Consider the following 55,481-nt stretch of genomic DNA (forward strand, 5'->3'; position numbering starts at 1 on the left):
CCCGCGCAGCGGGGCCCGCCGCGCTGCGCGCGGCGCAGGGATCACGCTGCGCTTCGCTCTGCGTGACTGCCCCGCACTGCGCGCGGGGCAGGGTGCTCCGCACCCTGCGGCCCGGCCGTGCCGGGCTGGCCGGCCCCGCTTCGCAGGCCTCGGCCGCGGGCTCGCTCCGCTCCGCCCGCGTGCGTCAATTCCCTTGTGGGGCTTGGTTCTGGACTCGTGCACCACCCCCTCCGCTGCGCTCCGGGGATGGGGGGGCCGGCCGGCGGGGGCGATCTTGCTGCGGGAGGTGGTGGGGGCGTGCCGTCGACCGGCCTCCAATCACCGGGAGTGATGCACATGTACCGTTGGCAGATCCGGCGCACCCCCGTGCATCAAACTTACGGCCTGTGTAGGTTCTGGAACCAGCCCCCACCCCCGGGACAGGCGGTCAGAGCCGCGCCCGCCCCTCCGCACCGCACGGGGTGCGGCCGCGTACGGCCCTCTCCGGCTCCCTCCCGGGGCCCGGCTCACACAGGGGCTACAGGCACTCTGAGCAGCACTTACGCGCCCCCACAGCCCCGCCCTGGGCCACGTGCACCCCCACCCCCAACACCACCCCCGGGACACAGCCCCGCACCCCCACCACCCCGCACCACCTGACACACCATCAGCCACCCACGGCAAATATCACCACGTCGCCGATAGGTAACAAACTGGCCCGAGAAAATTGCAGAAAAGAAACCGAACACAGACACAAAACACCGCGCCTCCGAATTCAATCCAAAAAATACGGAGGCGCGACAGGGATCACTCAGGCGGCGTTTTCCAGTTGGGTAGTGAGTTCACTCGACTCGTCGCGAGGCCGAAGGGAATCTACGGCAACTCCTTCGATTTCTTCAATTTCGCTGATTATGTACATTTCCCCACCGAACGTATATCTGTCGCAGGCATCGGTCCAGATGTCGGGGTGCTTCAGACCGACTCGGGCTGCGGCCTCCAGCCAGTGCTGGAGACTGGTGACCTCTGCGTTGCAGGCGTGCAGGAAGGCCAGGGCCTGCTCGGGTGTGACCGGCAGTGCGCGGCCTTTGATGATGCGGCGGGCCGTAGTGCTCGGCAGTACGCCGATGCCAGCCGCCCTTTCCATCTCCCCGGGGGTCGGGCATCCGCCCCAGATGTGTTGGTCGCGCAGGGCCAGGGCGAAGTCGGGCTTCTTCACGATGAGCTCGGGGTCGGGCGCGGTGTGGACGTAGTACGGAGCGCGGGTGGCCCGGCGGGCGCAGAGCCACAGCTGTCTGGCGCGGGTCACGGCGCGGCCGAGCTCGCCGGTGAAGAACTCCTCCTTGGTGGCGGTCACCTCGACGAACGTCTCGACGGTCTCCCATGCCCCAACGATGGTCCCGGTGGCGGCGCGCTCGAACGTGGCCGCCGACGGCGTGCCGCCGGCGAGGTGGGCCATCTGCCGGTAGGTGTGCCCGTGGGCGTCCTTGCGGGCGCGCAGGAAGTCGGCGAGCTCCGCGCAGGCCGGGACAGTGCGGTCCACCGGCAGCTCGGGGCGGCCGGCCTTCGCGGCAGCCATGGTGGTCACCCGGCCGAGTTCCGGTAGGCGTCCTTGAAGCGGTCGATCCGCCCGCCGACGCGGCCACCGATGCGGCCAGCGGTCACGACCGCCGCCAACGCGCCGTCGCCAACGCTGATCGAGCTGCCCAGAAGGAAGATGACGTCCTTCACCGGCATGCCCATCTCGGCAAGCACGGCTGCGGTGACGACACACGCGATGAGAACGAGCGCGTGCGGCATACCGAACCGGGCGACGGGGAGGGGGTAGCGCTGCCGGACGGCTCCGGCTCGGGGACCGCCGGGAGTACAGCGGGGAAGGGCGTCACGCCCATGTCGATCACTTCCTCATTGCTAATTGAGCCGTCCGGCGATCGCGAGATCGCCGGACGATGCTGCTCAAACTGGGTCCGAACCCATCTCTTGCGCCGTACGGGAGTTGGCGCTCCTGGCGCGCGAAGTGGGCTTGCTGTCGTCCATGGTGTCAGCCGCGTAGACCACGTCCGGCCCCAGCGGGACCATTGATTCACCACCGCACCAAAGCATGATCCTGCAAATCTCGTGTCTCATCCCTGAGACACCGATGGCCCCACCAGATAGTTAGTGCCCGACATATTCGCTGGTCAGGGCGCTGCAACACGCTCTACCACACAGCATCCTCGTCTCCTGCATGCGGTCCCGGCCAACGCAGCTCAACGCCTAGTCAACGGCCTGCGTTGATTCACGGGCGTGCCCATCCTCGGCGGACAGCATCAACCCCACATCGGCACACTCAACTCCAGACCGAACTTGCTGTGAGGGGTTCGGCCGCCCTGATTGCTACTGGGTCCGACCTGCGCACCAGGGGAGAAGGAAACCGAGAGGGTGTTGGCGCACCCGCTCACGAAGCCGATGCACGCCACCGCGCACCCGAGGCCCGCCTCGCGAAGTGCCGGGGCCGCATCGGCTTCGCCATTCCACGCAAGGCGCACACGCGGGCCTCGCCACCGCCGTACGCGAGAGCGGGGTGGGGGACAGGCGCTGGCCTGATCCCCACCCCGCCGCGTAGACCGCGTCACGCAAGTCGACTTGCGTGGTTCCGGTCCCCGCCGCCAGCTACCGCCGGGCCTCCCCCGCGCCGCGTGCACATCCGCTGGGGCACCGAGCCCCAGGGACCCGGACGCCTCCCGGGCACCGAGCAGCAGCCGAACGGGAACCCGAAGCCGCCGACGCCCGCGGCCGGTACGGCACCGGACCGACCCGTGAACCGCACCTACACCCTGCTCACGACCAGGAGCAGCAGCGGCGGACCCGAGCGGATCGCCAGCCCGCTCCCCGCCGGCACCGCCGTCGTCCACCTGGTCAACGGCGAGACGACCCGCTTCATACTCACCGACACCTCGCTGTTCGACGGCTCCTACCTCGCCGAACCCATCCGCTGAACAGCCCCCGACAACAGCGCGCCCCGACCTTCTGCCCGGCCGCCCTGGGCCGGGCAGAAGGTCGGTCGGGCAGGCACGGTTACGGGCCCTGGGCGCGGCGGTGGCGCAGCTCCCGCAGGACCGCCAGGGCCGCTGCGCGGCGGGCCGGCTTGTTCGACCAGACCGCGGGCAGGACGACCCCGGCGAACAGCAGCACGACTCCCACCAGGGCGCACAGCGCCGCCACCGCCCCGCCGGTGCCCATGGTGTGCAGCGCGGCCGCCACCGTGCCGCCTGCGAGTGAACTCAGGTGTCGCACGTCGTGCCCCCTTGTCCGGTTCTCCGGCGCGCGGCTGCGCGCACCATCACAATGGGGGGCCTGCGGGTGCTGGCGGGAAGTGAAATCTGGAAGTTTTTGCAGCTCAGAGGGTTGCATGGGGTGGCAGCGCCGGGCTTGCACCCCCTGCCGGAGGGGACATGGGGGACATGACGGTCGGCAACGAGGACGGCTTACCGGCCGAGCAGAACGGCGGGACCGACGCGCCACGGGACGAGGAGGCCCTCCAGCGGTGGGTGGAGAGGTTCCGGTGGCTGCTGGAGCAGACCGGCCAGCCCGCCTACGTCTACGCCACCAACCACGACCTGTCCGAGACGCAGGTGTCCCGGTGGCGCAACGGCAAGACCATGCCGACCGAGTTCGCAGTCGACGACCTCCTCCGGTCGCTGCAGCCCGCCCTGTCCGAGCAGGTCGTCGAGCAGACGTGGGAGCTGTGGCGGGAGGCCGCGAAGACCGCCAGCCGCTACGAGTACGAGAAGTACATGCTGCGCCAGGAGCTCCGCCGCGCGCTCCAGCAGCTCAAGAACGTCGGCGCCTATGCCGAAACCCTCCGCGACCAGCACGACGCCGCCCAGGCCGACGTCGCACGCCTGCGCCGCCAGGTCGAGGAGCTCCAGCAGGCCGCAGGCCGCACCGCCGTCCTGTCCCAGCTCGAGCACGACCGCAAAGACCAGAGGATCACCGAGCTGGAAGCCGAACTCGGCCTCCTCAAAGCCCAGCTCCACGAAGCCGAGCAGGACCTGAAGACCACCGACCGCGAGATCGAAGCCGTCGACCGCACCGAGGCCCGCGCGGCCGACCACGCCGACGCCGTCCGCCGCCAGCTCCGCGCCCTGGAAGAAGCCACCGCCCGCCAACTCCCGCCCGGCCACGAAACCGCCGCCCCGGCCGACCCGGCCCCAGCACCCGCTCCCGACCCGGCCTCCGCAGACACCCCCGCCCCTTTCCCGGCCAACGGCCAGCGGCCGCCAGCCAGCCCGACACCCCCGCGCGCCACCGTCCGCCTCGCCCAGGAGCAGCCCGGCACCGGCACCTTCCCCTTCGGCCGGACCACCTACTGGTCGAAGACACAGCTCACCTTGTACGGCCTCGCGACGTGGCCCCCCGCCGGCGCCAGCGCCTACACCGTCGGCTGCGGGTTCGCACACCTGCAGATGGCCCATCACAACACCGTCTGGCAGCTGGGCGCCTACGCACTCATCGGGGCCCTCGCGCTGTTCGTCATCTGGATCGGATGGGTGCTCACCATCGACCTGCCCGTCTCCGTCCGCGAGGACGACAAATGGCTGCCGATAGCCGTGTGCGGCTGGGCCTTCATGGTCAGCCTCGCCCTAGGCATCTTCGAGCCCCACGTCATCGTGATCCTCGACGACCTGGGCGCCAAACTCCAGTCGCCCCTCAACCCCGACTGATCCCCTAGCGCCCGCTAGCAGGGGCCGCAAGCCCAACTTGCAGCCCCCACCAGACCGAACCCAGGCCGCCGGGGGACTGCGTACGCCTTCACCGACACATAATCCCGTACAAAAACACCGCGTCCCCGAACCCTGTGAACTGGGATCGGGGGCACGACAGGCGCGGGTCGCCGTCGCTCGCCGTCCCGTAACAGTGGGCGCTCGCGCTCAGGCTGAACGGCTACGGGGCCCGCCGACCGGTTGTCGGCGGGCCCCGTAGCCGTTCAGTCAGTCCTCGCACTCGCAGGAGCAGCCGCGGCCGGCGCATCGGCCGCAGTCCTGGCAGGTGTCGCAGGTCCGGCAGTGGTGGCAGGCGCGGAGGTCGGGCGGCCGGCAGGTGCAGTCCCGGGTGGGCTCCCACGGGTCGGGCGAGCCGAACAGGCCGAGCTGGCCGGGGACGGGAACCTCAGGGGTGCGGCGCGGGGCGCGCGGCCGGAGGCGGCGGACCATGGTCAGACCCTCCACAGCAGTACGGCCAGGGCGAGCAGGGCGGCGCCGGCCAGGACCAGGTGCACGGCCTGGCGCAGGCGGCGGAACTTGGCGACCGCGATGGAGGCGAGGACCTGGACCTCCGCGAGGTACTGCCCGTGCAGGACCGCGGCGTGCAGCTCGTCCGGACTCAAGGTCGGCCAGGTGGGCCAGCCCGCGCCCCCGAGGTGGGGCCGGACCGCGAGCAGGAGCAGGACGGTGGCGGCCAGGAACGCGGCCACCCCGGTGGCCGCGACGCCCATCGCGGTGGCCGGGATGCCGCCGCCGGAGCCGATGGCGACCAGGGCGGCACCGGTCAGACCCAGCAGAACACTGGCCTTGGTGTCGGCCCGCGCCAACTCGCCGCGCAGGGTGGCCAGCGCGCGGTCGACCGCGGGCCCGGCCGTCCGCAAGGGATCCGCGTCGGCGGCCGGGGCGGTGGTGAGCTTGCGTTCCTCCACGTCCAGGCGCCAGGCCTCCAGTACGCCCACTCACAGCCGCCGGATCAGCGAACTACAGCAACTATACATAGCTACCGTAGTAATTTTAGAGTGAGCCGAGTATCCGAAAGTGAGACCCAAGGGGGAACGATGAAGCTGACTGTCTTCCAGTTCGAGGGAACACCGGAGGAGCTGGACGGCTCGAGTGCGGTGCGTGAACTGATGGAACGCCATGGCCGTGCCCACCTCGCCGGCGCGGCCATGGCGGAGAGCGGCGAAGAGGTACCGGACCGTGTGCCGGGGGTGGCCGACGAGGGTCAGGCGATCCTGCGCGGCCTGCTGCGGCGTAGCCCGGCACCCGGGCTCTTCGTGCGCTTCATGGCGGAGACGACCACCTGGGAGAACGTCGTCGTTCACGGCATCAAGCGCAAGGGCGCCGAGGCCGGCGAACCGCTGGACTACGGCAGCTACCTCCGGCTGCGCAGGCAGGGCTCCCGGTTCGGCGGCTTCGCCTACGTCTATGCCCAGTACAGCTCGGTCAACCTGCGGCTCGACCTCGGAAAGGAAGCACTGCAGGAGCTCCGCACCCGCGCCGCTCGCATCCTGACCACCGGTCATCCCGCCTACCGTGTGAGTGTGGACCTCACCGACGACAAAGGTCTCGAGGACGCGCTGAAGCTGGCGAAGCTCGCCTACAACGCCACCTGACACTCTCCCGTCACTGCCGCCATGATCCGACGCGACTACGAGGACCCGCTTCTTGCCGTGAAGCTCCGCATCCGCCAGGCCGAAGCCGCCGAGGCCGTCGCGCACCCCGGGAACCGCGCGCAGGTCCATCCGCATGGCGGGCGGCGCAGCATACCTACGCCGCAGTGAGCGCTACGGCACGGGCGGGGCCGGTGACGATCTGCGTCAGCCCTGAAATACAGGCGAAGGCGTTCGCCGGGGCCAACAGGCAGCGATTTGCTCCTGTGAGCCTCACGGGCGTCGATGTGGCACCGAACGCCGGAGTACGGATCTCGCAGACCCGGCCACCGGATGAATTAATCCTGGCAAAGCCAGTGCCGCATTTCAAATCCGGTAGAAACGGGGAGAATAATGACCGGGATTCAACTCAAGAAACATCAGGTGAACCAGAAGGCGGCTTTCCGGAAGTGGGTCGGATTCCCCGCACGATCATCCGTGCCCGCTCGGGGAGAGCGGGGCACGATCGTGTCCGCGACCGGTTCCGGTAAAACGATCATGGCCGCTGCGAGTGCGCTGGAGTCCTTCCCCGAGGGGCGGATCCTGGTCACCGTCCCGACGCTGGACCTGCTGGTGCAGACCGCCCAGGCGTGGCGGGCGGTCGGCCACCGCTCCCCCATGGTCGCCGTCTGCTCCCTGGAGAACGACGAGGTGCTGAACGGGCTGGGTGTGCGCGCCACCACCAATCCGATCCAGCTCGCGCTGTGGGCCGGGTCGGGGCCGGTCGTGGTGTTCGCCACGTACGCCTCTCTCGTGGACCGCGAGGACCCCGAGGACATGACCGGCCGCCGGAAGGTGCGCGGGCCGCTGGAGGCCGCCCTGGCGGGCGGAGACCGCCTCTACGGCCAGCGCATGGACGGCTTCCACCTCGCCGTCGTGGACGAAGCCCACGGAACCGCCGGCGACCTGGGGCGCCCGTGGGCGGCGATCCACGACAACGCCCGCATCCCCGCCGACTTCCGCCTCTACCTCACCGCGACCCCCCGCCTCCTGGCCGCCCCCCGGCCGCAGAAGGGCAAGGACGGGAAAGACCTGGAGATCGCGTCGATGGCCGACGACCCCGACGGCACCTTCGGGGCCTGGCTCCCCGGGGCGGAGCTGGGGCTGTCGGAGGCGGTGGAGAGGGGGGTCCTGGCGGGGTTCGAGATCGACGTGCTGGAGATCGAGGACCCCGACTACTTCGTCGGCCTGTCCGACGAGGCCAGGCGCGGACGGCGCCTGGCGCTGCTCCAGGCCGCGCTGCTGGAACACGCCGCCCGCCTCAACCTGCGCACCGTGATGACGTTCCACCACCGGGTCGAGGAAGCCGCCGCGTTCGCCGACAAGCTCGGCGAGACCGCCGCGGATCTGTACACCGACCCGGTCACCGACCACGTCCTGGAGCAGGCAGACGAACGCCCTGTCTCCCCCCTCGGCGCAGAGCCCGACGAGGTGCAGACCGGCCGCCACGTTCCCCCGGACCGGGTCTGGTCCGCGTGGCTGTGCGGCGACCACACCGTCGCCGAACGCCGCGAGGTGCTGCGGCAGTTCGCGAACGGCATCGACGCCGCTGGCCGACGCGTCCACCGCGCGTTCCTCGCATCCGTTCGCGTGCTCGGTGAAGGCGTCGACATCGTGGGTACCCGGGGGGTGGAGGCGATCTGCTTCGCCGACACCCGCGGCTCCCAGGTCGAGATCGTCCAGAACATCGGCCGCGCCCTGCGCCCCAACCCCGACGGGACCACGAAGGTCGCCCGGATCATCGTGCCGGTCTTCCTCGAACCCGGCGAGGACCCCACCGACATGGTCGCCTCTGCCAGCTTCGCACCGCTCGTAGCGGTCCTCCAGGGCCTGCGCTCCCACGACGAGCGCCTCGTCGAGCAGCTCGCCTCCCGCGCCCTCACCCGGAGCCGGGAAGAGCGCAGAGTCCACGTGCAGCGCGACGAAGAAGTCCGGATCGTCGGGGCTGGCGGCGAGGGCGAGGACCGGGAGCAGGACGACACCGACGCTGCAGCCGAGTCAGCACTTCTGAACTTCGCCAGCCCCCGCGACGCCGCGACGATCGCGGCGTTCCTGCGCACCCGCGTCTACCGCCCGGACTCGCTGGTGTGGCTCGAGGGCTACCAGGCCCTGCTGCGGTGGCGGGCGGAGAACAAGATCACCGGCCTGCACGCCGTCCCGTACGACACCGAGACGGCGGTGGGCGTCACCAAGGACTTCCCGCTGGGACGATGGGCACACCAGCAGCGAAAAGCGCTGCGGGCCGGGGAACTGGAACCGCGCCGCAAGGAACTGCTCGACGCCCCCGAAGCCGGGATGGTCTGGGAACCCGGCCAGGAGGCATGGGAAAACAAGCTGTCCGCGCTGCGCTCGTACCGGCGCGCCACCGGCCACCTCGCGCCCCGGCAGGACGCGGTGTGGGGCGAGGGCGAGGCGATGGTGCCCATCGGGCAGCACATCGCCAACCTCCGCCGCAAGGGCGGCCTGGGTAAGGACCCGGAGCGGGCCGCCGTCCGCGCGGCGCAGCTCGCGGAGATCGACCCGGACTGGAACTGCCCCTGGCCGTTGGACTGGCAGCGCCACTACCGGGTCCTCGCCGACATCGTCGACGACGAAGGCGCCCTGCCCTACCTCGCACCCGGCGTCATCTGGGACGGCGACGACATCGGCACATGGCGCTGGCGGCAACAAGAACCCGGCACCTGGAAGCAGCTGTCCACCGAGCAGCAGAAACGGCTGACCACACTCGGCATGCAACCCCCTGCAGCCCCGTCCCCCGCCCCGGCAGCCAAAGGCGCGGCGAAGGGGACGCACAAGGCGGCGCAGGCTTTTCAGCGGGGCGTGACAGCTCTCGCGCAGTGGGTGGAGCGGGAAGGCACCGACCGGCCCGTACCCAGGACGCACACCGAGACGATCACCGTCGACGGCCAGGCGGAACCGGTAGTCATCCGGCTTGGCGTATGGGTCTCCAACACCAAAAGCCGCCGCGGCAAACTCACCGCCGACCAGCTCGCCGCCCTCGCCGCGCTGGGCATGGAGTGGGCCTGACGCCAGCAGTGGCGGGCGTTTATCCAGCCGGATACGCACGAAACCCCGGGCCGCCATGCCAGTGCTCGGGGTCTCGTGCTGTCCACAAGTTCAGGCCGTGAGCTTCTTGAATACCGTCTCGAAGCGGCCCAGGGTGACGTCGTCCACCTGCTCGAAGAAGGCGCTCTTGTCTTGGGTGAGCTGGTGTGCCGGTCCGACATGGTCGAAGTCCCGGGGCTTGTGCTGCTTCTCCCGGGCGATCCCGATGCGCTTGAGGATCGGGAGGGGCTTGTCGGGGGTGACCAGGTCTTCCTCATTGATAGTCACCTCGGTAGCCCTGTTGTAGAGCCAGAGGTAGTCCTTAGTGGAGAACAGGTCCTCGATGTCGGCCGTCTCCGGGAGCCCGTCGAGCTGGCCGATGACGGTGATGTGCGCGGCATCGACATTGGCCGCCTCAGCGGCGCTGAGAACCTTGGCGGTCACCTTGGTGGTCTCGGCCCCGTCGATGAGCGCTCGGACTGACAGTCGGCGCCCCATGACAGCGATGAAGGCCGGCATGTTGCCGATGCCACCGACTGGGATGATGGCCAGCCGGGGGTCAAGACCGGTGCGGCCCTGGCTGACCAGGAAGTCGGACATGCGCATGAGGAAGACGAAGTCGCTGCTGCCTTCCACGGCCAGCAGCGGGCCGACTCCGAGGAACAGGTGCTGCGCCACGGAGTACCCGAGCGCCGCCTCCACCGGCAGGATCGTCTTGGGGTCTGCGGACAGGCTGACCGAGGTAATGACCACACCCAGGTTCGGGTCTTCGCGGGTTGCCTGGTCGTGGATGGCGCGCATCGTCTCGTACCGCGTGGGGTCGATCATGTGCTGGGAGTGGGTGGTGTAGAGGACCTGCTGCTTGGGTCCGAGTTCCCCGTAGACGTACCGGAGGAAGTCGCCCTGAGCCTCACCGTGCAGGCTGGTGCCCGGTTCGTCGAGCAGGACGACGACGCGCTCATCGGTGTCGCGGTAGGCGCTGAATGCGGCAAGGAAGGAGAAGAACCACTGGAAGCCGGTAGAACGGGTGGAGAAGTTGGTCTCCACCCCGCCGTGCCGGTCGTCGCGCAGCTCGATCTTGAGCAGCCGATGGTGGGGCTGCGGCTGACCGTTGGTGACCGGGGGCATGGGAACCAGGTCGGTGTCGAAGACGACCGTGAGGTCCGGGTTCTGCTTCCAGTACTCGAAGACCTGAGCGCTCAGGTGCAGACTGGCGCCTTGGAGTTCGGCCTTGCGGCTGGCGTAGTCCTCATCCAGGAAATCGTCCGGCCCCTCACCAGCGAGGCGGAGCAGGGACATCATGGTCTCATCGCCGCGCTGCCACTGCCGGGCCTTCGCGCGCTCGGCAAGTGCGTGAAGGTCGCAGTCACCGGGGAGCATCTCGTAGGTGGAGAAGTAGAAGAACTTCGGGAGCAGCTCGATCAGTTGCTCGTGCTCCTCTCCCTCAAGGCCCCCTTCGACATACTGCTTGCGCCGGTCCAGCTCGGCCGGGACTCTCTCGATCGCCTTGACCCGGGCCGTCTTCTTACCGCCGCCCACTTCCCTGGCTCGGGCCCTCGCCGCAGCACTCACGGCCTCGATGGTCCTGAGGTCCCCGGCGATGGCCTTCTGGTCGTCCTCATCATCGACGCCGGCCTCCTCGAAAACGTCCGCCAGAGCGTCTTCAAGGGCGCAGCGCACCTCGGCTCGGAGACTGCCGTCGTAGAAACGCAACGCCTTGACGTACGCCTTCGCCGGCGGCCGTACGCCGACCAGATCCTCGATCGCATCGAAATCCGCGTCCTCCAGCTCGAAGACAGCCGTCACAGGGGCGACCGTGTCAAGATCCTTCGTGCGCCGGTCCCTGGCCAGGTTCCGCCGCGGATAGTCGGTGGTGACATGGAAGTCGTCCGCATTGTTGGCCGGGTTCAGCCGATGCAGAGCCTTGAGAACCGTCGTCTTTCCCGACTCGTTCTTCCCGATCAGGCACGTGACCTCGGGGTCGACCGCCATGGTCTGCTTGTTCGTGATGTTACGAAACGCCTCGATCCCCACTGACGTCACCAGCATGGCACTCCCCTCCAAGGGCCACGTTGCCCCTGTCTGATCCGCGCAGCATGGAGCCTGTGCACCGGTGCCGGACAGGCGCGACCGCGCGTTGTGGCTTAATCCGCCAGTATGAATCCCGCCACTGACAGCGGTGCCCCGATACGGTTCCCCCTCCGATCAGGGCGGCAATCTGCCGCTAGCGGGGCGGCAGAAGACTCAGACGTAAAGCGCCCACACGCCGGCCACCATCGTCAGGACGACGCCCACCCCGGTGAAGACCGCGGGCCAGCCCTCCCGGGTCAGTTCCTGCCGACGGGTCGGGCGTCCAGCGCCGTACGCAGGCGTCCCGCGATGGGCTGGTACCACTGGACGAAGTAGGGGTCCTTCACCTGGTCGGGCCCGGGCAGCTGCTTGTGCGGGTCAGGCCAGCGCCCGGCGAGCGACCAGCCCAGGGGGCGCAGCCCGGCACGGTCCATGTCCCGGTCGACACCCGCCAGATAGTCCGCGTCGACGGGCAGCTCCCGGCACGACTGCCAGATCACCCCGTCCAAGTCGATGGGGAGGTGCGGGAATCCGAAGAGGAAACCCAGACAGCGCTCGCGCAGAACCGCCGCGCTCTGCTCGGGGGTCAGCGGTACACCCTTCTCTCCACCCCCGGGGCCTGGCTGTGCGGTCCGGCAGTCGGTGTCGGGGAAGGTGTCGATCTCACCGATCACGACGTGTGCCGTCGCGTTCTCAAGGTCGGGGTAGGACCAGTGCCTCGGCACAAGGACGATCACGTCGTAGGTGTCGAGAGCGTCGGCCAATGCCGCCGTCAGGGGCCCGGCGGGCGGCACCGGCATCGATGGAGGGCGTGTGCGAACTGGCCGAACATCACTGCCCGGTGAGCGCCGCGGACCCCGCGCAGGGACGCCAGCAGCCCGAGCAGCAGGACCAGCGGCCGGCCCCAGCGCGCGAGCAGGAACAGCCCCATGACGGCAGGGGGCAGACCGGCGAGCACAGCGGTCAAGGCGGTCGCGGTCGGCGCACTGACCGGCATGGTGATCGGTTCCCTTCCCGGCGCCGCGGTGCGCGGCGCCGGGTGCCATCTCCTCACACCGCTGAAAGGCTTCCGGCTGGAACTTCGCGGGGCTGTAACGTGAGGCAGGTGACCCGCTCCGCGCCCTCCGGCGCCGATGCTGCGCTCATCGCCGCGCTCGCCGACCTCGGACTGGCCGTGTCCCAGGCGCAGTTGGAGCGGTGGCGGGCAGCGCACTATCTGCCGCCCCACCCCCGCGAGCACCTGGGGCGCGGCCGGGGCACCGTCTCGCATCTGCTGCCCCAGACCGTGGCCCGGGCCGCGTGGCTGGCCGCAGCCTCCCGCCAGGGCAGGGCGCTGCCGGTGGCGGGAGGCCTGGGCCTGCTGGGCAACCGACGGCTCCCCGGGCGGCATGGCCCGGCTGCGGACCGCGGTTGCGGACCAGCTCGACCGGTACGGGAAACGGCTTGCGGCAGGCAACGCCCGTGACGACGACAGCTGGCAGCGGCGCCACGACGCGGCCGAGGCCGCGGCGCGCCGCGTGCCGGACCTTGACCAGCACGCCCTGCTGCGGGCCGTCGCCACCACCGCCGCCCGAGACCCGGCCGCGGTCGCGCCCCTGCCGCGCGTCGAGCGCGGCCTCGCCCTCGTCCTGGGCCGGCTGCTCGCCGGCGGCGGTGAAGACGTCGGCGAGGACGAACTCCTGGACGCGCTGTGCCAGGTCTTCCCCGAGCAGGCCGAAGCACTGCGTACCGCAGCCGCAGCCCGGGACGCAGCCGGGCACGGCGGCACGTGGGAAGGCTTTGCCCTGGCCGGAGGCTGGCCCGCACTGCAGCACGCAGTAGAGGCCGCGCCCGACCATGCCCTGCGCCGCGCGGTGGAGCTGGTCACCGCCACATCCGCGGCCCTCGAACTGGTCCTCGTCCACCTAGGCCCCGCCGCCCAGGCCGGACTGCCCGCACCACCGACCGGACTCGATGTCGAAGCAGCCCCGGACGCCATGACCATCGCGCTGGCCGACCCCCTGTGGGACGAGTGGGGCCGCCACATGCCCCTTGACGGCGACAGCCCCGCCTGGCCGACCGTCGCCGCCTACCAGACCGCGCTCACTCTCCTCCTGCCCGGCCGAGCCGGCGCCCTCGCCGCCTGCCGGGAACGAACCGAGCAACTCATCCGCCACACCCAGGATCCCGTCCAGCCACACCCCTCCCCGACCGCCCGCCGTCCTGGGCATTTCCCCAGCAGCACCAGCGGCAGGAGCAGGTGAATCATGACCGAGCCTCCTCCCCCGGGTCGTATCCCCGGTGCCAGGACGCGGGAGCCGCACCTGGCACCCACCGGTCAGGCCGCCGGCCCCAGCGCCGCCCGAGCCCAACCGGCCCTCCGGCCTGCGGTGCTGCGCGTTGCCCCGGTGGCCGCGGAGACGACGTGGTCGTATCTGTCCCGGTTGGCTTGCCGCTACGGCATGGAACCCGCCGCACTGCTGCCCTGGTGGATTTGGACCGGGTCCCGCCCGCGTGACGAGGCCGGTCCCCGTGACGACGCCGAAGTAGTGCTGAGCCCGGCGGGCAGGCAGTTGCTCGCCCGGCTGGGCGGGGTCGGCGAGCACGATCTGGTCCGGGCCCTGCCCGCGTTCAACGACGAGCCGAGCTCAGACACGCCGGACCGGAGCGGCGAGACCGCCGGGTCCGGCAGACCGGCCGGCCGGTGGAAGGTCGCCTCGGCCGGCGAGCACGGGCCGGTGGCGTACGGGTGCGCGCTGTGCACCGCGGCCCGCACCGGCCGCGCCACCGTGGTGGTGCGGTACGTCGCGCCGTGGCAGCGGGTCTGTGCCCGCCACCATCGGTGGATGCTCACCGCCGGGGACGGCCACCGTCACCACCACCTGGACCTGCGCGCGGCCCCGGAGGTTGCCGCGGCGCAGCGGGCCTGGCCGAAGGTCGCCCAGGCCGCGGCTGCGGCCGGCACGGATCCGGGGCGGGTGTTCGCCATGGCCCATGCGGTGGTGTGTGCGTGGTGGGAGCAGGCCCTGGAGTGGGAACTGGAACGCATCTGGCCGGCCCGCCTGCATGCGGTCGCGGGCGGGGATGCCGGGCCGCGGTTTTGGTGGTGGCGGATCGTCGCCCGCGACGCGGTCGTCTTCCCCGAGACGGTGGCGCTCGCGCGCGTGCTGCTCGACCCCGGCATGCAGGAGCGGATCTGGAAGGACCACGGGGCGGGCGGGCTCGTGCGGCCGTTCCGGCCGGACGGGGAGTTCTTCCGCGAACTCGCCGTGCGGCTGGGGCGGCCGTGGCTGGCCGAGGTGGGCGGGGCCCCGCAGCGGGGGCTGGTGCTGGGCGGGCCGCTGCACGCCGGGCCGCTGCTGGACTGCATCGGCGCGTTCACCCGCGTACGCCGCGGGCAGCGAGATCCTCGCGGGTTCGGGCTGGACCCGTGGTGGCTGCGTGCCGACCACCGCCCCGCCTCGGCCAGGGTCCAGCTGCGCGCCCTGGCCGAGCAGACCGCGGCCGCCGCACGCGGGCACGGCAGCACTGGTGGTGCCGTGCCGGGTCCCGGCACCGCGCCCACCGTCCGCTCGCCTGTTCCGCGACCGGCACGGCCGCGCCGCCGCCGCGTACACCGCTGCGCCCACACCGCCGGGGTGAGTGCGGACGCGCCCGGCCGCCTCGGGGCGAGCGGTGTACGCCAGGGCAGGGGTCTGCACTGACACCGGCAGCCGGTCTGCGCCATCATCGGCAGTCCGGGCGTACCGGCGGTGTGCGCAGGAAGTTGGCCGAATTCGGCGGTCCGCGCGCACGGGCACGCTTGGCTGGAGTACATGATCGACACGCACCACCCGCCGGGGCCCGGCGGCCCCGCCTTACCCCCGCAGCCGTTGCCGTGGCCTCCGGCCGAAGCGGAGCGGGCGGCGGCCTCGGCGGAGGCGGTCTTCGCAGGCCCGGACGGGCAGCTGGTGCAGCGGCGTTGGGATCAGGCGGCCGGCGCGGTGCGGTGGGAGGACCAGCCAGCGGTGGCCCGGTTCCCGGTGGTGCCCGGGCGCAGCTGGGGTCCGGTGGTGGTGGTCGGCGACGACCGGCGGGCACGTGATGCACGGCTCGGTGGCGATGCGCACCCAGCTGATGGTCCTGGACCGCGACCCTGCGGTGGTGTGGCTTGCGGCGCGGCCGGTGCGGCTGGTGTGGCGCGACCCGGGCGACGGGCGGCCCAGGTCGTGAGTGCCGCAGGTATTCGCCCGCTGTAGCGATGGCACCGGTGTGCTGGCCGACTGCCCCGCCGCCGCGGATGCGGGCGGGATCCGGGCGCTGCGGGCCGCGCAGATCGTGGCCGCGGCGTGTACGGCGGTGGGCTGGGCCTACCGGCGCTTGGCCCCGCCCGGTGCGGTGGTGGCGGCGAACTTGCGGTGGCTGGCCGGCTACCGCCACCCCCGCAACGCCGGCACGCCCGGTCTGGCGGCCGCCGTGACCGCAGCGTTCGCCGAGCCCCGGCCGCTGGAGGAGGGCGCCGCTACGTGCGGCGACCCGATCGAGGTCCTGCCCGTCGTCTTCCACGCCCTGTGGGCCGGCCGGCTGGACGTGACGCTGGATCAGCCGCTGCACCACCGGTCCCTCGTCGGCCCGGGGAAACCGGCACAGTCCTCAGAACACGGCCGCGGCCAGGAGCGGGAGCGCAGCGGGCTGTGAGCAGCAGCAACGGCGGTGCGCGGCGGGTGGAGCCCGGTGCGCAGGTGGTCTTCGACGGCCGCACGTGGCAGGTGGGCGCTCTGGTGGGCGCCACGGTGCGGCTGATCGGCGAGGAGGGCACCACGGCCTCGGTGCTGGCCTCGGTGCTGCTGGCCGACCCGGGGTTCGAGGTGGTGGGGGTGCCGCTGGCCGGGGCGCCGCAGTGGGGGCTGTTCCAGACCGTTCCTCTCCCGGCGCAGGAGCGGGCTTTGGCCTGGCAGCGGCACATCCGCGAGGTCGAGACCGGGCTGCCCGGCGGCCCCGGCGAGGGTGGTGTGCCGCGCCCGGAGTACGACCCCGGGCGGTGGACGCTCGCCGAGCGCGAGCAGGCCAAGGCCGAGGAACTGGCCGGCATGGGCTGGGCCAGGGTCTCCCGGGCCACGGTGCAGAAGATGCGCCTGGACTACCGCAAGCGCGGGCTGTGGGGTGTGGTCGACAAACGCTCCATGCGCCAGACGGCGGGCCGGGGGCGCGGCGACGAGCGGGTGGCGGCCGCGGTGCTGGAGGCACTGCGCCGGCGGCGCGGCCGGGCCAAGACCAGCATCCGGCAGATCATCGAGCTGACCGAGCAGATCCTCAACGCCACCCACGGGCCGGGGCAGGTGAAACTGCCGGCCCACTCCTCGATGTACCGGCTGGTGAACGCCCTGGCCGATCCGCTGGAGCGGCCCGGCAGCCCGGCCCGGACCGCCACCGCGACACGCCGCGGGTCCGCGCCCGAGCCGGTACTGCGGCCTGGTGAGAGGGTCCAGATCGCCACCGCCGGCCTGGATGTGACGGCGGTGGGCGATGATGGGCGCGCGGTGGCGGTGGAGGTGACGATCGCGCTGGACCTGGCGACGCGCTCCCTCCTGGCCGCCGGCTTGTGCGCGCAGGGCGACGGGCCGGTGGATCCCGGCGTGCTGCTGGCGGAGATGGCGGTACCGCACCCGGTGCGCGCGACCTGGCCGACGGCGCTTCAGATGGGGCACGCCAGCGTGCCCTACGAACGGCTGCTGGCCTTGGACGCGCGGCTTGAGGCGGCCGCCGCACGGCCGGTCGTGGTGCCCGAGACCCTGGTCGTCGACGGCGCAGCCACAACCGGGTCCGGCGGTTTCCTGGCCGCGTGCCAGACTCTGGGCGTCAGCGTGCAGACAGCCCCGCCCCGCAGGGCCGGTGCCAAGGGCGCCGCCGAGCGCACCCTCGCCGCCCTGAACACGCTGTTCGCCCGGCACATCGCCGGCCGGCCCGGTGCCACCGATACCACCGGTACGGGCAGGCACGGCGGCGTCCATCAGGCGTTGTGGAGTGTGCCGCAGCTGCAGGACCTCCTCGACGAATGGATCACCGCCTGCTGGCAGAACCGCAGCCACGAGGACCTGCGCCACCCCGCGATCAGCGGCACGGCCCTGAGCCCGAACGAGATGTGGGGCGCGCTGGTGGCCTGGTGCGGATACGTGCCGGTCCCGCTGAGCGGCGCCGACTACCCGGAGCTGCTGCCGGTGCGGTGGCAGGCGGTCACCGAACGCGGTATCCGCATCGGCCACCGCACCTACGACCACCCGTGCCTGGACGCCCACCGCGGGCAGCCGTCGCCTGTCGCCTCCCGCGGCGGGAAATGGGAGGTCCACACCCACCCCCACGATCCGCGGCAGGTCTGGATCCGCCTGCCCGACGGGCGCCTGCACGAAGCGCCGTGGATCGACCGCGAGCACGTGCAGCGGCCGTTCGACGACGCGGTGCGGCGGCAGGCCGGGCAGGCCGTGGAGCAGCGGGCCGCCCGCGCACAGCGTCAGGCCGACTTCGCCGACGCCACCGGGCAGCTCCTTGCGCGCGCCCGGACCGGCCCCGCCGCCGGATCCGCGTCCGCGGATCCGGTGGAACAGCGGCCGGCGCGGCTGCGGCCGGGCACGCCCGCCGGCCGGACGGCACCGGCAACGACGAGGTCCGGGCAGAAGTCCGCTCACACGGCCGCCAGGCGGATACCGGCCGGCCGGCACCGGCGCAGTGGGCCGCCGACGACGACAGTCTCGACGCTCTCGACAGCGAGAACGGCGGGGGCGGTCAAGCGGGCGCGGGTCGGGGCGTGTTCGCGGTGTACGACGCTGGTGTGGAGGCCGAGCAGTGGTGAGCGGACACGCCTCTGCGGGCGGTGCCGCCACGGCCGCACCCGCGGACGCCACAGCGGCCGCCCCGGACGTCGGCGAGGTGCCCGCGCCGCGCCGGGGGTACCGGCCCCGGCGGGCGGAGCTGGGTGCCCGGGTGAGGTTCGAGGGCCGCATCTGGGAGGTTGTGGCCGTGGTGGGTGCCACGGTGCGGCTGGCCGGGCAGGACGGCGGTACTGCGTCGGTGCTGGCCTCCCACCTGTTCGCCGATCCCGCGTTCGAGTTCGTCGACGCCGCCGGGCCGGCCCCCGCGCCGAGGTGGGGGCTGTTCGAGAGCGCGCCTGCGCGGGAGAGGGAGCGGGCTCTGGCCTGGCAGCGGCACATCCGCGAGGTCGAGACCGGCCTGCCCGGCGGCCCCGGCAGCGGCGGCGTGCCCCGTCCCGAGTACCACCCCACCCGGCTGCTGGCGGACCGGGAGCAGGCCAAGGCCGACGAACTGGCCTCGCTGGGCTGGCCGCAGGCCAGTGCAGCCACCGTGCGGCGGATGCGGCGCCGCTACCGCGCACAAGGCCTGCGGGGCCTGGTCGACCAGCGCAGTAGGCGGCCGGCCAGCCGCACCGGACGCGCGGACGAGCGGGTGGTGACCGCCGTACTGGAAGCACTGCGGCGCCAGCGCGGCCGCTCGAAAGAGACCCTGACCGGGCTGCGGACCCTCACCGGGCAGATCCTTCACGACACACACGGCCCGGGCGCGGTCGCGCTGCCGCCGGCCTCGACGTTCAACCGGCTGGTCCACGCCCTGGCCGACCCGCTGGAACTGCCGGGCCGTCCCGCACGCACCGCCACCACCCCGCCCCGGCCGTTCACGACGACGGTGGCGCTGCGGCCGGGAGAGCTGGTCCAGGTCGACACCACCCGCCTGGACGTCATGGCCGTCGCCGCCGACGGCCGCCCGATGCGGCCCGAGCTGACCATCGCCGTCGACGTCGCGACCCGCTCGATCCTGGCCGCAGTGCTGTGCGAGGAAGGCACCAAAGCCGTCGACGCCGCTCTGCTGCTGGCCGAGATGGCCGTCCCCCACCCGCTGCGGCCCACCTGGCCGGCCGCTCTGTCCATGGCGCACGCCAACCTGCCCTACCAGCGGCTGCTCGCGCTGGACCGGCGCCTGGAGCACGCCGCGGCGCGCCCCGTCGTCGTTCCCGAGACGATCGTGGTGGACCGCGGCGCGGTGTTCATCTCCCATGCCTTCCTGGCCGCCTGCGAAACCCTGGGGGTCAGCGTGCAGCCCGCCCCGCCCCGCACCCCGACCGCCAAGGGCTCCGTCGAGCGGACGTTCGGCGCGATCAACACCCTGCTGCTGCAGCACATCTCCGGCTACACCGGGTCCAACCCCACCCGCCGCGGCCCCCTCGCGGACGCAGAAGCCTGCTTCACCCTGCCCCAGCTGCAGGACCTCCTCGACGAATGGATCACCGTGTGCTGGCAGAACCGCCGGCACGAAGCCCTGCGCCACCCCGTCCTGCCCAAGACCGCGCTCACCCCCAACGAGATGTGGGGCGCCCTGCTCGGCATCACCGGGTACGTGCCGCTGACCCTGACCCGCGCCGACTGGCTCGAACTGCTCCCGGTGCGGTGGAACGCCGCCACCGACCGCGGCATCCGCATCGACCACCGCACCTACGACCACCCCCGCCTGAACGCCCACCGCGGCCAGCCCTCCCCCACCGCCTCCCGCAGCGGGAAATGGGAGATCCACACCCACCCCCACGACCTGCGCCAGATCTGGATCCGCCTGCCCGACGGCCACCTCCACGAGATCCCGTGGATCCACCGCGAGCACGTCCACCGGCCCTTCAACGACCGCATCTGGCACCACATCCAGACCGCCGTCGGCCGACTCGCCCGCGACCGCCACGAGGCCGACCTCGCCGACGCCCTCGACCAACTCCTGCGCCAAGCCCGACCCGCCACCTCAGCAGTGCCCCCTCAGACACCCTCGCAGCGCCCGCCGGCGACGGATACCGCCGCCCCTGCGACCGGACCCGACACGGCCGGCGGCCAGGCAACGGCGCGGCAGGACGAGCAGGAGCCCGACGACAGCCTCGACACCCTGGAAGCCGCCGCAGCCACCCAGGCCGGTCACCGCGGCCAGGACAGCGAACCCCGCGACGGAGGCGCCCCGCACCGGGGCGCGTTCGCGCTCTACGACGCCGCCTCGGAGGCCGACCAATGGTAAACACCCCCAGCACCGGCACCCCCGAAGCCAACCTCGGCGACCCCGGGCTCACACCGGCTGCCATCGCCGCACGCCACCACATGTCGGTCCGGGCACTGCACCGGCTGTTCGGCAACGAAGGGGAGAGCGTCATGGCCAGGGTGCGACGACGGCGGCTGGAACGCTGCCGTGAAGCCCTCGCCGGCCCCGCCCTGCGGGGGCAGCCCATCGGTTTCCTCGCCGCGCGCTGGGGATTCGCAACGGCGGCGGACTTCAGCCGCCGGTTCAGGGAGGCGTACGGCGTGACGCCGCGGCAGTTCAGGAACGAGGCCGGAGCGGCGCAGCCCCGGCGCTGACAGCACATCTGCATGGCGCCGGCCGCCAACTCCATGAGCGCGCACAGCGCCACGATAGGGGCCCGAAGCCGAGGCGGCACCGGCGAGAGCCGGAACCACCGGGCCACAGCCCCGCGCCCTCGGCCCGACAGCGAAAGGGGACATCGTGCGATTCAGAACGCTCGTCACCACCCCGCTCATCGCTCTGCTGCTCGTACTGGGCACGGGGGTCGCGTCCGCGAACGCCGCCCCGGGTGCAGCAACGCCTCCCAAACCCCGCCGCCGGCGCCCGCCGGCGCCCACAGCGCGGCCGGCGCCGCAACGGAGTACGGCTGCGGCGGCGCCTTCTGGGTTGCCAAGCGGTACTCCTCACCCCGCGTGGAACTGCGGCTGTACTACGACTGGGACGCCGAGACGGTTTGCGGCGTGGTCGTGCACACATCTGGCTGGTACGGCACCTACTTCAACACCGGTGTACGCGTGACGAGCCCATGGGACAGCCAAGCCGACTGGGGCTACTTCGCCTACTACGCCGGACCCCGGACCGTACCGCTCGGCCACACCGAGTGCGTCAGCACGACCACGGTGGACGAGGCAGACGAGTGGTACGACTCCTTCTGCTGACCACCACCCCCTAGCTAGTGCGGCGGCGCTCACCGCAGATGACCGCCGCCTCCCCCACCGCAACCTGGCCCTCGGCATCCGGCACAACAGCCTCCGGCTCCCCCGGCTCCTGGCCCTCGCCGTCGACGCAGATCGGGCGGATGAACACCCGCCCCAGCCGCACCGCCGTCACTTCGCCCCCTCGAGGACTCCAGAGCCGGAATCTCCGGACGCGGATGGAGGCCCTGCCCGGACAGCGCCTCCATCCTCACCTCGCCCACCACCCGGACACCCCCGGCAGCGGCTCCCCACGTCCGGCCCTCCCCCGCCGGCACGGCTTTGTTCACGAGAACGAGCGGCAGGCACGGCACCAACCGCCGGTCGGCACGGCAGCGCAACGTCCTGCTGCATGCACCGTGCCTGGTTCGGGGATGCGTACCTGAGGGTGGCGGCGGAGGTACGGAGGACGTATGCGCAGACGGTGGGCGGGGGCGGGAGCAGCAGGCGCCGCGGTCGTGGCTGTGGCGTTGGGGCCGGTCACCGAGCGGGCCGGGGCGGTGCTGCCGCACTGGGCCGGCAGCTCCTGGGTGGTGTGGCCGGCGTTCGTGGCACTCGCTGCGCTGGCCGGGGTGCTGGGCGCCGCTCCCGCGCCGCGGCCCGAGCCGCACGCCGCCCCAGCGGGCGGGTGGCCGCCCGCCCTGATCTCGCTTCGCCCGCCGCATCTGGACGTGGGCCGGGTACGCGGCCGGGAGGGGGAACTCGTCCGCCTGGCGTCCCTGTTACGCCGCCCGGGCAGCCGGTTCGCGGTGCTGTCTGCTGCGGGCGGCACCGGCAAGACCACCGTCGCGGCCGCGCTCGCCGCGCAGGCCGCAGCTGACGGCTACGCGGTCTTCTGGATCCGCTGGCGCACCACCGAGACCCTCGCCGACCAGATGGTCCGCGCTGCGCTGGCCTGCGGCCTGCCGCACACCGCGCTCTCGGCCGCTCAAGCCGGCCACGACAGCCTTCCGGACACCGTGTGGCGCCAGTTCGCCGCCACCCGGCGCTGGCTGCTGGTGATCGACAACGCCGACGAGCCCGCCCTGATCGGCCCCGAGAGCGAACAGGTCGCGGACTACCGGGGCTGGATACGCCCCGACGGGCGCGGGCTGCTGCTGGTCACCAGCCGGGACGGCAGCACGGAGACCTGGGGGCCGGCCGCGGACATCATACGGCTGGCACCGCTGGACGACACCGCGGGCGGCCGGCTGCTGCGCGACGCAGCTCCCGGCGCAGGTAACGCCGCGGACGCGGAGGCACTCGCCGCACGCCTGGGCGGCCTCCCACTCGCACTGCGCGCCGCGGGCACAGGGCTTGCCGCACCGACGGCGCGGCTGCGCACCTTCCACGCCTACCGCGCGGCGCTGGAATCCGAACTGCCCGCTCTCCTGGGGGCGGAGGAGACCGCAGAAGGCGAACCGAACCCGGACGCGGCACGGCAGGTGCTGCGCCACACCTGGGAACTGTCACTCGACCACCTCGCACACGAAGGCCTGCCGCTCGCACGCCCCCTGCTGCGCGCCCTCGCACATTTCGCCGAAGCACCCGTCCCACTCGACCTGGTCACCCCTGAGCTACTGACCACCGCACTTCCCGCTCCCGCTCCCCCGGTCACCCTGCCCACCGTCGACCAGACACTCGCCGGCCTCGAACGCCACGGGCTGCTCGAACCGGCCCCGGGCACCGGACTGGACCCGTACGACGGCCCGGCCCCGGACAACAGCCCGCCGCCCGCCGTCGTCCTGCATCCTCTGATCAGGGAAGTGACGGCACTGGCCGCCGCGCGTACCGGCACCCCGCCCGGCACCGCGGGCTACCTCCGGGCGGTCGTCAGGGCGCTGACCGCCGCGGTCAGCCGCGCGAGCACCGCGGGAGCTCCCGGGTGGCCGACCGCCCGGCTGCTCGCCCCGCATCTCCCGCTGCTGCTCGGCGCGCCCGCCCCCGTCCCCCTCACCGAGGCCTGCGCCCTGATCGACCGACTCGCCGACGTCCTCGGCGACTCGGGCGACTACGCCCTCCAGCTCGACCTGCGCCGGACCGTACTCGCCCGCCGCCGCGACGCGCTCGGCGAAGACCACCCCGACACCCTCACCTCCCGAAACCACGAAGCGAACAGCCTCTACAGCCTGGGAAACCACGCTCGTGCCGCCGCCCTCCACGAGCAGACACTCGCCGACCGCACCCGCACCCTCGGAGCCGACCACCCCGACACGCTGATCAGCCGCAGCAACTTCGGCTTCCTCCTCCAGCACCTCGGCGAATTCGCCCGGGCAGCCGCCCTGCACCAGTCGGCACTCGCCGACCGCACCCGCGTCCTGGGACCCGAACATCCGCAAACCTTGACGAGCCGGTCGAATCTGGCCAGATCCATCGCGGGACTCGGCGACCACGCCACAGCCGCCGCACTTCACCGGCAACTGGCCGCCGACCGTGCCCGCGTGCTGGGCCCCGATCACCAGCGCACCCTGGACAGCCGCGCCGACATCGCCAAGGCCGTAGCCGCTTCCGGCGACGCGAGGACAGCACTCGGCCTGCACGAAGCCGTCCTCGCCGACCGTGCACGCGTCCTGGGCCCCAGGCACCCGGACACCCTCGCCAGCCGTGCCGCCGTCGCAGCCACCCTGCACGCCCTCGGTGACCACCAACGCGCCGCCGACCTGCACGAGCAGATCCTCACCGAGCGCGAACACGTCCTCGGACCGGATCACCCCGACACCCAGCTCACCCGGCAGGCACGAGACCGCTGCCGAACCGAGGCCGCGCGCCCCACACCCGGCTGACACACAGCCACTGCCACCAGCCCGCACACACGGACGCCGCGGGTTGCCAGCGTGCGGGTGCCGGCGTCTTCCAGAGTGAACGTCCATAGATCCGCCGCTGGCACGTCCCGCAGCGGGGGCGGGTCCCCCCGCGGTCCGCGCATGCCGGACAGACCACGCCCGAGCACGTTCTGGCCGCCGGCCCCGGCGCCGCCTGTCGTCGTCGCCGCCCGCCCGCGACTGCGGTCAGCCGAGTACGCCGACGAGGTGCAGCAGGAGCACGGCCACCACCGCGACGACGGCCGGGACGAGGAGCGTACGGGCGAGCCCGGCGGGCCGCCGGGCGCTGTCGGTTGCCGGGGGGCCTACGACGGGTCTGCCGTGCCGCCGCGGAGTCCTTTCAGGACGCCCAGTGCCGCCCGCACCGCCTTGGCCGTCGCGTAGAGCGCCAGGACCGCCGCCGCTCCCAGTACCAGGTCGGCCCAGTCCTGCGGGCCCGGCGGCGGGAACGGGCGTCGGGACGGCCGGGGCGGGGGTGCCGAGGGGGCGTGGGTGGGGGCCCCGAAGGGCCGCTTGGAGATTCCTTTCCGACACGTAAGGGCCCTTCCGCACGATCCTCAGGGCGTGTCCCGAGACCTGGGGATCGAGCGGCCCCCAGGGGCGTACCGGGAAGGTGTCCGAGTCCTCGGTGTAGAAGTCCCGCACGGCCGGGCCGCACAACTCGTGGACGCGGGTGAAGAGTTCCTCGGTGGCGTCGAACTCCGGCTCGGTCCGGCAGACCACCCCCTCGATCAAGGGGGCGCGCCGGTTCATGGCCTCGAAGCTGTCGTCGCCGCCGACGTCCTGCTTCGTCAGGTAGACGACACGGTAGAGCAGCCAGAGCCGGACGGACCCCTGGTCGCGGTACTCCCGCAGGTAGGCGTGCTCCTGCGACACCTCTCCCCCCGCGACGTCCCCGAGCAGGCTGTGCCGTCGGACGTCGGCCAGGAAGTCCGGGGCGACCACGATCGTGAAGCCGGTCCTGACCGCGCGGGTGATCACGAACGGCCATGCCCGGCGGCAGGAGGACGGGTCTGCGGACGGGTCGGCGGCGGTCACGAGGTCTCCCACAGCAGACGCGAGCCCGGGTGCGCGGCCTCGAACTCCGCGAGGGTCGCCTCGAACAGCCGGATCAGGCCGGTCATGGCCTCCCGCTCCGAGCGCGCCTGCGCCGCCTCCTGCCGCAGCGCGGCGAGGTCGTGCTCGACCCGCCGCCCGTACTGGCCGACCTGCCGCTCCACGAAGCCGACGAAGGCCTCCATGAAGGTCTCCTGCACCACGCGGACCACGGGGGACTTCACGGCCTTCGCCTTGATCAGGGAGTTGAGCGCGGGAAGCCGCTTTTGGACCGTCCTGATCCACTTGAGCTTATGGGCTTCCTGCTGGGCCCGGGTGGAGGTGCCGGCGGTCTGCTCCTCGGCCGCCAGTTCCTTGACCGCCCGGTCGAACAGGTCCACCAGGACGGCCATGAACGGGATCTCGACGTTCTGCGGCCTCGGGAACCGCCCCTTCTTCACCATGGTGAACCCGTCCGGGGCCAGATCGGCGAAGCCGGCTCCGACCGCGCTGACGGGAATCACCCGCAGCGCGCCCGAGACGGCGCTGCGCCGCATCCGGCTGTCGAAGACCTCCCTCACGTCGGGGTTCTCCAGCAGGGCATCCACCACCTCACGGACGGTGTGCCCGGCCGCCTCCAGGATGTCCCACTTGGTGATCACGAAGTGGACCACCGCGTCGGAGCCCTCCATGAGGTTGAAGATGTGGAATATCTCGCTGGTGAGCATGTCGTCCCCGCCGAGGAGCCTGATGACCTTGACCCCGTCCAGCAGGACGAGCAGGAAATCCGACTCCCTGGCCCGCTGGGACACCCTGGCTCCGAGATCGCTGTCTCCGACCTGCGCGGTGATGTGCTCCCCGCCGTAGTCGATGTACTTGATGCTGAACGGGCTGTGCAACCGGTTGTCGGACGTCCGGATCGAGCAGGTGAACTCGAATTCGTGCAGGTTGGACAGCATCGTGGGGTCCGGCCATTTGTCCGGTCCGGCGGTCTGGTTGTAGGCGATGTTGAGCGCCTTGCTCTCTTCCGCCGGCAGCTGCACGAAGAAGCCGACGTCGCTGCGCTGTATGCCCAGCCGGTGGAACAGGCTGGCGAGGTAGACGGTCTTGCCTGAGTTGTTGGGCCCGATGACGGTGACGGAAACGGGTTCCATACGCTGCCTCCTGCACGGTGGTTCCGCGGTGCGCGGGAGCCCCGCCAGGTGCGGCGGGCTCCCGGCCGCCTGCGTGCAGTACAGCCCGGCAGCACGCGGAGAACCCGGTCCTAGTGCGGGTTCGCCGGATCCTGAGGGCGGGAGTGCACTCGGATCCACACGTCCGACGCGAACCCTTTCGCCGGCTCCTCCACCCGTACGGGCCGGAAGTGCTCCCGTTCCAGGCCGGGGTAGGCGTGCGGGACGAGATCCCGGTAGAGCGTGTCGGACCAGGCGACGGCCAGGTCCGCGGACCGGCTGACGCACAGCGCCGTACGCAGCGGGGCGGAATCGAGCACGCGGAAGAGGTCCACCACCGCCGTGCCCAGGAAGCCGCTGTGCCCCTCACGGATGAGCCCCTGGTGCAGGCTCGCGCGCATCCGGGTCGGCAGGACGTCCGCCGGCCGGGTCGGGTCGCTGTTGCCCGCCTGGAGGGAGAGGACGAGTCCGCGCATCATCGCGACGATGGTGCCGGGTTCGTCGATCCCGGTGGGCAGCACCAGCAGGTAGCCGTCACCGGACGCCTGCTGCCCGCACCGGTGCCAGTCGATCCCGGAGGCCGTGCAGGCGCTGCGGACCGCCCGCCACAGATCGCGCTGGATACGGCCCATCTGCGTGTTGTGCCTGCTGCCGTAGCGCTCGACGTCGACTGCCAGGAGCAGCCGGCGCAGCCAGGGCTGGTCCTCCAGCCGCTGGTCCTCGGCCTGTTCCTCAGCCTGTCCGGGCGCCTCACGCCGTGCCGGGTCCCGGCCGTACGGCGGCGCGCCGGGTTCCTGCGGCGCGGTCGCGGGGGCGTCCGGCGCGTATGGCAGGCCGAGGTCCAGCCCGGTGGCCGGCCAGGCGTCGGCGATCGCAACGGTGAAGGGGACGCCGGCGCGGGTCCGGGCCTGCCTGCCGGTCGGGAGGCCCATGACCGTCCGCCGTACCGTGATCTGCGCGGAGATCCGCCCCGCGGCGCCGGTACGGTCCGCCGGCAGCCGCAGCACCGCCTGGACCCAGTGGCCGTCGGGGCGCAGCCCGCGGGGCGGCGGGTCGAAAACCCACCGCAGCCGGTTGCCGCCCCTCCCGCGCGCGGACACGCGGGTGCCGTCCCCGTGCACGGTGCCGGACGCCGGGGCCAGGGTCAGGGCCCGTGCCTCGGCGTCGTCGAAGACGAGGTCCAGCGACGCCTCGGCGTAGGAGCGCCCTGCGGTGAGCGGCGCCAGGTCGAACAGGAAGCACAGCACCAGGTCCACGACCCCCGGTACCGCCGCGGCGCCGGTCAGGCGGTAGGCCAGCGGGCGTACGAACGTCACGGTGGCTTCCCGCTCCTCGGCCCGGTGCTCATGCCCGAGCAGAGCGGACTCGGCGTAGAGCCCCGCGGTGGCGAGGACGTCGTCGAACAGGACGACGCCGCAGTCACCGGTGGCGTCGGTGGCGCCTGCTGTGCCGGCGTGTTGGGTGTCCTCGGGGCCGTGGTCGTCGGGGACGTCCGCGGGGGCCGGGTGGTCCGGGGGGAGGTCGGCGGTCATCAGTGCTTCCCCTCACGCTCGGGTGTGTTTCGGTTCAGGTGGGTCGGGGGCGGTGGCCGGGTGCGCCCGGGCGCCGGTGCCCGCCCGCCGGGGCGGCATGCCGGCACCGCGTGTTCCCAGTCCGAGCAGGGCGAACCAGGCCCACCGCTCCGGGGCGTCCGGGTACATCTCCGCGTACGCGGCCTGGGCCCGCCGCAGCGCCGCGGCGCGGTCGCCGCCCTCGTGCAGCCAGTGCTCGTGGAAGCGGTACACCAGGTCGAGGCTGTCCTCCTCCCCGACGGGTGCGAGGGCGAGCAGGACCGCGGTGGGCCCGCGCACGAGGAAGGACCTGCCCAGGCCGATCACGCCGTCGGCGGTGACCCTGCCGGCGCCGCCCTCGCAGGCCGACAGGATGACGAGGTCCGCCCCGAGCGACAGCTCCGGCAGGTCGCGGGCCCGCAGCAGCCCGCTGTGGCCGGGGGTACGGGCGAGCGCCGCGTACGAGTCCATCGGGCCGCGGGCCCGGCCGCCGTGGTCCGCGGGCGGCGCCGGCTCCTGGGCCTGCGGCTGCCCGTACGCCTTGGCGTGCGTGGCCAGGCAGAGCACCGTCGCCTGCGCGGCCTCCTCCGCGAGCCGGGACGCGGTCGCCTCCGTACCGCTGTACACGCGGCTGCGCCCTTCCCCGTACCACGTGGCGACCCGCGGGAACGCCGTCCGCGTCCAGGGCAGCGGCGGCAGCCCCGCCGGCATCGGCTCCGGATCGACGAAGGCGAGCAGCCGCGGTGCACCGGCCGGCGGGCGCCCCCGTGCGTCCTGGCGGTCCAGCAGTCCTTCCAGCAGCGAGATTCCCGGCAGCACGCAGAGCGCGTGCCGGTGTACGAGGGGCCGGCCCGACCGGTCGGGTAGTGCGGCGAAGGGGACGCGGGCGAGGATGCCGTGGGGGACGACGGTGACCGGGCGGTCCGGGTCGGCCGGCAGCAGCGCTCCCGCCCTGCCAGGGCCGCTGGGCCACAGGAGTGCGCCGAGCCACCGCAGGGCCTCCCGTACCCGGTCGGGCGAGGAGCCGCGCTCCGGCCGGCCCGACCGGCCCACCGTGTCCACTGCCCGCGCCAACGCCCGGGCGTCCAGCTGCTGCACGTGGGAGGTGAGTCCGCTGCCCGGCGTCCAGATCCACCGCACGAGCCGGTCCCCGGTGAGGAAGTACGCCACGACGGGGTGTCCGTGACGGGCCAGCAGCGCGTACAGCGCTGCGGCGTTGAGCGGCGGCGGGGAGCCGAAGGCCCAGTGCGCCGGAGTGCCGGGGCGCGGGTGCGCGGTGGCGTGCGGTGGCTCGGGACGGGTCCGGTCCGGGTCGGTACCCGTCGTTCGTACCGGCGGTGCCGCGCGGCCGAGGAGGTCGGCGAACGCCCTGGCCCGACCCGCCTCGGCTGCGAGCAGCGCGGCGACGGGCTCGCCGAGGTCGAGGAGCACGGTGACCAGTTGCCGGTGGAAGGGCTCCACGGACTCGACCTGCCCGACCCGTTCCTCGTCGGTGCCGAGCATGCTGCGCCAGTAGCCGAGGCGGTGGGCCTGGTCGAGCATGGCCAGCAGTGTTCCGGCCGCCGACTCCCCGGTGAGGGGGGAGGGTTCCGCGCCCGGCGGCCCGCCGCTCGCCAGCCGGCCCCGTAACCGGGCGGCGGCACCGAGCCGGCCGACGAGCGCCCGGTGGTCGTGCAGCGCGCAGTCGCACAGCGCCTGGTGGTCGAGAACGCGCAGCACGCTGATCTCCTCGCTGCGCCGCTGCTCGGACCACGTGGCGGCGGCTGCCGCTTCCTGGTGACGGCGCAGGGCTTGGCTCAGCAGGGGCCGGGCCTCGGCATAGCGCTGCTGGAGCGTCAGCCGCTCGGCCAGGGCGCGGAGTTCGACGCGGTCACGCTGAACGGCGGCGTCGGGCTCTGTCGGCGGTGTGGTGGCGCGCGTGAGGACCACCGGGCGCGGCCGGCCGTCGTACGGTGTGTCGCCCGAGGGCCCGTGCACCAGTCCGACGGCCAGGTCGAGCGGCTGGAACAGCCGGACGAAGCCCGCGTGTTCCGGTAGGGCCGCGCGGTCGGCTGCCTGAAGGTGCCGACCGTGCGGCCGGGGTCCGGCGCGGCCGTACGCGTCGTCGCTCCCGTTGCCGGCGCGGCGGAGGTCCACGCCGGGCAGCGGCCCGGACAGCGCCCTCCAGCGGTCCGCCAGTTCGCGCGACGGGGAGAGCGGCCGCCCGGCCGCGCCGGCCGGGGGGCACGCCTCGGCCTCCAGCCGGGCCCGGTAGGTCAGGGGCGCGCCGTTGAAGGGGTCGCGGCCGGCCAGTTCCAGGGTTCCGGTGAGGCGGTGCCCGCGCAGTGTGAATGCGGCGCGGGCGGCGCCGGCCCGCACCGGCAGGGTGAGCCCGGCGAGTAGCGGGAGGTCGGGCGCGGCGTTCCAGTCGGGCGCGCCGGTGTCCTCGTGCTCGGGGCCGTACCGCACGGTCAGCCGGTACTCCCCCGCACCGGTTCCGGGCCCGGCGCTCTCGACGGTGAACTCCGCGCTGTCGGTGCAGTGGGCCGCCCACCGTACGGCGCCCTCGCCGGCCGGGCCGGTGCTGTGAAGTTCCATGGCGGTGGCGGCTGCTGCCCGGCAGCCGCGGGGCCCGGGGCCGAAGGCGACCGCGAACGGCAGGCCGCGCGGCGGACCGGCCGGCCGGTCGAGCAGCAGGTGGCCGGCGAAGACGCGGCCCCAGGGCTCGGAGGCGGGGCCCGCTGCCCGGGCGGGTGCGTCGAGCGGCGGCACCGGCAGCATCGCGGTCCCCACCCGGACGATGGCGGGCCAGGTTCCGCCGTTGCCGGGGGAAAGGCACAGCGCCTCCAGCCGCGTACCGGCCGGGGACCGGACCAGCCAGCCGTCGAGCCACGAGTGGCGGCCGTCGCCCGCGGTGACCTCGACCGCGGGCGTGTCCCGGGTGCTGGCTCCCGCGCCGGCCCGGGCCCACGCCCCGGGCCAGCGCGCGCCTCCCCCGCCGCGGCCCCAGTGGGCCACCAGCCCGCCGTCAGCAGCCAGTTCGAGCCGCAGCGCCCGTAGGCGGCGCAGCGTCAGCCGACGCACCTCGCTCTGCCCGCTGGAGACCTCGGGTTCTCCGTGCTCGGGCCACCGCACGCACAGCGGCTCCACGTCGGCCGGGCCCGGGCCGGCGGCGAGCCGCCACGCAAGCGCCGTACGGGGCGCGGTCACCAGTCGTCGCCGTTCAGGGCGGCGAACCGCAGCAGTTCCGGCACCGACCGTATGGTGATCCGGCACCGCCCGTAGGAGAGGGCCTCGGCCATGGACAGGGCGTGCAGCGCATGGTGCACGCGGCGCTCGCGCGCGCCGATGAGCTCGGCCCACTCCGGTTGGGTGAGGCCCGGTCTGACCAGCAGCCCTTCGGGGACCCGGGTGCCGTACTGGGACCCGAGGTCCAGTACGGCACGGGCCAGCCGGGCGACGACCGGGCCCCGCAGGAGTTCGGTACGGCGCCGCACCGCGGTCCGGCTGCGGTGGGCCAGGCTACGGTTGACCGCCAGTTCGGCGCCGGGGTTCCCGGTGATCCAGCGCAGCCAGTCGTCCCGCGATATCCGCCGCGCGTACATCTGCTGTGCGGCGCTGACAGTCGCCGTCCTCGGGCCGCCGTCGAACGCGGCGACCTCTCCGACCACGTCACCGGCCGCCCGTACGTCCACCAGAACGCCGAGACCGGACGCGTCCACCGCCTTGACCTTCGCGAAGCCGTCGAGCAACAGGAGCACGAAGGAGTCCCTGGCCCCGGCCATGATCATGGTCTCGCCGCGCGTGTACACCCGCTCGGTCCCGAGCCGTTCCAGCACCTCCAGAGCGCTGCCCGCCGCGCCCGGCCCCAGCGTCCCCATCTCGGCCAGCAGCGTCCCCTCCGCCCACTGCCCGCCCCCGGCCCCCCGCCGGGTTCTCACGTCAGCGCGGCCCAGCACGCCAGCCCCTCCCCGAGCACCGATACCTTCGGCAATTCACTCAGAGCCGGTACTCGGCCCGCAACCCCGTGAAACGACATCCCGCGCAGCGGCCACCGCCCGGTGACCGCAGCCGCCGCTCCTGGCCCCGCGGGACACGTTCGGCCCGTCACACGAAGACGCCAGCGCGTTCTACGCCCCGGCCCGGGAACAGGCCGGGGCACCAGGACAGCCGACTGCCATGCGGGAGCCGTTGACACAGGCAGCAGCTACCCTGCCGCGCAGAGCCGAGGCAGACTCAGGAAAAGAAGCAGCAACGGCCGTCGAAGTTGGGGCACGCGCGGGCCTGAAACCTGGAAGCGTGTGCGCCTCGGCGGCCGACGTCCACCAAGGCGGCCCGGAAGCGAAATGCCGCCGCGCCTGCGAAACATGGCGATGCACCGGAAGCTGGACCTGGGGCTCCGCTGGAAGTCCGGCTCGTCTCCTGGTGGGACCACCACGTCGGGCTGTGGGTCTACGACGCCCAGGGCCGCCGCACCCACGACCTGGACATGCGGCTGCTGGACGACCCGTCGCGGCTGCTGCGCCGGTACTCCGTCGGCTGGTACTGCACGGGCCCGCAGATGGCGGAGTGTGACAGGGCGTGCCCGCGCGTCACCGTGGACCTCTTTCCGGAAGGCAGGGCCCGGCAGACGGGGCCGCGGGTTTCGCGGTTGGTTTCCCGGCAGGTTGCGTGGCCCGTTTCGTCGTCGGTCTCGCGGCAGGTTGTACCCGGCGCACCGGCAGCTCCGCGTTTGCCCGGGTCACCCGGCAAGTGCAACCGGCAGGGCCCTGTCGACACCTCCCTGGGGAGGGAGGAGGGCTGTTCCGCGTGTACTGCGGGGAAGGCCGGCCCGCCGCGCCCGGCCAGCAGCCCGCGGGGCACGCGCAGGGCGCCGACCCGGTACGGCTCCACGACGGTCATCTCGGGGTGGTACCCGTCGGTCACGCGCAGCCCGGGCCGGAAAAGCTCGCTGATCGGCCCGGGTTGCGCGGGGCGCGGCGGACGCCAGCAGGTGGCGGGGACGTCCTCGCCGACCACCTGCTGATCAGCCTCCCTACCTCCACGGCTTTGGCCTGGTGCACTGCCCGCTGCCGGATGGCCATGCCCGCATCCTCTGGGTCCTGCCGGTCACCACAGCCGAGATGGATACCGTCGCGAGCATGGCCACGAGTCCCTTGACCAGCTCTTCGACGAGCACGGGATCCTCCCGACCGAACCAAGGCGTCCATCCGTCGCCTGAACTTCGCGGGCACAGACCGGGCACAAGCGGCAGCCGGAGAGTCCTCCAGCGCCATCCGAAGTCATCGAGAAACGCTGTCCGCCTTCATGAACGAAGCCAACCGACGAAACTCGCTGACCTGCTACATCGATGACGTTGGCTGTTGGACTACCTGAGTCACCATTGCCGTTCCGCCAGTACTCGAGGTCATTGCAGGTGGCGAGAGTGCCGGGGTGATCGGGGCCCACAACCCGGGGTCGGTCCCCATGCAGGAGACAGCCGCCGGCGGCCCCGGCGGCCCCGGCGGCGAGACGGCGCCGCGCGCCCCGGCCGCGCCGGAAACGGGCACGGGGCGGCGGGTCCGGCCCTCATCGCCGGACAAGAAGGCACCACGCACCTCGCACGCGGATGACAGGAAAATGCCGCTGCCGACCACGCGAACGGCCCTGTCCGGCCGGGACATTGCCCACCGGGCCCCGCACCCCTACGCTCCGGTCTCCAGGCAATTCCCCACCGCCCCGCGTCCCTGGGCCGAGGCTCTCCCCATACGACGGCCTCCCGCCGCCGGGGCCGGCCGGGCGCCTACCCGACCGCGCAGAAAGGGATTTGGGCCATGCGCCTGCTCATCCAGCGTGCCGCCCGGGCGGCGGCCACCGGGACCGTGCTGCTCGCACTCGTCGGGCTCACGGCCGGCCCGGCCTCCGCGGCCGTCTCCGGCGTCGTGGTCAGCGGAGCCGCCGTGAACGGCGCCTTCTCTGCGTCCACGAGCAACGCAGTGCTCACCGACTCCGTCACGGGCGTCAAGATGCCCTGCTACTTCTCCACCAGCCCGGAATACACCGGCCAGACGCTCACCAATGGCACCTACACCTCCTCCCCACCGCTCCCCCGGGCGGCAACCATCACCTCGGCCTCGCTGATGTGCGCGTTCTCGTACACCTTCTCCGGCACCCCCCAAGCCCTCCCCTGGAGCCTCAACCTCACCGGACCGACCACCGCCGGAGGCTGGACCCCCGCCAGCGTCAGCGGATTCCGCGTCTCGCTGTCCGGGCTGCCCGCGCCGTGCAGCCTGACCCTCGCCGGAACGTCGGCCACCACGGGGGCCACCGTCGGCGGCTACTTCACCAACCCGGGTGGCCTGAAGCTGAACGGCAGCGGCGACCTGCACATCTGGAACACCAGCAACTGCGGCACCTGGTTCAGCTCGGGCGACGCAGCCGCCCTCACCGGAGACTTCACCGTCACCCCGAGCTCGCTGGCGTTCACCGCCTCCTGAGCAGCCCCCGCAGCCAGAACGGAGCCGCCCGGCGTGCCTGTCGTCGCGCCCGCGCCGTCCTGGCCCGGTGGCCGGGGCCCGCACCCCCGCGGGTGCGGGCCCCGGCCGTGGTGCGCGGATCAGCAGGGCGGTACCACCGCGGAGTTGGAGCCGGTGTAGACGAGCGCGTCGGGGATCCACTCGCCGGATGAGTTCACCGGGCCCTCGGTGAGCTTGTCCCAGAGGGTCTCGGTGCCGTAAGGGCCGGTAACGGCCTGGCCGACGCCGTAGCACGCGATCTCGACGTACTCGCCCACGCTCAGGTTGTCGCCGACGGAGGAGTAGCCGCCGCCCCGTCCGCTGCGCACCACGACGGGGCCGTTGCCGATGATGTGGCCGAGCGCCGAGGAGCAGTGCGGGACCACGGCGGAGTTGGAGCCGGTGTAGACGAGCGCGTCGGGGATGAAGGTGCCGTTGCGCCCGTAGGGGCCGACGCTGCTCACCATGTCCCAGATGTTGGAAGCCCCGTACGTGCCCGAGACGGTCTCGCCGGTCACGTAGCAGGTGATGTCGAACGCGAGGTCGAGGTACGCCGGAACCGTTTCGACAGTGCTGGACCGATAGGGCGCGAGCGCCTCCGGCACGTCGTAACCGGTCATGGTCGCGGTGGCGTCCGCGTGGGCGGCCGTCGCCCCCAGGACCCCCGTGCCGAGCGCGCCGGCGACCAACACGGCTGCGGTGCCGAGCGCGCGCAGCCCTCGGAGCCGCGGCCTGATGTGGGAACGGAGCATCATGATGAGTTCTCCTCCTTGGTGGGCGGGCCGGATGGCCCGGAGCGCCAGACTGCGGAACGCGGAGGTGTTGCGGCACGTGTTGCGCGTTGCGGCCTTGTTGCCGGAAGCGCTGGTCAAGACCTTCGCAGGTCAGGACAATGTCGCCATGTCAGAGGAAAACACCGGCAACACCGCACAGCGGATCGCGGCAGAACTCAAACGGGTACGGCAGGAAGCCGGGCTCAGCCAGGAGCAGATGGCCCAGCGGCTGGGCATCGTCTACGAGCCAGGCGGCCGGAAAGTGTCAACGGGCCGGGCCGCGGTGTCGGCCTGGGAACGCGGCCGGCGCAGACCCGCGCTCCACCACTTACAGGCGTACGTCGGAATGGGCGCCGACCCCGCGCTCCTCACCCTCGACCCGGAGCCAGGCCCCGCATCCGCGGATCCCGCAGAGCCTGCGGATGCCCTGGAGCCCGCGGATGCCCCGGCGGCCGAGGGCGCGGACGGGCCCACGGCCGACGCGCACGCCGGTCCGGCCCCGGCGCGGCGGCGCGGACGGCGCTGGTGGTGGACCGCCGTCCTGCCGGTGGCCGCCGCGGCGGGCCTGGGCGGCGCCTTGCTCGCCGGAGCCTTCCGCGGCGACCCGCCCCGGCCCGCGGTCACCTGGAGCGAGACGACGGGCACCCCCGCCCACACCTGGGCGAACGCCACACAGCTCACGGGCGCGGGCAAGCCGCTGGGGCCGCAGCAGTCGGTCCAGGTCTCCTGCCGGATCCGCGGCTACGTCGTCCCGGACGGCGATCCGTGGTGGTACCGCCTCGACTCCGCCCCCTGGAAGGGCCACTACTACGCCACGTCCGACGCCTTCTACAACAACGGTGCCACCAGCGGCCCGGTGGACACCGGCGTGGTCGTCGACGAGCAGGTTCCCCTCTGCTCCTGAGCGCCGGGCCCGGACCGGACCGCGTGCCGTGCCGTGCCGTGCCGTGCCGTGAGATGAGGCGGCGCGGCGGGCGCGCTGTCGCCGCCGGAGCCGCCGGCGTCGGGGCCGAGCAGGGCTTCGCCGAGCGCCAGGAGCAAGCCGCTCCTGGCGGTGGCGTGCTGTCCGTCCAGGTGGTACGTCCCGCCGGAGCGGCCCTCCGGCCCGTACGGGCCGACGCGGGTGAGGTCCAGCCACTCCGACCGGCCCTCGGCGACTGTGCCCACTGGTTGGGCCGCGGGGGAACGCCGTCGGACCACATCTCCCAGACCGCGCGGGCGGCCGGGGTAGGGCGGTCGTCACCGGGGTCGGTGACGGTGACGTCGATCAGGGCTCCGCCGAGGGCGGACGGGCGTGCCTCGACGGTGCCCAGGTCGAGGTGGGCCCGGTCATCGTCCGGCCGTTGCGGTCGGGGCGCCGGAGCGGTCCACAGGCTCGATCGAGAGCATTCCGTCCCCCAGCAGCCGCACCGGTTCGGCGCCGGCCGCCACGACATCGGCCGCCCGGTCCAGGCGACTGGCCGGAGTTCCAGCTCCAGCTGGGCCGGACGGACCAGAGCCGGTACGAGACGACCGCCTCGGCCGCCGAGGGCGATGTCGGCTTCCACGTGATGCCGCGCGTAGCTGCCGAACTGCCCCACCAGGTGGGGGTGGTGCCGTCCCGGGCGTTGTCGTGCCAGGACCGTGCGGAAGCCGGCCGGCTGCAGGGGACTGTGGACGGTGGTTCAGTCCGCGCCGCCTCGCCGGCCGCTCCCGGCGCGGCCTCGGCGTCCGGATCGCCGTGCTGCGGCAGCCGGTCCCGGTTCGTTCACACCACTTGCGCCCTCGGGAGTCTGTTGTTCGATTCTGCGGGAAGTCGGCCGGAATGATGACCGAAGCAGCGAAAGCAGCGGGGACCCGCCGTAGCGCCGAGCGGGTGGCGGACAGCAATGCCGTCGCGGCCGGGGCCCGCGCGGGTTTTGTGGCCCGTGGAGTGATCTACGTTCTGGTGGGCGTGCTGGCGGTCCGCATCGCGTTCGCGGACTCGGGCGGCCAGCAGGCGGACCGGGGAGGCGCGCTCGCGGAGATCGCGCACAAGCCGTTCGGCAATGTCCTGCTGTGGCTGCTCGGCATTGCCCTGATCGGTATGGCCGTGTGGCGGCTGTCGGAAGCCGCGTTCGGGCAGCCCGGGGAGGACGGCGACAAAGCCGGCAAGCGCGTGGTGGCCGGTGGCCGCTGCGTCTTCTACGGCTTCGTGTCGTACTCCGTCCTCGCCTACGCGCTGGGCGACAAGGGCAGCGGCAGCGGCTCGACCGACAAGCGGACCGACGACGTGACCGCCCGGGTGCTCGGGTGGCCCGGCGGTCAGTGGATCCTCGCGATCGCCGGTATCGGGGTGGCGTGCGCGGGCGGCTGGATCGCCGTGCGCGCCGTCATGCGCAAGTTCCACAAGCACCTGAAGATGGCGGAGATGTCGCGGAACGTCCGCCGGGCGGTGGACTTCGTCGGCGTGTTCGGCGGCACCGCACGCGGGGTGCTGTTCGGGACGGCGGGCGGGTTCGCGGTCGCGGCCGCGGTGCAGCACAAGCCGGGCAAGTCCAAGGGGATGGACGACACGTTGCGGTCCTTCGCCGGCTCGCCGGCCGGCCCGTGGCTGCTGGTCGTCATCGCCGTCGGGCTGGTCGCCTTCGGCGTTTTCTCCTGGGCCAACGCGCGCTGGCGCAAGGTCTGAGCCGCGGGTGGTCGCAGCCGTCCAACGCGAGCAACGGCGATGGGCTCCTCGGCTGCGGCCTGCTCCAGGGCGCCGGCCGCATCGCGTCGGCGCTCCGGGTCGGGCAGAGTGGTCGGCATGCAGATGTGGGAGCACAAGTTCGTGGTCTTCCAGGGAAGCCCGTTCATCGACGAGTCGTCCGAGCCGAAGGTCGACCAGATGCTTGAGCGCCACGGCAGGGAAGGCTGGCAACTGGTCGGCCACGCCCCGCACGAGGTCACCAAGGGCGGCACGGCCACCTTCGTCAAGAGCATGACGTTCACGTTCACACGGCCACGGTGAACTCCTGCCGCACAGACGGCGACCCGGGTCCTGAACACTGAGCCCCGTTCCGCCGGATCCGTGCCGCCCCCGCTGCCGCCGCCGGGGGGCCGCCGTCTAGGGTTCGGGCCATGACCTCGCAGAACTACCTTTCCGATCTGTTCTCGCTGGACGGACGCGTCGCCGTAGTGACCGGCGGCAGTTCCGGTATCGGCCGTGCCGTCGCCGGAGCCCTCGCGCGGGCGGGGGCCGGCGTCGTGGTCGTGGCACGCAGGGAGACGGAACTCGTCGCGACGGTCGGGGAACTGGCCGCCGACGGCTGCCGGGCCGCCTGGGTGAGTGGCGACCTGAGCACGCGCGACGGCACGCGCGCGGCGGCCGAGGAAGCGGCAGGAGCGTTCGGGGAGCCCGACATCCTCGTCAACTGCGCCGGGGTCAACCTGCGGCCCCCGATGGACGAGCTGGACGAGGAGGCCTGGGACACCACGATGGCGGTGAACCTCGAGGCGCCCTACCTGCTCGGACAGCGGTTCGGGCCCCGTATGGCCGAACGGGGCTTCGGGCGGATCATCCACATCAGCTCCCAGCAGGCGCACCGGGCGTTCGTCCAGAGCGGCGCCTACGGCGTCTCCAAAGGCGCCCTGGAGTCGCTGGCCCGTTCCCAGGCCGAGGCCTGGTCTCCGTACGGCGTCACCTGCAACACCCTCGTGCCGGGATTCGTCATGACACCGCTCAACGCACGGCTGTCGTCCGACCCCGCGAGAGTCGCGGCGCTCGCCGCTCGCACGATGGTCGGGCGCAACGGTCTGGCCGAGGACTTCGCGGGCGCGGCGGTGTTCCTGGCGAGCCGCGCCTCCGCGTACGTCACGGGACAGGCGATCTTCGTCGACGGCGGGTTCTCCGTCCACTGAACCGAGGACTCCGCCTGAACGATCATCTCCCGCCCGCCGCCCAGCCGCACGGCCAGGCCCGGGGCGTCAGGTCGTGGGGGTTCGGTGAGGGTCGGTCGTGGGGGGCTCGGGGCTGAACAAGGTGAGCGGGAGGCCCTCGACAGCGAGGGCGGTGAAGCCGTTCTCGGTGCCGGACGCGTGGCCTTCTGACCGGTCCCAGCAGACACCCTGACCCGCGGTGATCGGGATACGGGTGCCATCCGGTCCGGCGACCCAGCCGTCGCCGGACAGCACCAGAAACATCTGGGGCGAGGGAGCGGGGTGGACGCCGATGGTTCCGCCGGCGTCGACCTTCAGGTAGGTGAGGTGAACAGCTCCGTCACCCGCGGCGATGCGGGTGGCGACCGCACCGCTGCTCCCGTGGCGGGCGATGCGCCGTTCGTCGCGGTCGAACCGGAAGATCTCCAACACGTCTCCTAGGGGTGGGTGCGGGAGGAAGGGACTCCGGCGTATCGGGGATCGCGGTGGCGTGGCGGGAAGCCGGTGCAGGCCACCGGGGGCTACGCGGCCTCGACCTCCAGCGCCTCGCGCGCCAGGCGGATGAACGTGAGGTACGCGTCCCGGAACTCCCGGTAGGCGTCGTCGTAGGCGCTCCGCCGTTCGGGACCGTCGTCGTCACCTACGAGCGGGCCGAGCGTCCGCTGCACGCGGCGGGCCGCGTCCCGCACGCGGTCCGCCGCGTCGGACACGTTCGCCGGGCCGTCGAGCCGGACCTCGTGCATCGCCTGGTTCATGTCCCCGATCGCCGGGCCGATCCGTTCGCGCATCCGCGCCAGCAGCCGGTCCCTGCTTCCACGGTCGGACGCCGCGTCCACGTCGTCGATCTGCCACGTGATCACGTTGAAGGCGTGCACGCGGTCGAGCATCCCCCGGTACGCGGCCCGGCGGCGGTCGCGCTGCTCGCGCAGGGCCTCCGCCCGCGTGGTCGTCTCGACCTGGGCCCGAGCCGCGCGCAGGGTCGCCCGCGCCGTGACGGAGCTGGCCCCGAGCGCTGTCAACGCCGTGACGACGCCGATCCACAGTCCGCTGTCCGCCATGGCCGGGAAGTCTGCCAGGCGACAGCGCCCCCGAACAGAGCACCGCCGGGGAGGCGAGCACGGCGGGCGAGCCGGAGATCTCCCCGCCCGGAGACGAAGGTGCCGGGCAGAGCCGCTGACCGTCCGCCGGAGCCGGTACCATCGGCCGCGTTCGCGGTCGGGGCGCCTGGAGCCGGGACGCGGACAGCCGGGAACTGCGGGGGTTCCGGGGGGGATGCGGCTCTCGTCCACCTCGACGACGCACCCGCCTCTCCCCCGTGGCCCCGGCGAGAACAGCGCCCGCCCAGGCCACACACCGCTCACAGCCGCACCCCGGGGCGCGCCCCCGGCCCACCCCACCGCCGGCTACGGACACCCGATGGGCAGCCCCGCGGGGGCCTGGCGGACCTGCTCCTCTCCCTCCACGACACGGTATGGGTCGGTCTCAGCGCCGGGAGCATGGTCATGACCCCCCGCATCGGGGCGGACTTCGTCGAGTGGAAGCCCCCCACCGGCGGCGACGAAACCCTCGGCGTCGTCGGCTTCTCCCTCTTCCCGCACCTGGACCACCCGGCCCTGCCGGAGAACACCATGGCCGACGCCGAGCGCTGGGCCGCCGCCCTGCCGAACCCTGCCTATGCCATCGACGACGACACTGCCGTCAAAGTCACCGACGGCGCCGTCGAGATCGTCTCCGAGGGACACTGGCGGCTCTTCTGACCGACCGCCAGCGCCGACAGCAGCAGCCATCGGCGGTCGAAGGGAAAACAGTCACTCCGCCAGCAGGACGGTGACGGCCCGGCTGAAAATCCTGCGGGAAGCGGTGCGCGTCAGACCGTCGAAGACCCGTGGCAGACCGCGTACCGCCACGTCCTCGCGCCACCGCACATACGCGCCCGCGCCGTCGGGGCGCACCTCGATCTCCGCCCAGCCGAGGACGACACGGCCCGCCTTCTCCAGCCTGCACCGGCCGCCGCCGCCCCCCACCGGCGGCTCCCACACCGTCACCCGCATCGGATCGGTGAAGCCCACCGGACCGACACCGGTCCGGGCGACCACGACGGTTCCCACCCCCGACGGCGACCGGGTGGTGGCGGTGACGCGGGTCAGCGGCACACTCCCCGAATGCCGCTCCCAGGTGGTCAGCCGACGCCACGCCTCATCCGGCGGCAGCTCCGTACGGCATTCGACGACGAACAGGGACACACCCCGAACATACCCACCCGCCCCGAACCGTCACGGCAGGCGGGTCCGCAGGTCGCGGAAGAAGGCGGTGATGTCGTCGGCGAGCAGGGCGGGTTCCTCGTGGGCCGCGAAGTGGCCGCCGCGGGGCATGCGGGTGTAGCGGGTGAGGTGGTAGGTGCGCTCGGCCCAGCTCCGCGGCGGCTGCGCGATGTCCGCGGGGAACACCGCGAGGGCTGTGGGGACGTCCACCCGCCGCACCCGTTGGGTCAGGTGGTGCGCGTACTCGTAGTACGGGCGGAACGACGTGGAGACGGCGCCGGTGAACCAGTACAGGGACGCCTGGGTGAGGAGGAAGTCGTCGCTGAAGCGTGTGGACAGCTCGCCCCCGCAGTCGCTCCACGCCCGGTACTTCTCCAGGATCCAGGACAGCAGACCGGCGGGTGAGTCGGAGAGGGCCGGTGCGAGGGTGAGGGGACGGGTGCTCTGCTGGTGCTGGTAGCCGCCCTCCTCCGTCTGCCAGGCCGCGACCGAGGCCTGGTACGCCTCCTCCTCGGGAGTCAACGAGGCCGGGTCAGGGTCCGCCGGGGGCGCCGAGGCGAGCAGGTGGATGCCGACGAGCGCCTCGGGGTGGGCTTCGGCCAGCCGTGAGGTGATGCCGGCGCCGAGGTCCCCGCCGTGGGCGGCGTAGCGCCGGAAGCCGAGGTGATCGTGCATCAGCCGGTGCCAGAGGTCGTGGGTCTGCTCCGCACCGGTCAGCGTCGGCCGCTGCGGGGAGAACACGAAGCCCGGCAGCGACGGGACGATCACCGTGAAGGCGTCCCGGGCGTCGCCGCCGTGACGTGAGGGGCGGGCGAGACGCTCTGCGAGGGCCGTGAGCTCCAGGACGGTGCTGGGCCAGCCGTGGGTGAGAACGATCGGCAGGGCGTCCGGGCGCTCGGCGTCGTAACGGAGGTAGTGCACCGGTGTGCCGTCGATGTCGGCGAAACGCGAAGGCAGGGCGTTGACGGCGGCCTCGTGAGCACGCCATGCGTAACCCGTCGCCCAGTACGTCACCAGGCGGCGGAGTTCGGCGGCGTCGGTGCCCGCCTCCCACGGGCCGACCGGCCACGGTTGCGGCCACCGGGTGGCACGCAGCCGGGCACGCAGATCCTCCAGGTCGGCGTCGCCGACGTGGAGGAGGGGGGCTGCAGTGGGCACGGCGTGCCTGCCGGGACGGGCGTTCATGTGAGCGCCCCGCAGGCCGGTCCGAGCGCCTGTACGACAGCCGCCCGGACCTCCCCGTCCGGCTCCGACCCCGGCTCCGTCGACAGCAGCGCGTGCAGGATCATCCCCTCCAGCAGCGCGTCGAGGCGGGCGGCGGTCTCCGGTCCGGTGAAGCGGGCGAGGACCGCCCGGCTGTGCCCGGTCCACTCCTGGGTCAGCGCGCGCAGCGCGGGATCGCGCAACGCTGCCAGGTGCAGTTCGAAGCCGAGGACCGCGCTGCGGTGCCGGGACGGCCCGCCCAGGACCAGCCCCACCAGGATCTCGATGAGGTCCTCGCGCGACGCCACCTCGGCGAAGAGCGCCTCGTACTCGGCGGTCCGCTGCCCGACGTACCGGGCGAACGCCTGGGCGCACAGCTCCGCCAGGCCGGCGAAATGGTAGGTGACGGAACCCAGCGGCACGTCCGCGCGGACAGCGACCTTACGGTGCGTGATCCCGGCGACCCCGTCCTCGACCAGCACGTCCAGGGCTGCGTCGAGCACACGCTCCCTGCGCCCCGGATCGTGCCGACGCGTCCGCCGGCCCCCGCCGGTCACCGCCTCCCGGCCTTCCGTCGTCCCCCGGGTCCCGGGGCCGTCCTCTGCGCGCATAAGAACAAACGTACATTACGCGGGGCGGGAACGCGCAGGAGCGCCTCCCCGCCCCGGCCGCACACTGACCGCGACGGCCGCGCCGTCTCTCATGAAACGCGAGGATGCCCGCCGTCGCCTTCGACGACGGTACGGTGCTCGTCACCCTCCCCTGCCTCGTCCGTGATGGTCACGTCGACCGTGCCGTCACCGGTGGTGTCGAACTGGTACAGGTCGGCTTTCCCGTCGCCGGTGGTATCGGTCACCCACACATCTGGCTTTCCGTCACCGTTGGTGTCGGCGCTGAGGAGCAGGTGGTCTTCTTCTTGCGCGGTGGCTGTCTTTTCGCTCATGCACGCCGGTTTCCCGGCGCGATGGGCAGCAAACCCCGGCCGGGCGGCGGTCAGCCGATACCCGGTCGCCACAGCCCGCACGTCCGCTCCCACCCGGGTGCCGGGTGCCGGGTGCCGGCCTCGGCCGACGGCCGGTGGCTCCGCCGTGCCCGCGCCCGTATCCGTCCGCATCGAGGGGGTGGACGGCGGACACCACCGCGGGCACCTGGTCGACGCCGTCCGGGCGCCAGGCCACGCCGGTGAGCTGCCGCCCGGCTCCTGGCGCGGCTACTCGGTGTGCGTCGGATAGACCTTGACGTCGCTGTAGGAGCCCTTGATGTCGCCCGCGCCCGCGGGCCACTTCACGTTCACGTGGCTGGTCTGGTTCGGGGGCGTCACCTGGATCTCCGTCGGGTGCGAGAGGCTGTTGCCGCTGTTGTCGATCTCGTACGAGAGGTTGAAGACGGCGGTGTCGCCGGCCTTGAGGTCGGTGATACGCGGCTCGGCCTTGCCGCGGTCGATGGGATTCGTCGTGGTGTCCTCGTCCGTGATGCCGATGCCGGCGAAACCCGTCACCGAGCAGGCGGCGCTGCCCCGGTTGGTCATGGTGATGTCGATCGTGCCGGTGCTCGCGTCGGGGGAGACGTTCTCGGCCCTGATGGTCAGGTTGCGCGTCGCGCAGGAGGCGAGGTTCTGCCCGTCCTGGTCCGCGCCGTCGTCACCGGCGCCCACCTGGGCGTTGCCGGGGTGCGACGTCGCACTCGCGGTCCCCGGGTTTCCGTTGCCCGACGATCCGCCGTCCGAGGACGAGGCGCTCGTCGGGGATTGCGACGGCGCGGAGGAGGGCGAGGCGGACGGGCCCGCATTGCTGGAGGTGTCCTTCCCCGAGTCGTCACCGCCGCAGGCGGTGAGCGAGAACGCGACGGCAAGGCCGAGGACGGCGAAAGCGGGCGTGCGGGTACGGCTGTTCATGAGGCTCCCCCGAAACGTTACGCGTGCGGCGTGTGGTCAACACGCTCACTTCTGTGGTCGGGACCATTCCTATCGCGGGGTGCGTCACAGCCTGCTGTGCGGAAGGTCTGGATCTTGTCACGGCTCGGGGTCTGCCGCGTCGGTCACGGCTTGGACGCTTCGCTGCTCCGGGCGCGCAACGCGAAAGCCCCGCTCGGCCTCCCGGCCGGCGGGGCCCTCGTCGTGTCGGGCTACCGCTGCCGCCGGCTGGCCCGCCATCCGAAGGGCCCGGGGAGGTCGGCGCTGGTGGTGGTGCGTCCGGTGGAGCTGAAAGTGCGCTTGAACCAGCGCGGGCCGACCGTGAACGAGTGGGACTTCCTGCCGACGTTGAGACGTACTCCTGGCAGGATCTTCCACGACTTCCGGAACGTGAACGGCATCAGTCCTCCTCTGTGAGCGCGTAGTTGGCGTCTACCCGCTCGGCGGTCGGTGTTGCAGCTCGGCGGCTGCTTCGTTCACACGACGGGTGAGACGGCACGCCGAATCCGGCGTGACCTGCCCAATTCCGAGGCCGAGAGGCGCTGTCGCCGCCAGGGCCTCAGGTCCTCGCGCATCGCCGTGCGCACCCGCTCCCGCGGCCATGGCTCGACCTGCCGGCTGTCGTCAGGTCTTCCCCCTGGGAAGGCGCCGTGGGAAGTGGCTCGGGCGAACCGCCGCTCAGTTGGCGCCGGAGGCGGCGGTCGGGGGCGTCGCACGGCGAAGCGCTCCGGCGCGGGGCGGAAGGTGACCGCTGGGGGCCGACTTCCGCGACCGTGGTCCTGCCGGAGCCCGGCGGCTCGCAGCAGGGGGTCCGTACCCGGTGTCCCGAGAGCGTCAGCCCTTGCGGGGTACGCCGGGCTGCTGCGGCTCCGTGGTACAGCCGCCCTTGCGGCAATCGATGTTCGAACACGACATGGCCATCACTCCTCTCCCACCGGTCGGCGAACGCGCCGCAGCGAGAGTGCTCCCACGCTGCATTGACCGTCTTCCCCCTTTCAGCCACTCATTCCTCAGAACTTTCGCGGGAGTCACGGAGTTGGGGCCACCCGGTGCTCACAAGTGCGCCGTGACCGGCAGACGAAGGCATCGGACGGGCAGCGCCCCGTCGCTGACCGTGCTCGCGAGCCGCGCGCAGCGACCGCGCGGGTCCTCGGGTTCAGCCGCCGCCTCGCCAGCGTCAGTTCTGGCGGCATCCGCCGGGCCCGACGAACGCGTCCCGGCGTCGCCGTGGCCGGGTCACGAGGTCCGGATGTCGCCCGGACGTGTGGGGACGGCGTCGAGTGCGGCGAGTGTCGTCTCGTCGAGGGTGATCGCCCCTGCGTCAAGGTTCGCCCGCAGGTGGCCCGGGTCGGCGGTGCCGGGGATGAGGAGGGTGTTGGGGGTGTGGTGGAGCAGCCAGGCGAGGCCGATCTGCGCGGCGGAGACCCGAAGGTTCCGCGCCGCCGCGACGACGGCGGCCTGCTCGGTGACCTTCGGCAGACCGGCCGGGGCGCCGCCGAGCGGGAAGTACGGCACCCAGGCGACGCCCTGGGCGAGGCAGAACTGCGCCATGTCCTCGTCCTCGCGTGACACCAGGCTGTAGGCGTTCTGCACACAGGCGATCCCCGCCGGGAGGGCACGGCGCAGCGCGTCGAGGGAGACGCTGCTGAGGCCGATGGCACCGATCTTGCCCTCGGCGCGCAGCGCGGTCATCACGGCGAGCTGGTCGTCGAGGTCGACGAGCTGGTCGCCCTCGGCGCGCAGGCCGGGGCCGTGGTCGGCGCGGCGCAGGTTGACCAGGGGGATCCGGTCGAGCCCGAGGCTCTTGAGGTTGTCCTCGACGCCCGCCCGCAGTTGCTCGGGCCGCTGGGCCAGGCGCAGCGGGAGCGGCCCGTCGGGGGCGGGTTCGGCGCCGACCTTGCTGACGACGAGGACGTCGTCCTCGGGACGGAGCGCGGCCGCGATCACCTCGTTGACGAAGCCGCGGCCGTAGAAGTAGGCGGTGTCGATGTGATCGACGCCCAGGTCGACGGCCTGCCGCAGCAGGCAGACAGCGGCGTCGCGGTCCAGTCGCGGCAGTTGCATGGCGCCGTAGCCGACGCGGGAGACGGTGCGGCCCGCGAGCGCGCCGGGGCCGCCGGGGCGTGCCGCCGCGGGGTCGGTGAGCTGGTCGGAGGGGTCGGTCGACGCCATGGCGGTCTCACTCCCATGAGAGGATGGAGGCAAACGGAGAGACTCCGTTTGCGACCACCGTACATGAACCGGAGGGCCTCCGTTTTGGCTGCGTCCGACTCCCCCGCCGCCCCCGATCCCTCGGCGACCGCACCGGGACGCCCGGCCAGGGCCGACGCGCGGCGCAACCGTGAACGGCTGCTCGCCGTCGCCCGTGAAGCCTTCGCCGCGACCGGCGGCAAGGCCAGCCTCGACGGCATCGCCCGCGAGGCCGGCGTCGGGATCGGCACTCTCTACCGTCACTTCCCCACCCGCGAAGCGCTCGTAGAGGCCCTCTACTCCGCGGAACTCGACGCCGTCGTCACCAGTGCCCCGGCCCTGCTCGCGGAGCTGCCGCCCGAGGTGGCACTGCGCGCGTGGATGGACCGGTACGCGGCGTTCTTCGAGGTCAAGCGGGGCATCACCGACACCCTGCGGGCGGGGTGGGCCTCCGGTGCCATCGCGACACCGGCCACCCGGGAGCGGATCACCGCGGCGATCGCGGTGATCCTCGACGCCGGTGCGAGGGCCGGTTCCCTCCGGGCGGACGTGGAGGCGGAGGACGTCACGATGATGCTCCTCGGAGTGTTCATGTCGACGACCGCCGGCAACAGCCCCCATCTGACGGGACGCCTGCTGGACCTGGTGGCCGACGCGCTGCGGCCCGGGGCGGACGGGCCCGGCCCGCACTGACGCGGCGCGGGCGCCCCCACTGCCGAGGACACCGCTCGCGATCCGCCGCCACGCATGCGGCAAACGCCCCCCGGCCGGGTGGGACCGGACTGCGGGGCCCCGGTCAGCCGACCCCTTCGCTCGCGGTCCCGCCTTCCGTCAGAGCACTGATGCCGGGACGGAGGAGGGCCGCTATGCGGTCGGCGGAGGCGTCGCGGAGGGCGGGGAGGCCGAGGAGCTGGTGCCCGACGGTCACGCCGAGCAGGGCGGTGAGGGCCAGCGTGGCGCGCAGTTCGGCGTCCGGCGCGGGCGGCATCGAGGCGACGACCGCGTCGGCCTGCCGGGAGAGGCGGGCGCGGACCTGGTCGGCCGCGCCCGGGTCGGTGAGCATCGACCGCATCATCGCCAGTGTTGCCTCGGGCAGGGCGCCGAGTTTGGGGCCGAGCGTGGCCAGCAGCTGGTCGGCGAGCCCTTCCGGGCCCGTGGCCGCGGGCGGCGCGGGGTGGACCTGGACGGCCCGGGTGAACAGCTCGCGCTTCGAGCCGAAGTACTGCATGACCAGGGCGGGGTCCACACCGGCCGCCGCCGCGACGGCGCGGATGGTGGTGCGGTCGAACCCCTTCTCGGCGAACAGCTCGCGGGCCCCGGCGAGGATCCGCGCCTCGGTGGCGCGGCGGCGCTCGGCGCGGGACGGCTGGGCGGTGGGCACCGGCTCACTCTACCGTCCTTCGCTCCACAGGCGTTGACCGAAGGACCGGGTGCGGCCTACTCTCCGATGGGTCAACGACCGTTGAGCGAATGGAGTGACCCCGTGCCGCACACCGAGGCCCTTGCCACGCGCAGCCCGCACGACGTTCTCGACCGCTACTACCAGGCCATGCTGGACAAGTCGGCCGACGACCTCGCCGACCTCTACGCCGCCGACGCCGTGCACGAGTTCCCGTTCACCGCCCCCGGTTTCCCGCCGAGCTTCGAGGGGCGCGAGGCGGTGCGCGCCGGTTACCGGGCCGCTTGGGGCGCGAGTCCCGTACGGGTGGAGGAGATCCGCAGGGTCGCAGTCCACCGGACCGACGACCCGGAGGTGATCGTCGCCGAGCAGGTCGTCATGGGCACGGTTCCGGACACGGGCGCCGCCTTCGGCGTTCCCGGGCTGCTGGTGCTCCGGGTGCGCGGCGGCTGCATCAGCCACGTCCGGGACTACATGGACACGTCGGGACTCCGCTCCGCCACGGCGTGAGACGCGAACCGGGCCGGGCCCCGGGCCGCCGACCGGCACCTTCCGGTGGCCGACGGACGCCCCTGCGAGCAGACTACGGGCCACGGGCGCAAGCGTGTGCGGGAGGAAGCGTGGGTGACGCGTACGAGGAGCCCGCCGGGCGCGCCCCGACCGGGCCGGGCGCCGGGCCGCCGACCGGCCGTGGACCGACGGCACCCCGGCGGCGCCCGACCCGTGCCGAACTGGAGGCCGCCCGCACCAGGGAACTCCCCGACCTGATCACGGACGGGCTGCGGCTGCTGCTGTGCGGCATCAACCCGGGCCTGGGATCGGCCGCCGCCGGACATCACTTCGCCAACCCCGGAAACCGCCTGTGGCCCGCGCTCTTCCGGGCCGGGCTCACTCCGCGGCTGCTCTCCGGCGAGGAGGAACGCGAACTGCTCCCGCTGGGCATCGGCATCACCAGCCTGGTCCGCCGCCCCACGGCCCGCGCCGGTGAGCTCTCCCGCGGCGAACTGCGCGACGGCAGCCACGACTTGCGCGCACGCGTACGGCACCTGCGTCCGGCCTGGCTGGCGATGCTCGGGATCAGCACCTACCGGACCGCGTTCGAAGCCCCCGACGCCGTGATCGGCCCGCAGGAGATCACGATCGGCAGTACGCGGGTATGGGTGCTCCCCAACCCCAGCGGACTCAACGCCCACTACCCGCCGGCCGCGCTGGCCCGCGAGTTCGGCAGGCTCCGCGAAGCCATGGGGCTGCCGCCGCCCGCCGGGGACGCGGCACCACGGTGACCGGGCCGCCGCCTCCGCACCCGGGGCAGCGGCGCCGACGTGACTCCGGTGCGGTGGCGGCGGGCGGGCCCCGGTGAGGCAGGCTCCCTCGCGGGGTACCCGACAGGCACGACACCCGACGGATGAGGGAGATCATGAACCATTCCCCGGACAGCGACCGGAACGGAAGCCCCGCCGGACCGGCGGACGCGGCACCGCGGACGGCACCCGATCCGGGTCACGACCCGCGGGCGGCCACCGGCGAGGGCATCGGCGACGACCCGGCCCGCGAGACCGCCCCGGCCGGTACCGACCCCACCGGCGGTCCGGGCACCGCACCGGCTTCCGAGGACGGCCTCGGCCGCCGGACCGCCGGGCGCGAGCCCGAGGACACGGTCGTGGGCGGCCCCGACCGGCACAACGCGACCGAGACCGACCCCTCCGCCGAGGCCACACCCGCCGGCGGCGGGGACACCGACCGCCCCGCGGACGCCCCTGCCTCTCCGATCGCACCGCCGCCCGACTCCTGAGCAGCCCCGGGCGGGCGCGGGACGTCCCCCGTCTCGGCGTCGGCGGCCCGCGCCTCCTGGCGGGGCAGGCCGCCGACCCCGCACGGACCACCGGAGGCAGTCCGAAGGCGTCGTAGCGGGGCGGCTCCGACGGCGCCTCGCGCGGCTAGAACTCCAGCTCGATGTAGTCGATGTCCGTGAACTCCACCTCCAGGTCGCGGGCGCGGCGGCCGCGGTCCTTGAAGTAGATCTCCTGGAGGCCCTCGGCGGCGATGCGCTGAAGCTGCTGCTCGGTCGCGCCGGCGGACTGCGCGTCGAGCAGGCGGGCGGCGTAGGCAGGGGGCAGGTGCTGGGTGATCCGGCGCATACGGGAGTCGTCGGTGGAACCGGGGGCGGCCGTGAAGCCGAAACGGGCGCGGGTCTCGATCACGATGCCCGTCGCCGTGGCGGCCTGCGTTCTTGCCCGCTGCCGTACGCGCGGCTGCCAGTCCTTGCGGACCTCCCGCTCCAGACGGGCCGCCAGCTCGGGGCGGGGGCGGCGCAACGTGCCCTTGAGGTAGCGCTCCACCGTGCGCTGCGAGACACCGAGGCGGGCCGCGACCGCCCGGGTGGAGCCCTTCTGCGACCTGACCAGGAAGCGCATCCGGGCCTGTGCGGTCTTCGGGATCGGGCGGGTCGCGGTGGCCTCGGCGGCGCGCTCCAGGCCGTCCTGCAGTTTGCCCACGGTCAGTCTCCTTGCCGCAGGGTCCGGCCCGCGGCCGCGACCAGGTCGTCGGTGGCGGTGATGGCCCGCTCCCGCAGGGCGGCGAGGGTGCCGAGGTCGGCGGCGTCGCGCATGGCGAAGGCGGCCTGGGCCGCGGCGCGGGCGGACGGGGCGAGATCGGGCTCCAGCACCGACACCGCGACCAGCGGGGCGGTCACGGCCGAGCGGGTGGCATGGCTGTCGGTGCGGGCCGTGTCGTAGTCGGTGGCGGGGGCGCCGGTCAGGCGCAGGTGCTCGCGGCGCCACATCGCCCGGCGGTGGTCGCCTATCGCCGCCACCAGCGCGCCGAGCGCCGCCCGCAGATCGGCCGAGCGCCGCTCGGCGCGGTCGTCGCGCCGGGCGGCACGGGAATGGCGCGACTGCAGCAGCGAGGTCAGCAGGCCGCCGAGCAGCGTGCCCGCCACTGCGACGATGGTGTCCCCCAACGGACCTACTCCCCTTCGTCCACGGCGTCGTCGCCCTTGATGTGGCGGGCCGGGTTGTGGTCCTGCTCCATCAGGCCGACGGCCCAGTACAGCTCGCGGGTCCCCTCGTGCTTGACCATCCCCGGGGAGACACCGAGCCGGAAGGTGCCCGGCGCGGCCTTGCCCGCCGCGTCGTACGGAAGGACGTCCAGCGGCGAGGGACCCGCCGAGGGATAGACCGCGCAGTCCGACAGCAGCGCGACCGGCATCAGGGCCTCGTCGCCGAAGCGGACCGTCCACACCCCGGCGTCCTGGGCCGGGGGCAGGACGCCGCCGGTCGCGGCCGCGGTCTTCAGCAGTTTGCGGTGCATGTTGACCCGGGCCGCGGAGATGACCGCGGCGCGGATGTCGGGGCGCCACGTCGGGCGCTCCAGCGCGGGCCACCGCTCTCCCGGCCGGTACGAGGCGCCCTGCGGCCGCTCGCGCAGCTTGCCGATGCCGCCCTTGACCGTCGACTTGATCGCGGAGAGCACCGCCGCGATGCCGGGGTCGGAGGCCTTGTGGTGCTCCATCGCGGTGAGGAAGTCGGCCGGGGACAGACCGGCGGTGACGCCGAGGTCGGCCATCGTCTGCTTGTAGGCGTCCGCGAGGTGCTTGTACCAGGGGTCCAGGTAGGGGCCGCTCTCGGGCCGTACGTACGCCTCGGCCGGGCGGAGCTGCACCGGCAGCCGGTACGCCTCGATCAGCTCGGCCGCGTAGGCGACGGTCGGGGTGGCGTACCACGCGGGCCCTGTGGGGCGTTCGCCGTGCGGTGTGAAGGGCGACGGCAGCCGGGGGTCGAGGCCGATACCGGACAGGTCCACCAGCCAGCAGCCGGGCACGGTCTTGTCGAACCGCGGGCCGCGCACGTGCTCGGGGGCCCCCAGACCCACGACCAGCCGGTTCGCGGCCGCGAGGAACGCGGTGTTCACGTCGATCCCCACCGCGAACGGGCGCGCGCACTCGGCGTCGGTGAGCAGCTGCGGATCGCGGATCCAGTCGAACGCCTCCTCGTCGAGGACCTGTTCCGGCGTGCGCTGGTGGCCGCGCGGGAAGAGCCCGTGCACGACGGGGTGCTCGTCCGGGGCCTCCGGCGGGGCCGGGTCCACCGGTGTGGTCAGTGACCCCGGCACAGGCCCGGACACCCAGGTGCCCGACGCCTCGTCACGTACCGCGCGGGTCGGCGGCCGCAGCGCCGTCATCAGTTCCAGGCCCGCGACGGCCGTACTGCCGCGCGGGGTGAGCACCCGGGCCGCGTACGCCGACAGGACGCGGGCAAGGTCCGGGGCTGGCAGCCGGTCCGCGTCACCCCAGGCACGGGAGTCCAGCGCGCCCCAGGGCAGCACCGCCAGTTGCACGCACTGCCGCCGGTCGCCCTGCGCCGGGCGGTAGACGCGCGCCCACGGCCCGAACCCGCGCTTCGTCAGCTGCCACTTCGCCTTCGTGATCTGCTTGACCACCGGGTGGCCCTCCGGCAGCCGCAGGGACCGCCGGTCCTCCAGCTCCAGCGGCAGGCCCAGCCGCCGCGCCGCCCCGGCCGTCAGCGCGACCAGCGGGTCGGAGTCCTTGCCCGAGCGGTGCAGCCGGGCCGCCCCGAGCCCCGCCTCGGCAAGGGTCCACTCCACCAGTTCCGGCACCGTGTCCGCCGGGCAGTCCAGCACCAGGCCGCCCGTGCAGTACAGGGAGCCGTCGCCGTCCAGTACGCCGAGCGGGCCGTGCGCGAACCGCGGATCCACCGCGGGCGCGTCGGGCGCAGGGGTCGGGGCCCGTCGCACGCCTGGGCGGCGCGCGGCCGCGGCCGGGCCGGGGGACGGCTCCGGCACCACCGGCGACGGCCCTTCAGGAGCCACCGGAGCCGGAGGCGCCACCGCAGCCGCAGGAGCCGCCGAGGGCGGCAGCTCCGGGGCGGGGAAGCGCGCGGCGAGGCCCTCCAGCAGGCGTGCGTAGGCCGCGCGCTGCGGGGCCCGCGGCTCGGTCCTCCCGCCCTCCCAGTTCCCCACGGCCTCACGGCGCGTGCCGAGCGCGGTGGCGACCTGGGTCTGGCTCAGCCCGGCGGCCTCCCGCAGCCGCCTGCGCTCCGCGGGCGGTGGCAGGTCGTCGGACGGGACCTGTTCCAGCAGCGCGTCGACGGCGCTGAACAGCTCGTTCCCGGTGGACACAGCGCTCACCTCCGCGCGCCACCCTATCGCGGATCGCACACCGGATCGCCTATTGATCGCACATCAGGTGCGCGGCGGGGCGCAGCTCCGCACGGCGGCCCGGGGCGACGGCCGCCGTGCGAGATCCCAATGGCGGTGTCCGCAGGCCGGGTACCGGCGGGGCGGCTACGTTGAGGGTCATGACCGCCTGGTTCCCCCTGTCCGCGGTGCCCCGCCTCGCGGGGGCCGTCGTCGTCGGAGCCCTGGTCGGGGTCGTCATCGGGGCGGCGGTGGACGGGGCGCTGGGCGCTCTGGGCGGGATCGCGGCGATGGAGACGGCCTTCGTGCTGTCGGGGTGGATCGAGCTGTGGCCGATGGACGCGGACACCACCCGGCGCTACGCCCGGCGGGAGGACTTCCGGCCGTTGACGGAGGAGCTGGTCGTCGTCGCGGCCGCCCTGTGCGGGCTCGCCGGGATCGCGGTGCTGCTGATCGGGCCGTCCGACACCGCCCATGCCGCCACCACGCTCATCGGCGTGCTCATGGCGTGGGCGGCGCTGCACCTGATGTACGCCACGCGCTACGCGTACCTCTACTGGACGACGCAGGCGCGGGGGATCGACTTCAACTCCGACCAGCCGGCCGCGTACCGGGACTTCTTCTACTTCAGCTACAACCTGGGGATGACCTACCAGGTGTCCGACACCGACGTGTCCAGTTCGGTCATCCGCGCGACGACGCTGCGGCACTGCCTGCTGTCGTACGTCTTCGGGACGGGCATCCTCGCCACCGCCATCAACCTCGTCGCCGGGATCGTCACCCGCTGACGTCCTGCGGCTGCGCGGCGAGGGGCACCACGGCCTCGGCGGTGTGGACGAGGAAGGTGAGGGTCTGGCGGAAGTACAGCTCGATCTCGTGGGCGTCGTGGCCCGCGTAGCCGATCGCGAGGTCCTCGCCCAGGCGCAGTTCGAAGTCGCCGCCGCGGGTGGAGAGCAGGAAGCCGCCGTCGATCGCGGGCGCCCACACGGGCGGTTCGTCCAGCAGGCGGCCGAGGTGCTCGACGAGGGGGAAGCCGTGGTCGGAGGTCTCGCTCACCGCGGTGTAGGGCACGGCGCCCAGGACCAGAGCGTAGGGGCCCTCGACTCCGGCCAGGCGCAGCGTCGTCAGGGCCTGGCTCACGGCGTCGGGGTAGTCGCGCGGGTCGGCCGGGAGGGTGACGGCGGGGTGGGAGGTGCCGCGGCGCAGTCCCTCGATGCCCGCAGCGGCGTATCCGCCGAAGACCGCGCCGTCCTCGGCCAGGGCCATGGCGCGTGCGGCGTCCTTGACCGGCTGCCAGTCGGAGTCCTGGGCGCCGCGCGTGACGTCGTCGACCGCGTCGCGGGTGACGGTGAAGGGGACGCGCAGCTCGACGAGGGGCTGGGCCTGGCGCAGCCGTGCCCCGACGCCCCGGGCGGGGGCGTCGACGGCGGTGAGGTGGCCGGTGCCGACGGCGGACAGGGCTGGGCCGTCGGGTCCGGTCACGTCCACGACGCGGCGGCCGCCGAGGTTGCGGCGGAAGGTGCGGCCCGCCTCCTCCTCGATCTGCGACCACGCGGCGGGTGTGACCGGGGCGAGTTCGCGGTGCAGGTTGGTCGTGCCGGCGGACGAGGTCATGTGATCACACTCCTTTGAGGCTCCCGATGCCCAGGGAGTTCCCGGCCGCGGGGGCCGTTGCGGGAGGGGGCGGCGGGTCGTCGAGGAAGTCCTCGGTCGGCACGTGGAAGAGGGTGCCGGTGACCGCCCGGGAGAAGTCGAGGATGCGGTCGTGGAGGTCGCGGGCGCCGGATGGGTCGCCGAGGAACATGTTGCGCAGCATGTGCTCGGTGACGTCGGGGGTGCGCGCGTAGCCGATGAAGTAGGTGCCGAACTCGCCGTCTCCGACGCGGCCGAAGGGCATGTTGTCCCGCACGATCTTCTGCTCGGTGCCGTCCGCGCCGGTGACCGTGTTGCGGGCGACGTGGGAGTCGGGCGGTTTGACGTCGTCGGGCAGTTCGACGTTGTCCAGCTTGGTACGGCCGATGACGCGCTCCTGCTCCTCGGTGGGCAGGGCGCTCCAGGCGGGCAGGTCGTGCAGGTACTTCTGCACGATCACGTAGCTGCCGCCCGCGAAGTCCGGGTCCTCGTCGCCGACGTACACCGAGTCGGCCGCGAGGCCGCCCTCCGGATTCTCCGTCCCGTCGACGAAGCCGAGCAGGTCGCGCT

The 55,481-nt window shown here is 73.0% G+C and carries 54 protein-coding genes (1 of these 54 running past the window's edge); 24 read left to right on the forward strand and 30 right to left on the reverse strand.

Annotated features, from left to right (window positions below; genetic code table 11):
• Nucleotides 1-790: 790 nt before the first annotated feature.
• Nucleotides 791-1,564, reverse strand: a complete 774-nt coding sequence (locus ACH4PY_RS35385; protein WP_398192606.1) for a hypothetical protein — start codon at nucleotides 1,562-1,564, stop codon at nucleotides 791-793.
• A complete protein-coding gene (locus ACH4PY_RS35390) occupies nucleotides 1,561-1,776 on the reverse strand; it encodes a hypothetical protein (RefSeq protein WP_398192608.1) in 216 nt (71 codons plus the stop codon). The genes ACH4PY_RS35385 and ACH4PY_RS35390 overlap by 4 nt, the downstream gene beginning before the upstream one ends.
• Nucleotides 1,777-2,774: 998 nt before the next feature.
• Here ACH4PY_RS35390 and ACH4PY_RS35395 point away from each other — a divergent pair.
• Nucleotides 2,775-2,954, forward strand: coding sequence for a hypothetical protein (locus ACH4PY_RS35395; protein WP_398192610.1), 180 nt, complete (start codon nucleotides 2,775-2,777; stop codon nucleotides 2,952-2,954).
• A 79-nt stretch (nucleotides 2,955-3,033) separates the two neighbouring features.
• Here ACH4PY_RS35395 and ACH4PY_RS35400 read toward each other — a convergent pair whose 3' ends face one another.
• The gene (locus ACH4PY_RS35400) at nucleotides 3,034-3,252 is read right to left on the reverse strand and encodes a hypothetical protein (RefSeq protein WP_398192612.1); all 219 of its coding nucleotides are present in this window, start codon (nucleotides 3,250-3,252) and stop codon (nucleotides 3,034-3,036) included.
• Between the two features lie 158 nt (nucleotides 3,253-3,410).
• Here ACH4PY_RS35400 and ACH4PY_RS35405 point away from each other — a divergent pair, with 158 nt between their 5' ends.
• Nucleotides 3,411-4,682 carry a hypothetical protein gene (locus ACH4PY_RS35405; protein WP_398192614.1) on the forward strand — a complete coding sequence of 424 codons (1,272 nt, stop codon included), beginning with the start codon at nucleotides 3,411-3,413 and terminating at the stop codon, nucleotides 4,680-4,682.
• Nucleotides 4,683-4,949: 267 nt separating this feature from the next.
• Here ACH4PY_RS35405 and ACH4PY_RS35410 read toward each other — a convergent pair whose 3' ends face one another.
• Complete coding sequence (locus tag ACH4PY_RS35410) at nucleotides 4,950-5,171, reverse strand: hypothetical protein (RefSeq protein WP_398192615.1); 222 nt, start codon at nucleotides 5,169-5,171, stop codon at nucleotides 4,950-4,952.
• Nucleotides 5,172-5,173: 2 nt separating this feature from the next.
• A complete protein-coding gene (locus ACH4PY_RS35415) occupies nucleotides 5,174-5,680 on the reverse strand; it encodes a Pycsar system effector family protein (protein ID WP_398192617.1) in 507 nt (168 codons plus the stop codon).
• 99 nt (nucleotides 5,681-5,779) lie between these two features.
• On the opposite strand from ACH4PY_RS35415, the gene ACH4PY_RS35420 reads away from it, so the two are divergent.
• The 3 genes from ACH4PY_RS35420 to ACH4PY_RS35430 all read left to right on the forward strand — a co-directional run bounded on the left by ACH4PY_RS35420 (nucleotide 5,780) and on the right by ACH4PY_RS35430 (nucleotide 9,400).
• Complete coding sequence (locus ACH4PY_RS35420; RefSeq protein WP_398192619.1) at nucleotides 5,780-6,337, forward strand: hypothetical protein; 558 nt, start codon at nucleotides 5,780-5,782, stop codon at nucleotides 6,335-6,337.
• Nucleotides 6,338-6,358: 21 nt separating this feature from the next.
• Entirely contained in the window at nucleotides 6,359-6,505 is a 147-nt protein-coding gene (locus ACH4PY_RS35425; RefSeq protein WP_398192621.1) for a hypothetical protein, read from the forward strand.
• A 222-nt stretch (nucleotides 6,506-6,727) separates the two neighbouring features.
• Entirely contained in the window at nucleotides 6,728-9,400 is a 2,673-nt protein-coding gene (locus ACH4PY_RS35430; protein ID WP_398192623.1) for a Helicase associated domain protein, read from the forward strand.
• A 90-nt stretch (nucleotides 9,401-9,490) separates the two neighbouring features.
• Here the strand turns inward: ACH4PY_RS35430 and ACH4PY_RS35435 are convergent, their stop codons facing one another.
• The 3 genes from ACH4PY_RS35435 to ACH4PY_RS35445 form a co-directional block, all read right to left on the reverse strand.
• Nucleotides 9,491-11,467 carry an AAA family ATPase gene (locus ACH4PY_RS35435; RefSeq protein ID WP_398192625.1) on the reverse strand — a complete coding sequence of 659 codons (1,977 nt, stop codon included), beginning with the start codon at nucleotides 11,465-11,467 and terminating at the stop codon, nucleotides 9,491-9,493.
• Nucleotides 11,468-11,745: 278 nt separating this feature from the next.
• Complete coding sequence (locus ACH4PY_RS35440) at nucleotides 11,746-12,288, reverse strand: hypothetical protein (RefSeq protein WP_398192627.1); 543 nt, start codon at nucleotides 12,286-12,288, stop codon at nucleotides 11,746-11,748.
• Complete coding sequence (locus ACH4PY_RS35445; protein WP_398192629.1) at nucleotides 12,261-12,485, reverse strand: hypothetical protein; 225 nt, start codon at nucleotides 12,483-12,485, stop codon at nucleotides 12,261-12,263. Before ACH4PY_RS35445 ends, ACH4PY_RS35440 begins: the two co-directional genes overlap by 28 nt.
• Nucleotides 12,486-12,876: 391 nt before the next feature.
• On the opposite strand from ACH4PY_RS35445, the gene ACH4PY_RS35450 reads away from it, so the two are divergent.
• The 3 genes from ACH4PY_RS35450 to ACH4PY_RS35460 all read left to right on the forward strand — a co-directional run bounded on the left by ACH4PY_RS35450 (nucleotide 12,877) and on the right by ACH4PY_RS35460 (nucleotide 16,144).
• Entirely contained in the window at nucleotides 12,877-13,731 is an 855-nt protein-coding gene (locus ACH4PY_RS35450; RefSeq protein ID WP_398192630.1) for a hypothetical protein, read from the forward strand.
• Between the two features lie 198 nt (nucleotides 13,732-13,929).
• Nucleotides 13,930-15,171, forward strand: coding sequence for a DNA-binding protein (locus ACH4PY_RS35455; RefSeq protein WP_398192631.1), 1,242 nt, complete (start codon nucleotides 13,930-13,932; stop codon nucleotides 15,169-15,171).
• 508 nt (nucleotides 15,172-15,679) lie between these two features.
• A complete protein-coding gene (locus ACH4PY_RS35460; protein WP_398192632.1) occupies nucleotides 15,680-16,144 on the forward strand; it encodes a TnsA-like heteromeric transposase endonuclease subunit in 465 nt (154 codons plus the stop codon).
• Between the two features lie 442 nt (nucleotides 16,145-16,586).
• On the opposite strand, the gene ACH4PY_RS35465 is transcribed toward ACH4PY_RS35460, so the two are convergent.
• A complete protein-coding gene (locus tag ACH4PY_RS35465) occupies nucleotides 16,587-16,943 on the reverse strand; it encodes a hypothetical protein (RefSeq protein ID WP_398192633.1) in 357 nt (118 codons plus the stop codon).
• A 1,427-nt stretch (nucleotides 16,944-18,370) separates the two neighbouring features.
• Here ACH4PY_RS35465 and ACH4PY_RS35470 point away from each other — a divergent pair.
• The 4 genes from ACH4PY_RS35470 (at nucleotide 18,371) to ACH4PY_RS35485 (ending at nucleotide 24,239) form a co-directional block, all read left to right on the forward strand.
• On the forward strand, nucleotides 18,371-20,503 hold the full coding sequence (locus ACH4PY_RS35470) for a transposase (protein WP_398192680.1): 2,133 nt from the start codon (nucleotides 18,371-18,373) through the stop codon (nucleotides 20,501-20,503).
• Entirely contained in the window at nucleotides 20,497-20,838 is a 342-nt protein-coding gene (locus ACH4PY_RS35475; protein WP_398192634.1) for a helix-turn-helix domain-containing protein, read from the forward strand. The genes ACH4PY_RS35470 and ACH4PY_RS35475 overlap by 7 nt, the downstream gene beginning before the upstream one ends.
• Nucleotides 20,839-21,195: 357 nt before the next feature.
• Complete coding sequence (locus ACH4PY_RS35480; protein WP_398192635.1) at nucleotides 21,196-21,441, forward strand: hypothetical protein; 246 nt, start codon at nucleotides 21,196-21,198, stop codon at nucleotides 21,439-21,441.
• Between the two features lie 449 nt (nucleotides 21,442-21,890).
• Complete coding sequence (locus ACH4PY_RS35485) at nucleotides 21,891-24,239, forward strand: tetratricopeptide repeat protein (protein WP_398192636.1); 2,349 nt, start codon at nucleotides 21,891-21,893, stop codon at nucleotides 24,237-24,239.
• A gap of 225 nt (nucleotides 24,240-24,464) precedes the next feature.
• Here ACH4PY_RS35485 and ACH4PY_RS35490 read toward each other — a convergent pair whose 3' ends face one another.
• The 5 genes from ACH4PY_RS35490 to ACH4PY_RS35510 all read right to left on the reverse strand — a co-directional run bounded on the left by ACH4PY_RS35490 (nucleotide 24,465) and on the right by ACH4PY_RS35510 (nucleotide 31,955).
• Complete coding sequence (locus tag ACH4PY_RS35490) at nucleotides 24,465-25,316, reverse strand: hypothetical protein (RefSeq protein WP_398192637.1); 852 nt, start codon at nucleotides 25,314-25,316, stop codon at nucleotides 24,465-24,467.
• A complete protein-coding gene (locus tag ACH4PY_RS35495) occupies nucleotides 25,313-26,467 on the reverse strand; it encodes a hypothetical protein (RefSeq protein WP_398192638.1) in 1,155 nt (384 codons plus the stop codon). Before ACH4PY_RS35495 ends, ACH4PY_RS35490 begins: the two co-directional genes overlap by 4 nt.
• Nucleotides 26,468-26,577: 110 nt before the next feature.
• On the reverse strand, nucleotides 26,578-28,017 hold the full coding sequence (locus tag ACH4PY_RS35500; protein ID WP_398192639.1) for a hypothetical protein: 1,440 nt from the start codon (nucleotides 28,015-28,017) through the stop codon (nucleotides 26,578-26,580).
• A 12-nt stretch (nucleotides 28,018-28,029) separates the two neighbouring features.
• Nucleotides 28,030-31,224: a CHAT domain-containing protein gene (locus ACH4PY_RS35505; RefSeq protein ID WP_398192640.1), complete on the reverse strand. Its 3,195-nt coding sequence runs from the start codon at nucleotides 31,222-31,224 to the stop codon at nucleotides 28,030-28,032.
• On the reverse strand, nucleotides 31,221-31,955 hold the full coding sequence (locus ACH4PY_RS35510; protein WP_398192641.1) for a Crp/Fnr family transcriptional regulator: 735 nt from the start codon (nucleotides 31,953-31,955) through the stop codon (nucleotides 31,221-31,223). Before ACH4PY_RS35510 ends, ACH4PY_RS35505 begins: the two co-directional genes overlap by 4 nt.
• 1,872 nt (nucleotides 31,956-33,827) lie before the next feature.
• Here ACH4PY_RS35510 and ACH4PY_RS35515 point away from each other — a divergent pair.
• Nucleotides 33,828-34,490 carry a hypothetical protein gene (locus tag ACH4PY_RS35515; protein WP_398192642.1) on the forward strand — a complete coding sequence of 221 codons (663 nt, stop codon included), beginning with the start codon at nucleotides 33,828-33,830 and terminating at the stop codon, nucleotides 34,488-34,490.
• Between the two features lie 119 nt (nucleotides 34,491-34,609).
• Here the strand turns inward: ACH4PY_RS35515 and ACH4PY_RS35520 are convergent, their stop codons facing one another.
• Nucleotides 34,610-35,263 (reverse strand): hypothetical protein, encoded by a 654-nt coding sequence (locus ACH4PY_RS35520; RefSeq protein ID WP_398192643.1) that lies wholly within the window; start codon nucleotides 35,261-35,263, stop codon nucleotides 34,610-34,612.
• Between the two features lie 145 nt (nucleotides 35,264-35,408).
• Here ACH4PY_RS35520 and ACH4PY_RS35525 point away from each other — a divergent pair, with 145 nt between their 5' ends.
• From ACH4PY_RS35525 to ACH4PY_RS35540, 4 genes are all read left to right on the forward strand, one after another.
• On the forward strand, nucleotides 35,409-36,185 hold the full coding sequence (locus ACH4PY_RS35525) for a multiprotein-bridging factor 1 family protein (protein WP_398192644.1): 777 nt from the start codon (nucleotides 35,409-35,411) through the stop codon (nucleotides 36,183-36,185).
• Between the two features lie 903 nt (nucleotides 36,186-37,088).
• Complete coding sequence (locus ACH4PY_RS35530; RefSeq protein ID WP_398192681.1) at nucleotides 37,089-37,931, forward strand: DUF1206 domain-containing protein; 843 nt, start codon at nucleotides 37,089-37,091, stop codon at nucleotides 37,929-37,931.
• Nucleotides 37,932-38,048: 117 nt separating this feature from the next.
• On the forward strand, nucleotides 38,049-38,252 hold the full coding sequence (locus ACH4PY_RS35535) for a DUF4177 domain-containing protein (RefSeq protein WP_398192645.1): 204 nt from the start codon (nucleotides 38,049-38,051) through the stop codon (nucleotides 38,250-38,252).
• A 110-nt stretch (nucleotides 38,253-38,362) separates the two neighbouring features.
• On the forward strand, nucleotides 38,363-39,142 hold the full coding sequence (locus ACH4PY_RS35540; RefSeq protein WP_398192646.1) for an SDR family NAD(P)-dependent oxidoreductase: 780 nt from the start codon (nucleotides 38,363-38,365) through the stop codon (nucleotides 39,140-39,142).
• A 66-nt stretch (nucleotides 39,143-39,208) separates the two neighbouring features.
• Here the strand turns inward: ACH4PY_RS35540 and ACH4PY_RS35545 are convergent, their stop codons facing one another.
• Together ACH4PY_RS35545 and ACH4PY_RS35550 are read right to left on the reverse strand one after the other, a co-directional pair.
• Nucleotides 39,209-39,589: a hypothetical protein gene (locus tag ACH4PY_RS35545; RefSeq protein ID WP_398192647.1), complete on the reverse strand. Its 381-nt coding sequence runs from the start codon at nucleotides 39,587-39,589 to the stop codon at nucleotides 39,209-39,211.
• Nucleotides 39,590-39,681: 92 nt separating this feature from the next.
• Nucleotides 39,682-40,218, reverse strand: coding sequence for a hypothetical protein (locus tag ACH4PY_RS35550; protein WP_398192648.1), 537 nt, complete (start codon nucleotides 40,216-40,218; stop codon nucleotides 39,682-39,684).
• 99 nt (nucleotides 40,219-40,317) lie between these two features.
• On the opposite strand from ACH4PY_RS35550, the gene ACH4PY_RS35555 reads away from it, so the two are divergent.
• The gene (locus ACH4PY_RS35555) at nucleotides 40,318-40,917 is read left to right on the forward strand and encodes a Type 1 glutamine amidotransferase-like domain-containing protein (RefSeq protein ID WP_398192649.1); all 600 of its coding nucleotides are present in this window, start codon (nucleotides 40,318-40,320) and stop codon (nucleotides 40,915-40,917) included.
• Nucleotides 40,918-40,968: 51 nt separating this feature from the next.
• Here the strand turns inward: ACH4PY_RS35555 and ACH4PY_RS35560 are convergent, their stop codons facing one another.
• From ACH4PY_RS35560 to ACH4PY_RS35575, 4 genes are all read right to left on the reverse strand, one after another.
• Nucleotides 40,969-41,403: an SRPBCC family protein gene (locus ACH4PY_RS35560; RefSeq protein ID WP_398192650.1), complete on the reverse strand. Its 435-nt coding sequence runs from the start codon at nucleotides 41,401-41,403 to the stop codon at nucleotides 40,969-40,971.
• A 30-nt stretch (nucleotides 41,404-41,433) separates the two neighbouring features.
• Complete coding sequence (locus tag ACH4PY_RS35565) at nucleotides 41,434-42,579, reverse strand: epoxide hydrolase family protein (protein WP_398192651.1); 1,146 nt, start codon at nucleotides 42,577-42,579, stop codon at nucleotides 41,434-41,436.
• A gap of 23 nt (nucleotides 42,580-42,602) precedes the next feature.
• Nucleotides 42,603-43,127, reverse strand: a complete 525-nt coding sequence (locus ACH4PY_RS35570; RefSeq protein WP_398192652.1) for a TetR/AcrR family transcriptional regulator — start codon at nucleotides 43,125-43,127, stop codon at nucleotides 42,603-42,605.
• Between the two features lie 197 nt (nucleotides 43,128-43,324).
• Nucleotides 43,325-43,567: a hypothetical protein gene (locus ACH4PY_RS35575; RefSeq protein ID WP_398192653.1), complete on the reverse strand. Its 243-nt coding sequence runs from the start codon at nucleotides 43,565-43,567 to the stop codon at nucleotides 43,325-43,327.
• 145 nt (nucleotides 43,568-43,712) lie between these two features.
• Here ACH4PY_RS35575 and ACH4PY_RS35580 point away from each other — a divergent pair, with 145 nt between their 5' ends.
• Nucleotides 43,713-43,856, forward strand: a complete 144-nt coding sequence (locus ACH4PY_RS35580; RefSeq protein WP_398192654.1) for a hypothetical protein — start codon at nucleotides 43,713-43,715, stop codon at nucleotides 43,854-43,856.
• Here ACH4PY_RS35580 and ACH4PY_RS35585 read toward each other — a convergent pair.
• From ACH4PY_RS35585 to ACH4PY_RS35595, 3 genes are all read right to left on the reverse strand, one after another.
• Nucleotides 43,835-44,518 carry a DUF4232 domain-containing protein gene (locus tag ACH4PY_RS35585; protein ID WP_398192655.1) on the reverse strand — a complete coding sequence of 228 codons (684 nt, stop codon included), beginning with the start codon at nucleotides 44,516-44,518 and terminating at the stop codon, nucleotides 43,835-43,837. The two genes, ACH4PY_RS35580 and ACH4PY_RS35585, sit on opposite strands and share 22 nt — an antisense overlap.
• Before the next feature lie 230 nt (nucleotides 44,519-44,748).
• Complete coding sequence (locus ACH4PY_RS35590; RefSeq protein ID WP_398192656.1) at nucleotides 44,749-44,937, reverse strand: DUF4236 domain-containing protein; 189 nt, start codon at nucleotides 44,935-44,937, stop codon at nucleotides 44,749-44,751.
• An 835-nt stretch (nucleotides 44,938-45,772) separates the two neighbouring features.
• Nucleotides 45,773-46,708 (reverse strand): aldo/keto reductase, encoded by a 936-nt coding sequence (locus tag ACH4PY_RS35595; protein WP_398192657.1) that lies wholly within the window; start codon nucleotides 46,706-46,708, stop codon nucleotides 45,773-45,775.
• A gap of 63 nt (nucleotides 46,709-46,771) precedes the next feature.
• On the opposite strand from ACH4PY_RS35595, the gene ACH4PY_RS35600 reads away from it, so the two are divergent.
• A complete protein-coding gene (locus ACH4PY_RS35600; RefSeq protein WP_398192658.1) occupies nucleotides 46,772-47,419 on the forward strand; it encodes a TetR/AcrR family transcriptional regulator in 648 nt (215 codons plus the stop codon).
• A 103-nt stretch (nucleotides 47,420-47,522) separates the two neighbouring features.
• Here the strand turns inward: ACH4PY_RS35600 and ACH4PY_RS35605 are convergent, their stop codons facing one another.
• Nucleotides 47,523-48,107, reverse strand: a complete 585-nt coding sequence (locus ACH4PY_RS35605) for a TetR/AcrR family transcriptional regulator (RefSeq protein WP_398192659.1) — start codon at nucleotides 48,105-48,107, stop codon at nucleotides 47,523-47,525.
• Between the two features lie 102 nt (nucleotides 48,108-48,209).
• Between ACH4PY_RS35605 and ACH4PY_RS35610 the strand changes: the two genes are divergently transcribed.
• The 3 genes from ACH4PY_RS35610 (at nucleotide 48,210) to ACH4PY_RS35620 (ending at nucleotide 49,917) form a co-directional block, all read left to right on the forward strand.
• Nucleotides 48,210-48,635, forward strand: coding sequence for a nuclear transport factor 2 family protein (locus ACH4PY_RS35610; RefSeq protein ID WP_398192660.1), 426 nt, complete (start codon nucleotides 48,210-48,212; stop codon nucleotides 48,633-48,635).
• Between the two features lie 221 nt (nucleotides 48,636-48,856).
• Nucleotides 48,857-49,408 (forward strand): G/U mismatch-specific DNA glycosylase, encoded by a 552-nt coding sequence (gene mug / locus ACH4PY_RS35615; protein WP_398192682.1) that lies wholly within the window; start codon nucleotides 48,857-48,859, stop codon nucleotides 49,406-49,408.
• A 134-nt stretch (nucleotides 49,409-49,542) separates the two neighbouring features.
• Nucleotides 49,543-49,917 carry a hypothetical protein gene (locus tag ACH4PY_RS35620; RefSeq protein WP_398192661.1) on the forward strand — a complete coding sequence of 125 codons (375 nt, stop codon included), beginning with the start codon at nucleotides 49,543-49,545 and terminating at the stop codon, nucleotides 49,915-49,917.
• Between the two features lie 145 nt (nucleotides 49,918-50,062).
• Here the strand turns inward: ACH4PY_RS35620 and tpg are convergent, their stop codons facing one another.
• From tpg to tap, 3 genes are read right to left on the reverse strand one after another with little or no spacing between them, the layout of a single operon-like run.
• Nucleotides 50,063-50,620, reverse strand: coding sequence for a telomere-protecting terminal protein Tpg (gene tpg / locus ACH4PY_RS35625; RefSeq protein WP_398192662.1), 558 nt, complete (start codon nucleotides 50,618-50,620; stop codon nucleotides 50,063-50,065).
• A gap of 2 nt (nucleotides 50,621-50,622) precedes the next feature.
• Entirely contained in the window at nucleotides 50,623-51,084 is a 462-nt protein-coding gene (locus ACH4PY_RS35630; RefSeq protein WP_398192663.1) for a protein kilB, read from the reverse strand.
• A gap of 5 nt (nucleotides 51,085-51,089) precedes the next feature.
• Complete coding sequence (gene tap, locus ACH4PY_RS35635) at nucleotides 51,090-53,261, reverse strand: telomere-associated protein Tap (protein WP_398192664.1); 2,172 nt, start codon at nucleotides 53,259-53,261, stop codon at nucleotides 51,090-51,092.
• Between the two features lie 179 nt (nucleotides 53,262-53,440).
• Here tap and ACH4PY_RS35640 point away from each other — a divergent pair, with 179 nt between their 5' ends.
• Entirely contained in the window at nucleotides 53,441-54,067 is a 627-nt protein-coding gene (locus tag ACH4PY_RS35640) for a DUF1345 domain-containing protein (protein ID WP_398192665.1), read from the forward strand.
• Here the strand turns inward: ACH4PY_RS35640 and ACH4PY_RS35645 are convergent.
• Both ACH4PY_RS35645 and ACH4PY_RS35650 read right to left on the reverse strand, forming a co-directional pair.
• The gene (locus ACH4PY_RS35645) at nucleotides 54,057-54,893 is read right to left on the reverse strand and encodes a family 1 encapsulin nanocompartment shell protein (protein WP_398192666.1); all 837 of its coding nucleotides are present in this window, start codon (nucleotides 54,891-54,893) and stop codon (nucleotides 54,057-54,059) included. The two genes, ACH4PY_RS35640 and ACH4PY_RS35645, sit on opposite strands and share 11 nt — an antisense overlap.
• Before the next feature lie 4 nt (nucleotides 54,894-54,897).
• A protein-coding gene (locus tag ACH4PY_RS35650) for a Dyp-type peroxidase (protein WP_398192667.1) crosses the window boundary here: on the reverse strand, nucleotides 54,898-55,481 show its 3' portion. 409 nt of this gene lie beyond the right edge of the window; only the last 584 of its 993 coding nucleotides appear in the window; its start codon lies off the right edge, out of view; it ends in the stop codon at nucleotides 54,898-54,900.

The organism is Streptomyces sp. NPDC021224, assembly GCF_044332905.1.
Taxonomy (GTDB): domain Bacteria; phylum Actinomycetota; class Actinomycetes; order Streptomycetales; family Streptomycetaceae; genus Actinacidiphila.

What these genes read in the sequence shown, in the direction of transcription:
- ACH4PY_RS35530 (WP_398192681.1), top strand. Translation starts at nt 37,089, where the DNA reads ATGACCGAAGCAGCGAAAGCAGCGGGGACCCGCCGTAGCGCCGAGCGG.
- ACH4PY_RS35455 (WP_398192631.1), top strand. Translation starts at nt 13,930, where the DNA reads ATGGAACCCGCCGCACTGCTGCCCTGGTGGATTTGGACCGGGTCCCGC.
- ACH4PY_RS35640 (WP_398192665.1), top strand. Translation starts at nt 53,441, where the DNA reads ATGACCGCCTGGTTCCCCCTGTCCGCGGTGCCCCGCCTCGCGGGGGCC.
- ACH4PY_RS35540 (WP_398192646.1), top strand. Translation starts at nt 38,363, where the DNA reads ATGACCTCGCAGAACTACCTTTCCGATCTGTTCTCGCTGGACGGACGC.
- ACH4PY_RS35585 (WP_398192655.1), bottom strand. Translation starts at nt 44,518, where the DNA reads ATGAACAGCCGTACCCGCACGCCCGCTTTCGCCGTCCTCGGCCTTGCC.
- ACH4PY_RS35440 (WP_398192627.1), bottom strand. Translation starts at nt 12,288, where the DNA reads ATGCCGGTGCCGCCCGCCGGGCCCCTGACGGCGGCATTGGCCGACGCT.
- ACH4PY_RS35645 (WP_398192666.1), bottom strand. Translation starts at nt 54,893, where the DNA reads ATGACCTCGTCCGCCGGCACGACCAACCTGCACCGCGAACTCGCCCCG.
- ACH4PY_RS35485 (WP_398192636.1), top strand. Translation starts at nt 21,891, where the DNA reads ATGCGCAGACGGTGGGCGGGGGCGGGAGCAGCAGGCGCCGCGGTCGTG.
- ACH4PY_RS35575 (WP_398192653.1), bottom strand. Translation starts at nt 43,567, where the DNA reads ATGAGCGAAAAGACAGCCACCGCGCAAGAAGAAGACCACCTGCTCCTC.
- ACH4PY_RS35520 (WP_398192643.1), bottom strand. Translation starts at nt 35,263, where the DNA reads ATGATGCTCCGTTCCCACATCAGGCCGCGGCTCCGAGGGCTGCGCGCG.
- ACH4PY_RS35410 (WP_398192615.1), bottom strand. Translation starts at nt 5,171, where the DNA reads ATGGTCCGCCGCCTCCGGCCGCGCGCCCCGCGCCGCACCCCTGAGGTT.
- ACH4PY_RS35435 (WP_398192625.1), bottom strand. Translation starts at nt 11,467, where the DNA reads ATGCTGGTGACGTCAGTGGGGATCGAGGCGTTTCGTAACATCACGAAC.
- ACH4PY_RS35445 (WP_398192629.1), bottom strand. Translation starts at nt 12,485, where the DNA reads ATGCCGGTCAGTGCGCCGACCGCGACCGCCTTGACCGCTGTGCTCGCC.
- ACH4PY_RS35500 (WP_398192639.1), bottom strand. Translation starts at nt 28,017, where the DNA reads ATGACCGCCGACCTCCCCCCGGACCACCCGGCCCCCGCGGACGTCCCC.
- ACH4PY_RS35620 (WP_398192661.1), top strand. Translation starts at nt 49,543, where the DNA reads ATGAACCATTCCCCGGACAGCGACCGGAACGGAAGCCCCGCCGGACCG.
- ACH4PY_RS35390 (WP_398192608.1), bottom strand. Translation starts at nt 1,776, where the DNA reads ATGCCGCACGCGCTCGTTCTCATCGCGTGTGTCGTCACCGCAGCCGTG.
- ACH4PY_RS35475 (WP_398192634.1), top strand. Translation starts at nt 20,497, where the DNA reads ATGGTAAACACCCCCAGCACCGGCACCCCCGAAGCCAACCTCGGCGAC.
- ACH4PY_RS35495 (WP_398192638.1), bottom strand. Translation starts at nt 26,467, where the DNA reads ATGGAACCCGTTTCCGTCACCGTCATCGGGCCCAACAACTCAGGCAAG.
- ACH4PY_RS35430 (WP_398192623.1), top strand. Translation starts at nt 6,728, where the DNA reads ATGACCGGGATTCAACTCAAGAAACATCAGGTGAACCAGAAGGCGGCT.
- ACH4PY_RS35590 (WP_398192656.1), bottom strand. Translation starts at nt 44,937, where the DNA reads ATGCCGTTCACGTTCCGGAAGTCGTGGAAGATCCTGCCAGGAGTACGT.
- ACH4PY_RS35515 (WP_398192642.1), top strand. Translation starts at nt 33,828, where the DNA reads ATGCGCCTGCTCATCCAGCGTGCCGCCCGGGCGGCGGCCACCGGGACC.
- ACH4PY_RS35550 (WP_398192648.1), bottom strand. Translation starts at nt 40,218, where the DNA reads ATGGCGGACAGCGGACTGTGGATCGGCGTCGTCACGGCGTTGACAGCG.
- ACH4PY_RS35450 (WP_398192630.1), top strand. Translation starts at nt 12,877, where the DNA reads ATGGCCCGGCTGCGGACCGCGGTTGCGGACCAGCTCGACCGGTACGGG.
- ACH4PY_RS35420 (WP_398192619.1), top strand. Translation starts at nt 5,780, where the DNA reads ATGAAGCTGACTGTCTTCCAGTTCGAGGGAACACCGGAGGAGCTGGAC.
- ACH4PY_RS35525 (WP_398192644.1), top strand. Translation starts at nt 35,409, where the DNA reads ATGTCAGAGGAAAACACCGGCAACACCGCACAGCGGATCGCGGCAGAA.
- ACH4PY_RS35425 (WP_398192621.1), top strand. Translation starts at nt 6,359, where the DNA reads ATGATCCGACGCGACTACGAGGACCCGCTTCTTGCCGTGAAGCTCCGC.
- ACH4PY_RS35535 (WP_398192645.1), top strand. Translation starts at nt 38,049, where the DNA reads ATGCAGATGTGGGAGCACAAGTTCGTGGTCTTCCAGGGAAGCCCGTTC.
- ACH4PY_RS35595 (WP_398192657.1), bottom strand. Translation starts at nt 46,708, where the DNA reads ATGGCGTCGACCGACCCCTCCGACCAGCTCACCGACCCCGCGGCGGCA.
- ACH4PY_RS35405 (WP_398192614.1), top strand. Translation starts at nt 3,411, where the DNA reads ATGGGGGACATGACGGTCGGCAACGAGGACGGCTTACCGGCCGAGCAG.
- ACH4PY_RS35600 (WP_398192658.1), top strand. Translation starts at nt 46,772, where the DNA reads ATGAACCGGAGGGCCTCCGTTTTGGCTGCGTCCGACTCCCCCGCCGCC.